Here is a 55373-nt window from a genome sequence, read left to right on the forward strand (position 1 = left end):
GCCCGTATTTCCTCAGAAACCGGCCGCATCCACCACGCCGCGATCGCAGCCGAACGACGTGCTGCCGGCACCCTGGATCAGTTTACCAAGCCGTGGCTCGCCGCCCTGCTGCGGATCGATCGCATCTTCGGAGAGGCCGATCGTCAATTCCGAGATCATCCTGATATTGCCGACCCGGCGGCAGCTCATCTTGATGCGCGCATTGGCGCCCTCGCCGAAGCTCTGGTCGAAGGCGGCCATGATGGTTTCGGCATCCAGCTCCTTGCCGATATTCTCAGCGAAAAGATCGCGCACGGCCGATGCATTGAGTTCGGCGATCAAACCGGCCGCGGTCGAGAAAAACTGATCGGCGCTAAGCTTCGTGCATGTGCCGTGCTTGATCCACTCATGGCGTTCGAGGCCGGACTGGGTGCCCGGCATGACCTTGTCGAGCTTTGCCTTGACATCCTGCGACAGCTGCACTGCCGGCAGATCCTTCCAATCGCTGCTGCGGTCGGCCTGTTTCAAATCGTCCGAAACGTCGCAATATTCCTGCCGCATCGGCCAGAGGCCATGCAGTGAGAAATTCGTGGCATCGTAATTGCTCGACGATTGGTTCCGGCATTCCGCCTTCTTCTGGTTCGTCGCGCAAAATGCCGGTTCCCAGCTCGCCGCCAGGATAAAGCGCGTCCGCCCTCTGCTCTGCTCCTGCGCCGCCGCGCTGGCGATCGCCCCGACCGAAAGGAGCACAACCGCAAATATCCGAAGCAAATGCTTCATTTCATGCCTCCAATTAGAACATTATAGGAACAAATAAGCAGTTTGGTTGCGTAGATGCAACCCTGAATCACATGGCTTGGGAAGATTTATTTCTGTGGGCTTCGATCGTTGTCCATTGCAATCAACCGAATGATGACCTTTCGTCCAAATGGGGAGGAACCATGCATGTTCGTCGAAACGCAACGCCTGGAAAGCCCGACGGGCGCGACGATTGCCTATCGTCATTCGCCGGCAAAAGGCGATGCACGCGGCATCCTCCTGATATCTCATGGCCTTGCCGAGCATTCACGCCGCTACGCAGCTTTCGCGGAAACCATGGCCGCGCACGGCTTTCATGTCTATGCCCATGATCATCGCGGCCACGGCGAAACCATTGCTGCCGACGCTCCAATCGGGCGCTTTGCACGAAGAAACGGCGTCGGGCAGGTCATTTCTGATGTGCTGGCCATGCGCGAGCTTGCCGCGACAGCCCATCCCGACCTGCCCATCATTCTCTTCGGTCACTCCATGGGAGGATTGATCAGCCTCAACGCGGTCGTCACACATCCGGACAAATTCGATGCCGTCACGGTCTGGAACTCCAACTTCAATCCGGGCCTCGCCGGCCGCGCCGCCCAGCTCATCCTGAAGACGGAGCGCATGTTCAAAGGATCGGACGTCCCCAGCGGGCCGTTGCCGAAACTGACCTTCGGTACCTGGGGCAAATCCATCCCAAACCGCCGCACCGAGTTCGACTGGCTTTCACGCGTTCCCGAGCAGGTGGACAAATACATCGCCGATCCGCTCTGCGGCTTCGATGCATCCGTCTCGCTCTGGCTTGACATATTCGAGCTCAGTTTTCGCGCCCCACAGAAAACCTATCTCGACCGGCTACGGCGTGACATGCCGATCCATCTGACGGGAGGCGGCAAGGATCCGGCGACGGACAAGGGAAAAGCGATTTCCTGGCTGTCAAACCATTTGAAAAGCGCGGGCTTCTCTCATATTACAACCGCGATCCATCCGGATATGCGGCACGAGACGCTGAACGAAATCGGCGCCGCGCAAGCCATTTCCGACTTTGCCGACTGGTGTGAGAAGGTGACGGCAAGGAACTGATTTTCAAAGGAACTCTTCAATGAACGCCAGCAGCGGCTCCTCGCTCCGATTGCCGCAGTCGGAGCTGACCTTCGGCTTGTTGATGATGTTCCTCTCCGTCGTCCTCTCGCCGATCATCGACATATTCTCCAAGCTCGCGGCAGCCACCATTCCGCCGGCTGAAGTCACCGCCGCGCGTTTCATCTTTCAGTCGCTCTTTGCGCTGCCGATGATGGCCATGCGGGGACAATGGGGCGTATGGACATGGCGTCGCAGCGGCGTGCATGCCATCCGCGCCGGTGTGCTGACGCTGTCCATGGTCTCGTTCGTGACGACGCTGCAAGTCATGGAAGTCGCCGATGCCATCGCCATCTTTTTCGTCGAGCCGATGATGCTGACCATTCTCAGCAGCATTTTCCTCAAGGAAACCATCGGCTGGCGGCGCTACACGGCCTGCGCCGTCGGTTTTTTCGGCGCGATGCTGATCATCCAGCCGAGCTTCGAAGAGGTCGGCTTCGTGGCGCTTTTGCCCGTCGTCACCGCACTCTGCATCGCCGTCTACGTGATGATCACGCGTGTCGTCTCCCATAGCGAGGATGCATGGTCGATGCAGTTCCAAACCGGCATATGGGGCATCGGCTTCAGCCTGATCCTGCTTGCGATTGGCCATGCGACCGGCTCTGCCATCCTCGATCCCGTCCTGCCGGACCTGATTGCCATGCTCTTTCTGCTTGGCGTCGGCGCCAGCGCAGCCGCCGCCGGCATCCTCACCGTGCACGCCTATCGTGCCGTGCCAGCCTCAACGCTTGCGCCCCTGCAATATTTCGAGATCGTCTCGGCGACGATCTTCGGCTGGCTGGTCTTCGACAACTTTCCGGATGCGATCAAATGGCTCGGCATCCTCATCATCATCGGCTCCGGGCTCTACATTCTCTGGCGCGAGCGGCGCTTTGCTTCCAAGCCGGTATCCGATACATCTGCAACAGCATTCACGCCTTAAGCGAGAGAGCGGATCGACATGACAGACCAGAAAACCAAGAAACCTCCGCTGTCCGGTATTCGTGTGATCGAGCTTGCTCGTGTGCTTGCCGGCCCCTGGGCAGGGCAGATGCTCGCTGATCTCGGCGCCGACGTCATCAAGGTGGAAAATCCCGACGGCGGCGACGACACGCGCCAATGGGGCCCGCCCTTCGTCGAGGGCAAGGATGGCGAAAATCTCTCGGCCGCCTATTATCATTCGGCCAATCGCGGCAAGCGCTCCATCGTCGCCGACCTCAAGAACGAAGAAGGTCAAGAGCTCGTGCGCCGGCTGGTGAAGACGGCCGACGTCGTCATCGAGAATTTCAAGCTCGGCGGCCTGGTCAAATACGGCCTGGACTATGAGAGCCTGAAAAGCATCAATCCGAGAATCGTCTATTGCTCTATCACGGGCTTCGGACAGACAGGGCCTTATGCCGGCCTTGCAGGCTATGACTACATCGTACAGGGCATATCCGGCTTCATGTCGATCACCGGCGAGCCCGACGGCCAACCTGTGAAAGCAGGCGTTGCGATCGCCGATATCTTCACCGGGATCTACGCGGTCTCGGCGATCGAGGCAGCACTGATCCATGCGCTCAAGACCGGTGAAGGCCAGCTCGTCGACATGGCGCTGCTCGACGTGCAGTCCGCCGTGCTCGCCAATCAGAACATGAACTATCTGATATCGGGCAAACCGCCCGTGCGCCTCGGCAATGCCCATCCCAATATCTCGCCCTATGAGGTCGTTCCCACCGCCGACGGCTACCTTATCCTTGCCGTGGGCAATGATGGGCAATTCCGCCGCCTATGCGCAATTCTCGGCATCGATGAGCACGCCGACGACGAGCGCTATGCGACCAACAAGGCCCGCGTCACCCACCGCAACGAGGTCCGGGCATTTATATCGGCAAGGACGCTGACCTGGAACAAGGCGGATCTGCTGAAGGCCTGCGAGGACAACGCCGTGCCGGCCGGCGCCATCAACACGATCGAGGATATGTTCGCCGATCCGCAGATCAAGGCGCGTGGCTTGCGGATCGATCTCGAGGACAGCGTCGGCACGATGATCCCAAGCGTGCGGACGCCGATCGTCCTTTCGGAGACGCCCTTGACCTACACGCGGCCGAGCCCGCGCCTCGGCGAACATCAGGAGGAGGTTCTGGCCGAATTGGCCGAACTGGAGGGAAAGGCGAAGATATGAAGCGAACGGGCGGCCAACTCATCGTCGAAGCTTTGAAGGCCAATGGCGTAGAGCGTATTTCCTGCGTGCCGGGCGAGAGCTTTCTTGCCGTGCTCGATGCGCTGCATGACAGCGACATCAAGGTGCTCGTCTGCCGTCAGGAGGGTGGAGCTGCGATGATGGCGGATGCCTGGGGCCGGCTGACGGGAGAGCCGGGCATCTGCATGGTCACCCGCGGACCTGGCGCGACCAATGCCTCCGCCGGCCTGCATATCGCCCGGCAGGATTCTATCCCGATGATCCTCTTCATCGGCCAGGTTCAGCGCGATGCCCGCGAGCGCGAGGCCTTCCAGGAAGTGGAATTCCGCCGCGCCTTCACCGAATTCGCGAAATGGGTCGGAGAAATCGACGACGCTGCCCGCATCCCGGAATTCGTCACACGCGCCTTCGCAGTCGCGACTTCGGGTCGTCCCGGCCCCGTCGTGCTGACCCTGCCCGAGGACATGCTGTGCGACGAGGTCGAAGCACCGGAAGCCAAGCCATATACGTCTGTCGCCGCACATCCCGGCCGTTGCCAACTCGCTGACCTCCACCGGCGCCTCATGGTTGCAGAGCGCCCGATGGTCATTCTCGGCGGCACACGTTGGAACGAGGAGGCGGTTGCCGGCATCCGGCAATTCGCGGAGCGTTTCAGCTTGCCGGTCGGCTGCTCCTTCCGTCGCCAGATGCTTTTCGACCATCTGCATCCGAGCTACGCCGGCGATGTCGGGATCGGTATCAATCCGGCTCTGGCGAAAGAGATCAAGGAGGCGGATCTGCTCATCCTTCTGGGCGGGCGCCTCTCCGAAATGCCGTCCTCTGGCTACACGCTGGTCGATATCCCCTACCCGCGCCAACAGCTCGTTCATGTCTACCCCGACCCGTCTGAACTCGGGCGTGTCTATCGCCCGGATCTGGCGATCTGTGCCAGCCCCGCGGATTTCGTCGCCGCTCTCTCCGATCTGGACACACCGGGCGAAGCACCTTGGGGAGAACGCACCGAGCGCATGCATGCCGCCTATCTGACCTGGTCGAAAACGCCGGAGAGAAGCCCCGGTGCGGTTCACATGGGCCGCATCATGGATTGGATAGAAACCAACACTGCATGCGACGCGATCTTCACCAACGGCGCCGGCAATTATGCGACCTGGCTGCATCGCTTCCATCGCTTCCGCCGCTTCAACACCCAGGCAGCCCCCGCCTCGGGATCAATGGGTTACGGCTTGCCGGCAGCGGTCGCCGCCAAGCAGCTGTTTCCGGAGCGCGAGGTGATCTGCTTCGCCGGCGACGGCTGCTTCATGATGCATGGCCAGGAATTCGCGACTGCCGTCCAATATGATTTGCCGCTGATCGCGCTGGTCATCAACAACGGCATGTATGGCACCATCCGCATGCATCAGGAGCGGGAATATCCCGGTCGCGTCAGCGCCACGGCGCTCAGGAACCCGGATTTCGCCGCCCTCGCCCGCGCCTATGGCGGCCATGGCGAGACGGTGAAGGCAACGGAAGAGTTCGGCCCGGCATTCGAGCGGGCCCGCGCCAGCGGCAAACCGGCGATCATCGAGATTGTGCTCGATCCGGAAGCGATCACGCCCTCGCGCACCCTGACCGAAATCGCCCAAACGAAAGGCCGGTGAGCGCGAGCCCACCGGCCTTCCAAAACACGCTGGGTTGACTTAGAGCGCGGCCGTCACGATGAATTCGACCTTGTACTTCGGCGCCGCGAGCTTGGCTTCGCTGGTCGCACGAGCCGGCGTGTTGGCCGGATCGACCCAGGCTTCCCAGGCTGCATTCATTTCTGCGAAGTAGGAGATGTCGGAGAGATAGATGAGCGTCTGCAGGACCTTCGACTTGTTGGAGCCGGCTGCTGCGAGCAGACGGTCAACTTCGGCCAGCGCCGACTTGCACTGATCGGTGACGCTTTCGCCTTCGCCAACCTGGCCGGCGAGATAGACGGTGTTGCCGTGGATGACAGCGCCGCTCATGCGGGCGCCAACGTCGATACGCTTGATGCTCATGGTTTTCTCCTGATGTTGTTCTTCGATAGGTAAGGGAAAGGCATGGCCGGTGGCCTGCCCTTCAATCTCGAGATTGGGAATGCGCCTGTTCAGCCGCGAATATGATGCGTCTTCTGATAGATCGCCGTCGAGCGTGCGCCGGAGCGGCAATAGCCGAGCATCGGCCGCGGAAACTCGTCCAGCGCATCGACCATACCCTGCACAGCCTCTTCCGTGACGCCCATGGGACCGACAGGCACATGGGTTATCTCGAGGCCAAGTTCCTTGGCGCGAGCTTCAATGGCTGAGAACGGCGTCTGGTCCGGGCTTTCATCGTCCGGGCGATGGCAGACGATCGACTTGAAACCCATGGCCTTGATCTGGTCGAGATCCTCTACGGTGATCTGGCCGGACACCGAGTATTCATCATCGATCGGGCGGATATCCATGGTTCATGTCCTCTCTAAAACCGAGGGCCTTGATCTACGCCGCCCCACGGCGAGCGTCAACCGCTCGACACCCTCAAACAAAGGCAAAGTTGAGCATGAAATTGCGGGCTTCGCCGGGCTCAAGAATATTGAATTCACCCGCCTCTTCCAGCTCCGCGCGCGAGACCCAGCGATGCGAAACCGGCTCAATGCCGAGAACATGCGCCGGCGCACGCTGATTGCGCCAAACTTGCAGGAAAGGCAGTGTATCCGTGCCGAACCGAACCCTCAAGGTCTTGCCGCCGATCGCCGCAATCGGACCCAGGCTGATCTCCGCCCAGTTCTCGCCTTTCTCCAGCGCCGGCACACAGAAAATGTCGCCGGGTTCCTCGCCGAAGGCCCAAGGAAAGCCACCATTCTCCAGCATCTGGCCCGACAGGCGCGTACCGCTATCGAACCATTTGCCGCCGATGTTCATATGATACATGAGGAAGACCGGCATCGCCTCGGTACTCGTATTGACGAGACGATCGGCAAGCGAAACCTCGCCGGTGGCACCGTCGATCCGCCAATGACGTTCCAGCCTTGCCGTGCGGCCTTCGGCGGTGACGACATCGATATCCGCGCGGCATTCGGCATTGCCGTTCTCGAATTTGGTCGAGAGAATCCTGGCCGGATGAGAAGAGAGCGAACCATGCAGCGGATAACGCCTTCCTTCGAAACTATCAGGCATCGGCTCAGGATGGCGAATGTGATCCGGCCCGCAGGTGAAGAGGAAGCCCTCCAGGGAATGATCGATGCGCGGATCGCCGTCATCGGGAATGGCGCGTCCGGGCGCAAGATTGCTCCCCTCCACGATGCAGGCGCCAATATCCAGCACGGAGCTTTCGTCGAGCGTCAGTTTTGGCCCTTTGGCCGCGGAAAAATCCATCATTTTCTAAAATCCTCCCTGATCACCGCTCCCGCAAGCATCGTCCCATGATGGAGCGCGGCGAGAATAAACGGTGATTTGTCTTACCGAATATTAACCTGAAGCCTTGATCACGTAATTTTTTATATTTTATTCAGCATGATAAACTAAATCTCCATACTGGCGTCAAAATTGCCATGTGTGTGTCAGCCGAACTACCATCCGAGGATTCGACAGACGTGAACGGGTTCGTGAAATTCAACCTTTGCCTGGCAATGACTGCCACCGTGTCCATGCTTGCGCTCACCGACGCGCAGGCACAATACTATCGCAGCGGAAACAACAATACCGTTCTCGTGACCCCGGATGGCCGGATTCTGGATCAGTACCCAGATCAAGGCGCGGGCGGGTACGTCATGGCGCGCGACGGACGCGGCCGGCGGGTTCTCATAGACAGCTATGGCAACGTGGTTGCCACGGAGATGCGGGCCAGCACCTATTATCCGCGCGCACCGGCTCGTGACGCCTATGGCGATAACGGATATGGCGCCGGCAACCGCTACGGCGACACGCAACTTTCCTCCAACGGTGATGGCTATCGCGACTATCGTCAATATCGCAGCGATGGCTACGGAAATTACGATGGTTCTGATCAGCAGGACCGCAACGTCGTTACCGGCGGCATTCCGCGCGACGGCGACGTCCAGCGCGCGCCGCTCGACAACCAACCGGTGCCGGGCACTAAGGCGCAGACCGGGCAAGGTCAGACCAACCCGAGCGACAACGACTATGCATCGATAGACCCGCAGCAGGGGACACCGGATATCGTCCGCAAGCCTCCGGCCGATCCGGTCATTACCCTCAAGGGCAAGTCGAAGGTGGAGATCACCGCGCTTGAGGTCTTCCTTTCTCGCCAAGGCATCTCGCCGGGCGCGATCGATGGCCGCATGGGCGGGAACGTCACAAAGGCTGTTTATGCCTATCAGCAGATGACCGGGCAAACGCTCGATCCGAACAACACCGACGCGATCCTCGAGCAGTTGCGCATGTCCGGCGGTATGCCGATCATCAACTACACGATCACGGCCGCCGATGCCGCCGGCCCCTATGTTGCATCGATCCCCGAGGATTACGCAGCCAAGGCCCAGATGCCTTCGCTCGGCTATACGTCGACGACAGAAATGCTGGCAGAACGCTTCCATATGGATGAAGGCTATCTGAAAGAACTCAATCCCGGCGTCGACTTCACCGTGCCGGGCAACACGATTAAAGTGGTCAACACCGGTCCGGCCAAGACTGGTACGGTTGCAAAGATCCTGGCAGACAAGGGCCGCAAGCAGGTTTTCGCCTATGACGCCAACGGCACGCTGATTGCGGCCTATCCGGCCAGCATCGGCTCGACCGACACACCGTCGCCTTCGGGCACGGTCACGGTCGAGCGCGTCGCCTTCAACCCGGGCTACACGTATAATCCGAAGATCAATTTCAAGCAGGGCGCCAACGACAAGATCCTCGACATTCCGCCCGGCCCGAACGGTCCTGTCGGCGTTGTCTGGATGGCATTGTCGAAGCCGACCTACGGCATCCACGGCACGCCGGATCCCTCGAGAATCGGCAAGTCGCAGAGCCATGGCTGCGTGCGCCTCACCAACTGGGACGCAACCGAGCTCGCCAAGATGGTCAAGCCCGGCGTGGTTGTCGAATTCGTCGATTGATTGCTGATGACACTAACGAAAAAGCCGCCGGTGACATTCCGGCGGCTTTTTTTATTTCGATAACCGATGCGCCGCAATGCAAGCGCAACGCGTCGATGGTGTTCTAGAAGCAATCGCGGAAAAGTGCCTTGGTGTTTTCCAGCGTCATCGGCACCGGGTTGCCGCCGGCGCTTGGATCTTCGATTGCCATCGCCGAGAGTTCGTCGATCCGATCCGGCGCGATGCCCATGGCCGAAAGGCTTTCGGGGACGCCAAGTTCGGCCCGCAATTGCAGCACGTAGTCGTAGAAGCCATCAAAACCACCGGAAATACCGAGGTAGGCTGCGGCACGCGCAATCTTGTCCTCAATGGTTTTCCGGTTGAAGCGCAGGACCGCCGGCATCACGACGGCATTGGTCATGCCGTGATGCGTGTTGTAGACGGCGCCGATCGGATGCGACAGCGCATGAATGGCGCCGAGCCCCTTCTGGAAAGCGACGGCCCCCATGGCCGCAGCACTCATCATATTGGCGCGGGCTTCGAGGTCTGTTCCTTCCTTATAGGCGCGCGGCAGGAATTCCTTGACCAGCCGCATGCCTTCCAGCGCGATGCCGGCCGACATCGGGTGATAGAAGGGCGACGAATAAGCTTCCAGGCAATGAGCAAACGCATCCATGCCGGTGCCGGCGGTGATGACCTTCGGCATGCCTACAGTCAATTCCGGATCGGCGATGACAACGCCTGGCAGGAACTTCGGATGGAAGATGATCTTCTTCACATGCGTCGCGGAGTTGGTGATGACGCTGGCGCGGCCGACTTCCGAACCCGTGCCTGCCGTGGTTGGCACAGCGACTATCGGAGCAATGCCCTCGAGGCTGGCGCGGGTCCACCAGTCGCCGATATCTTCGAAATCCCAGACCGGCCGCGTCTGACCAGCCATGAAGGCGACGCACTTGCCGAGGTCGAGACCGGAGCCGCCGCCGAAGGCGACGACGCCGTCATGACCGCCATCCTTGAATGCCTTCACGCCGGCTTCGAGATTCTTCTCGTTCGGGTTCGGATCGACATCGGCGAAAATGGCGCGTCCGAGACCCGCATCTTCCAGTATGTCCAGCGCCGTCTTGGTGATAGCCATGGAAGCAAGTCCCCGATCGGTGACCAGGAGCGGCTTCTTCATGCCCAGGCTCTTGCAGGCGTCCGCCAGTTCCTTGATCCGGCCGCGGCCGAGCTTGAAGGCGTTCGGATAGCTCCAATTGGCTGAGATAGTGCTCATGCTGTTACTTTCTTCAGGTGATAGGATTTTGGACGCGTCAAATTGTGGAAGCCGATAATCGAAAGCGAACCGCCACGGCCGGTTTCCTTGACGCCAGTCCAGCAAAGTGCCGGATCGAGATAGTCGGCGCGATTCATGAAGACGGTGCCGGTCTCGATATCGCGGCCGATGCGCGATGCGCGCTCGACATCCTTGGTCCAGAGCGAGGCGGTCAGGCCGTAGGGGCTGTCGTTCATCAGCTCCAGGGCTTCGGCATCGCTTTTCACCTTCATGATGCCCACGGCCGGGCCGAAGGTTTCTTCACGCATGAAGGCCATCGAATGATCGACGTTGACGAGGATCTGCGGCGCGAGATAGGCGCCGCCGTCATCGGCCGGGAACAGCTTGGGATCGACCAGTGGCTTGGCGCCATTGGCGACCGCATCGGCGATCTGCTCGCGTACCACCTTAGCGAAGCGCTTGTGCGCCATCGGCCCGAGCGAGGTTTCCGGATCGAGGGGGTTGCCAAGCTTGTAGTTCGACACCCAGGCAACCGACTTTTCGACAAAGGCATCGTAGAGCGATTCATGCACATAGATGCGCTCGATACCGCAGCAGCACTGACCGGAATTGTAGGTGGCGCCGTCCATCAGCGTATCCACGGCGGCGTCGAGATCGGCGTCCTCCATGACGTAGCCCGGATCCTTGCCGCCGAGCTCAAGCCCGAGGCTGGTAAAGGTGCCGGCCGCGGCGCGCTCGATGGAGCGTCCACCTTCGACGGAGCCGGTGAAGTTGACGAAATTAAAGCTGCCGGCGGCAATCAGCGCCGACGTTGTTTCATGGTCGAGGAAAACGTTCTGGAAAACATCGGCAGGAACGCCAACCTCGACGAAGGCCTGAACCAACCGCTCGCCGACCAGAAGCGTCTGGCTGGCATGCTTCAGAATGACGGTATTGCCAGCCATCAGCGCCGGCGCGATCGTGTTGATCGCCGTCATATAAGGGTAGTTCCAGGGCGCGATGACGAAGACGACGCCGTGCGGCTCGCGCTCGATGCGCCGCGCGAAATTCGCGCTGTCCTCGACCACCAGCGGCGCAAGCGCATCGGCGGCGATCGACGCAACATAGTTGGAGCGCTCGTTGAAACCGCGATATTCGCCACCATACTTGATCGGGCGGCCCATCTGCCAGGCAAGCTCCGGCACGACCACATCGGCCATCTCATTGAGCCGGGCAGCACCCTTCAGCACGAGCTGGACACGATCCTCCAGCGGGCGGCGGGCCCAATCCTTCTGCGCCTTGCGGGCGCGGGCCACTACTTCCTTGGCAGCATCCAGCGACAAGGCTGGACGCTCGGCATAAACCTCTCCGTTCACCGGGGAGACGCATGTGATCATGCTCATGATCGAATTCCTGTTTTCATCGTCAACAATTTGATTGCCGGATGTTCCGCAACTTGCCTCCCGCGCCATCGCTCAAAGGCGAAGCGGCGGGTGCGCAGATCATCCTAGCGCCCCTGCCCGACTATAAAATGAAAATCGGGTCGGAGTCAGATCGAAAGAGCCTTACGCCCTTTCGAATCCGCGCGCCACTTCCCAATCCGTGATGCGACGATCGTACTCCTCCTGCTCCCATTCGGCAGCGCGGGTGTAGTGATCGATCACGTCATCACCGAAGGCGGCGCGCAACATCTTCGAACTCGTCAGCGCCACGGCAGCATCGCGCAACGTACGCGGAATTTCACGAACCTCGCGGGCGCCATAGGCGTCTCCCACGAAAGGCGCTTCCAGTTCCAGCTTGTTCTCGATGCCGTCGATGCCTGCAGCAATGAGCGCCGCAAAGGCGAGATAGGGATTGAGGTCAGAGCCGCCGACGCGGCATTCGATGCGGATGCCCTTGGTCTCGGCGCCGCACAGGCGATAACCGGCCGTGCGGTTGTCGGTGCTCCAGATCGCCTTGGTCGGCGCGAAGGTGCCGGCAACGAAGCGCTTATAGGAATTGATATAGGGCGCGAGGAAATAGGTGATCTCGCTGGCATGGCTCAAAAGACCGGCGACATAGTGCTTCATCAACGGCGTCATGCCGTGCTCTTCGCCCTTGTCGAAGAATAGGGGCGTCTTGCCATCGGCGCTCCACAGCGACTGATGGATATGCGACGAGCTGCCGGCAGCGTTGTAGTTCCATTTCGCCAGGAAGGTGATGGCCTTGCCCTTCGCCCAGGCGATCTCCTTGCAGCCGTTCTTGATGATCGCATGGCGGTCGGCCATGGTCAGCGCGTCGGCGTAACGCACGTTGATTTCCTCTTGCCCTGCCGAGGCCTCACCCTTGGAATTTTCCACGGGGATTTCCGCGCCCTGCAGGCCCTTACGGATCGCCCGCATCACATCCTCTTCCTTGGTAGTCTGGAAGATGTGGTAGTCCTCATTGTAGCCGCTGACGAGATTGAGGTTCCGATAACCGGACTCGCGGGCACTGTCGTAAGTTTGGTCGAACAGGAAGAATTCAAGTTCCGAGGCCATGTAGGCCTTCATGCCCATCGCCTCGAGGCGCTTGATCTGCTTCTTGAGGATCGCACGCGGCGAATGCGCCACCTCCTCGTGAGTGTGATGGTCGAGCACGTCGCAGAGCACCAGCGCCGTGCCTTCTAGCCAGGGAATGCGGCGCAACGTCGCCATATCGGGCTTCATCGTATAGTCGCCATAGCCCTTTTCCCAGCTCGTCGACTTGTAGCCGGAGACGGTTTCCATCTCGATATCGGTCGCCTGCAGATAGTTGCAGCTATGCGTTTCCTTCCAGGCGCTTTCGACGAAGAACTCGGCCTGGAAGCGCTTCCCCATCAGGCGGCCCTGCATGTCCACCTGGCATGCCAGAACCGTGTCGATGCGCCCTTCGGCCACATCCTTTTTGAGGTCGTCGAACGTATAGCTAGTGCTCATGATTGATCCGCCTGAAAGATAGAAGAGAGATCGGCCGGCCGCGCTGTGAAGCGTATTACCCCGGAGCCGTTCGTCAAATTGGATGGGGCCGCGACAGCGGCCCCGCCGGATTAATGATGGATGAGGATCATACCTCGCCGACGGCCCGTTCGGCAGCCGCGATATCGCCTTGACGCTTGGCGATCATGTCACCGATCGGCGGCCCCTGGAAGCGACGCTTCTCGAAGGCGAACCAAACGATAGCGGTCAAGACCAGGAAGCCGATGGTGATATAAAGCGCCCATTCGTTCGGCGGCTGCACACCGATGATGAAGATGATCGCCATGGCAAGGATCACAAGAACCGAGACCACCCTATAAAGGCCGATCCCCATGTTCCACGGCCCCATTTTCGGCCATTTCGCAGTTCCGATCGCCTTGATGCCGAGTACGATCGGCACGGCGAAGGAGAGGAAAAGGAAGATGACCGTGCACGACACGACGATGGTGTAGGCCGAAGAGCCAGCGATTGTGACGAGCGAAGCACCCCAGACGAACAGCACGGAAAGAACCGCGGCCGTCCAGATGGCGACGGAAGGTGTCCTAAACTTCGGGCTGACGCTGGCGAGCGCTTTCGAGAATGGCAGGCCGCCGTCACGCGAGAAGGCATAGATCATACGCGATGCCGATGTCACCGTCGCAAGGCCGCACAAGAGCTGCGAGATGAAAATCGCAACATAGAGGATGTTGGCGACGACAGGATTGGTAATGCTGTTGATCGTCCAGAAGAAAACGTTCCAGCCCTGCTTCGACGCCTCGTTCATGTCCGGGATCGCCAGGAGGAAGGCAAGCAGCATGATATAGCCGAAGAAGGACGACCACCAGACGGAGGAGACCATGCCGCGTGGCACGGAACTGGACGCCTTGACGGTCTCTTCGGACGTATGCGCCGAGGCGTCATAACCGGTGATCGTGTAGATCGGCAGCAGCAGACCAAGCGCGAAGATGTACCAGACATTGTCGGTCTTCGGCCAAACCGAGGCGTCACCTTCCGGCGTGCCAGAGTAGTTGGTGAAGGTCCAGATGCGGCTGATGTCCCAGCTCTTCACCCCGATGAGGCAAACGATGGTCAGCGCAATCGCGGCGGCGAAGATCAGGTAGCCGGACATATCCGTCAGTTTCGCCGTGAGCTTGATGCCGAAGTGATTGATCAACGCCTGCAGGCCGGTGATGACGGCGACGAAAATGATCTGATTGGCAAACCCCGCCGAAGTCGTGGTATCGACGGAAATGCCGAACCATCCGGCGATGGAGCCGCTGAAGAAGCCCCAGGTGCCGACGTTGATTGCGCCAAGCACGGTGATCAGGCCGAGAAGATTGAGCCACGCCGTCAGCCAGCCGGTGAACCGGTTGCCGAGGATCGAGCCCCAGTGATAAAGCCCGCCGGCCGTGGGATAGGCCGAGGAAATCTGCGCCATCGAGAGCGCGAAAACGCCAGAAATCAAGCAGCCAAGTGGCCAACCGATACCGATCGCGGCACCGCCCGCGCCCGATGTCGCCTGTGCGAGCGAGTTGATGCCGCCGGACAGAATGCAGATAATGGAGAAGGAAATGGCGAAATTGGAGAACGAACTCATGCGCCGTTCCAACTCCTGGGCGTAGCCCATGGAGTGCAGGATATGAACATCCTGCTTCTTGTCTAACTCTGTGTAATCAGGCATGTCATTCCCCCTAAAGCCAAGTCATCCGCGGGATTGCGGAGAACCATGTGTCACATGAGCCGCCGGCCTTTTGCCGTGCGGCTCGATCGCAGTTGAACTGCTCCCCGGGGTCTTTTTTCTCTCTGTAGTCAGGCTTCCAGGCTGTTCTGGATGAGCCCGGTCAGATAGTCGGCCATGACCCCTTGGCCGACGTCGTCTCCGATGAGGTCGTTGCGGACCTCGATCATTACATTATGTAAGCCGTTGGCGATCCCATGCAGTTTCAGCGTATGGGTGACGCCATCTTCCGGACCGTAAGGCTGGTTGCGCTCCGTCTGAAAGAGCGGCGCCTGAGCCGCCGCATCCAGCATGCGATCCGCCAGCCAACTGTCTTCGTCATGCAGGATGCCAAGCTCAACCGCCCTCTGCCGCCCATTATAGACCGGCGTAAAGCTGTGGATCGTCACGATCACGTTTTCTTGTCCGCGTGCCGCCCTCTTCTTGAGCATCGAGCGAATTCGATCGTGAAACGGTATATAGAGACCTTCCGTACGCGCCTGGCGATCCATCTCATCGAGATGTTGATTGCCGGGAATAGTATAGATTTCGCTGGTTTCCGGCATGGCACCAGCGCTTTCCGGCGGGCGGTTGCAGTCGTAGATCAGCCGTGAGAAGCGTTGATAGACCAAGGTCGCATCGAGGCTCGCGGACATCTTTCTTGCAACCGCGAGTGCGCCCGGATCCCAGGCGATGTGGCTGGAAAGCGCCTCGATGGAAAGCCCGAGATCGCCGAACCTCTCGGGCAAGGCGCGCGAGGCATGTTCGCAAATGATGAACACCGGGCTGCTTCCATCCGGTCTTTCGACCGCAACACAATCGCCGTCCGCTTTCGTCAAAATGCCTTGCTGCGCGAGCATTGGGGGGCCTCATCGCCGCGTAATAAAATCTTTATAAAGAAAAGAATTCTTCAGCTTTTGACGGCTGTCAACTGGAAACTGAAATTATTTCTTCATTTGTGACATTGACTCGAAATGTGACAGCGTTGTTATATCCTTGCAGGAGATCGGCATAAGACCGTCCCGGGGAGCAAAAATCGAGTGAGCAATGCGTCGAAGACAGTTTCTGACGTGATCAATGCCCGTTTCGACACGCTGACGCGTGCCGAAAAGCAACTTGCCACGAGCCTGCTCGACAACTATCCCGTTTCGGGGCTGGGCAGCATCACGACAGTCGCCGAAAATGCGCGTGTCTCGACGCCAACCGTCGCACGCATGGTGCAAAAACTCGGCTACAAGGGCTATCCCGACTTTCAGTCTCATCTCCACCAGGAGGTCGAGGCAACCATCTCCAACCCGCTGACAAAGCATGATCGCTGGGCATCCAATGCGCCTGGCACGCATATTCTCAATCGTTTCGCCGATGCGATCATGAGCAATCTGCGCCAGACTTTGTCCGACATCGATGCCGCGACATTCGATAGCGTCGCCGCCCTGCTGTCTGAACGCAAACGCGGGCTCTATTTCGTCGGCGGCCGCATCACCGGCGCTCTTGCCGAATATCTCTTCACCCATATGCAGGTCATTCGCCCCAACACGACCTTGCTCTCGTCAAATTCCAGCGCCTGGCCGCAATATGTCCTGAACATGAATCCGGGCGATCTGCTCGTGATCTTCGACATCCGCCGCTACGAGCAGGAAATGGTCAATCTGGCAGCTGCCGCACGCCGCCGCGGCGCCGAGATCATCGTCTTTACCGACCAATGGGCGACACCGGCCGCCAAACACGCCAGACACACGTTTCGCGTGCAGATAGAAGCGCCGTCGGCCTGGGATTCTTCCGTGGTGACCCTCTTCATCGTCGAAGCTCTGATCGAGGCCGTGCAAAGTTCGACATGGGACGAGACGAGCGAGCGCATGAAAACGCTCGAGGGTCTTTTCGAAGAAACTAAACTGTTCCGCAAGCTAAGTTAGAGGGGAACGGAAGCAAAAAATTGCGTAGCGCGAGGCGGTTGGAAATGCAGCGACTGTCATACTTGACCGTTAAAAGCAAAACCCTTCGCGTTCTTAGCAAACACAACGCTTTGATGCCGTCACACAACCTTCATGTAACGTCATTAACAGCAACGCCAGACACTGATAACCCAAAGGAGGAAATGCAGTGATTTCGAATATTCATCGTCTTCTAACAATCTCCACCGCGATGCTCGTCGCGTCGACGGCTATCGCAGCCGCAGAACCGAGCGCCGATCTCATCGCTGCCGCCAAGAAGGAAGGCACGCTGACCACCATCGCCCTGCCCCACAACTGGTGCGGTTATGGCGACCTGATCGCTGCTTTCAAGGCAAAGTACGGCATCGAAGTCAACGAACTGAATCCGGATGCCGGTTCGGGCGATGAAGTCGAAGCAATCCGCGCCAACAAGGGCAACACCGGCCCGCAGGCTCCCGACGTGATCGACGTCGGTCTCTCCTTCGGCCCGACCGCCAAGAAGGAAGGCCTGCTGCAGTCCTACAAGGTTTCCACCTGGGATTCCATTCCGGACAGCGCCAAGGATGCCGAAGGCTTCTGGTACGGCGACTACTACGGCGTTCTCTCCTTCGTCACCAACAAGGACGTCGTGAAGAACCCGCCGAAGGATTGGGCCGACCTGCAGAAGTCGGAATATGCGAACACCGTTTCGCTCGCCGGCGACCCGCGCACCTCGAACCAGGCTGTCCAGGCCGTTTACGCAGCTGGCCTCGCCGCCGGCGAGAAGGATGCCACCAAGGCTGGTCAAGCCGGCCTGGATTACTTCGCCAAGCTCAACAAGGCTGGCAACTTCGTTCCGGTCATCGGCAAGTCCGCATCGCTGGCTCAGGGCGCAACCCCGATCGTCGTTGCATGGGACTATAACGGTCTTGCATGGCGCGACAGCCTGAACGGCAACCCGCCGGTCGACGTCACCGTTCCGGCTACGGGCGTCATCGCAGGCGTATACGTCCAGGCGATCTCGGCTTTCGCTCCGCATCCGAATGCTGCCAAGCTCTGGATGGAGTTCCTCTATTCCGACGAAGGCCAGATTGGCTGGCTGAAGGGCTATTGCCACCCGATCCGCTTCAATGATCTGGCGAAGAACAAGAAGGTTCCGCAGGAACTTCTCGACAAGCTGCCGCCGGCTGCCGCCTACGAAAAGGCTGTCTTCCCGACGCTCGAAGAGCAGGATGCCGGCAAGGCCGCCATCACCACCAAGTGGGATTCTGTCGTCGGTTCGAACGTACAGTAATCAGACAAGACATGACCTCCCCGCCTGGGCGGGGAGGTCTTCCGTATTCAAACGCTACGGATTGGCCCCCTCATGAGCACAGTGACAACATCAACGATCAGTTCCGCTCCCCTGATCAGCAAGCGCGCAGTCATCGATTGGCTGGGCATTGCGCCCTTCCTGATCTTCGCGCTGCTGTTTCTGATTTTCCCGACGATCTATCTGGTCGCCGGCGCCTTTCTGACACCCGATGGAAGCCTCACTCTCCAGAACATCGTCGGCCTGTTCACGCCGTCCATCATGAACTCCTACTGGATCAGCATCAAAGTGTCGGTTGTTTCCGCGCTCGGCGGCGCGCTGATCGGTTTCTATCTCGCCTGGGCGTTGGTCATGGGTGGCCTTCCGACCTGGGTCCGCCACGCATTTCTCACCTTTTCGGGCGTGGCTTCCAATTTCGCCGGTGTACCGCTGGCCTTTGCATTCATCGCCACGATCGGTCGTCTCGGCTTCATCACAGTGTTGATGGTGGAGTGGCTCGGCTTCAATTTGTACTCGACCGGCTTCAATCTCTACAGCTTCATTGGCCTCACCATCACATACATGTATTTCCAGATCCCGCTGATGGTGCTGATCATCACGCCAGCCCTTGATGGCATGAAGAAGGAATGGCGCGAAGCTGCCTCCATTCTCGGTGCCACCAACGGACAATATTGGCTGATGGTGGCGCTGCCCATCCTCTGGCCAAGTCTGCTCGGCACGACGCTGCTGTTGTTTGCCAACGCGTTCGGCGCCATCGCGACCGCAATTGCATTGACCGGCAGCTCGCTCAATATCGTGCCGATCCAGCTTTATGCGCAAATCCGCGGCGATGTGTTACACAATGCCAATCTCGGATATGCGATGGCACTCGGCATGATCGTCATCACCGGCATCTCGAACGTCATCTATATTTTTATGCGCATGCGCGCTGAACGGTGGCAAAAATGAAGCTGCAAAAGTTCTTTGCCTGGATCGCGGTCGCCATCGGCGCCTTCTATTTCATCGTACCGCTTATCGGCACGCTGGAGTTCTCGTTGCGCATGCGTCGCAACGCCTACAGTTTTGATGCCTACACTTCAGTCTTTTCCGATCCGCACTTCCTTTATGCCTTCGGCTATTCCATGCTGATGGCTGTGCTGACCATCATTTTCGGCATGCTGCTTGTGGTGCCGACGGCCTATTGGGTTCGCCTGCGCCTGCCGCAAATACGTCCACTCGTGGAATTCGTCACCTTGATGCCGCTGGTCATCCCGGCGATCGTCATCGTCTTCGGCTATCTGCGCCTCTATAACTCGTCGTCGATCCTGCCGATGACGGGCTATAATCAAACAACGAATATCCTACTCGTCTGTTCGTACATTGTGCTGTCCCTGCCCTACATGTACCGTTCGGTCGATACGGCAATGCGCACGATCGACATCGGCACTCTGACCGAAGCCGCCGAAAGCCTGGGCGCGAGCTGGACGACCATCATGTTCAAGTGCATCTTCCCGAATGTCATGAGCGGCGTGCTTTCCGGCGCTTTCATCACGCTTGCGATTGTCATGGGTGAATTCACCATGGCATCGCTGCTCAATCGTCCGGCATTCGGCCCCTACATGCAGCTCGTCGGCGCCAATCAGGCCTATCAGTCGTCGGCGCTGGCGATCATTGCACTCGCCGTGACCTGGCTCAGCATGGGCTTTCTCCAGCTGGTCTCCCGTTTCTCAAAATCCGCTCCGATTAAGGCGTAAGGCTCTCCACCATGGCTTTTCTCGAACTCACTCATCTCAAAAAATCCTTCGGCGAAATTCACGTCGTTCACGACTTCACCATGCACATCGAGAAGGGAGAATTCATCTCCTTCCTTGGACCGTCGGGCTGTGGCAAGACGACAGTCCTGCGCATGATCGCCGGTTTTGAAAGCCCGACCGCCGGCTCCTTGACGATCAACGGCAAGGACCAGCGCCCGCTGAAGCCAAACCAGCGCAATATCGGCATGGTGTTCCAGGCCTATGCGCTTTTCCCGAACATGACCGTGTATGACAACGTCGCCTTCGGCCTCAAAGTCGCCGGCATGGCCAAGCCTGAGATCGACAGCCGCGTCAAGGAAATGCTCGGCCTGATCAAGCTCGATCACCTTGCCGACCGCTACCCCTACCAGATGTCCGGCGGCCAGCAGCAACGCGTGGCGCTCGCCCGCGCTATCGCCGTCAAGCCGCAGGTCCTGCTGCTCGACGAACCGCTCTCAGCGCTCGACGCCAAGATTCGCGTATCGCTGCGCGAGGAAATCCGCGCCATCCAGCGGCAGCTCGGCATCACCACCGTCTTCGTAACGCATGATCAGGAAGAGGCCCTGTCGATCTCCGACCGCATCGTCGTCATGAATGCCGGCCGTGCCGACCAGATCGGCACGCCCTTCGAAATCTACAACACACCGGCCACCCGCTTCGTAGCCTCCTTCGTCGGCACGCTGAACCTGATCGAAGGCAAAGTCGTCGATCCGGACAGCAACCGCATCACGATCGGCGATCAGGGCGTGACGCTGAAGCAGTCGGTCACCGCTTACAAGCCGGGCGACACCGTATCGCTGGCGCTGCGTCCGGAAGCAGGCTCGTTGGCCGAGTCGGCCAAGGGCGACACCGCGCTGACCGGTGAGGTCTCCTCGGCGCACTTCCTCGGTTCGGTCATCCGCACGCGCATGAATGTCGGCGGCAACACGATTTCCTTCGATATGTTCAACAGCCCCGGCATGCTGCCCCCGAGCGTCGGCGAGAAAGTCACGTTGCGTTTCGCCTCTTCCGACTTGCTAGTCATTCAAGACTGAAAACATCCCTACGTAGCGGGGAAGTTTTGGAAAACTATTCGCCAACGCCGGGCCAAAAGCCCGGCGTTTTTCTTTGATTTCCTTGCTGGAATACATTTATAGTCCACGCGTTCTCAGGGCGGGGTGCAATTCCCCACCGGCGGTATGGGAGTTTCCCCGAGCCCGCGAGCGCCTTCCGGTTCCCCGGAAGGGTCAGCAGATCCGGTGCGATGCCGGAGCCGACGGTATAGTCCGGATGGAAGAGAGCAAGCAGGTCGCCCCCTCCTCGACGAGAGGAGTGTTGCGTGCATGCGTGTTCGCCCAAGGGATATTTGATACCAACCCTTGAAAGGCACAATTCATGACCATTTCTATCTCCTCCCAGCCGAGCCGCATCGCGATCATTCGGGCTCGCTGGCACGCCGATATCGTCGATCGCTCGGTTGATTCCTTCATTGCCGAATGGCAGACGACAGAAGGAGCATCGCCCATCGACATCTTCGACGTGCCGGGCGCGCTCGAAATTCCGCTTCATGCGCAGACGCTCGCCCGTAACGGCCGCTATTCCGCGATCATCGCCACTGCTTTCGTTGTCGACGGCGGCATTTATCGCCATGAATTCGTTGCCAATACCGTTCTCGATGCAATGATGCGTGTGCAGCTCGACACTGGCGTGCCGGTCCTCTCTGCAGTTCTGACGCCGCATCACTTCCAGGAATCGGAAGCCCATATCCAGTTCTTCAAGGAGCATTTCATCATTAAGGGCCGCGAAGTGGCGAGCGCCTGCCGACATATACTGACCGAGCGCGCCAAGCTGCTGCCGTCGGTAACGGTCTAAGCGGGAGCATCGTGGGGGCGCGGCGCAAGCCCGCCTCCATTTCTCAAGGGAGAGAATCAGTGACCGTTCTACGCATAATCCCCAATTTGCCCGCCGCCGATCCCGCCAGCGCTCGCCTGTTCTACGGTGAGCTGCTCGGCCTCGACATCGTCATGGATCACGGCTGGATCCTCACCTTCGCTTCCGAAGCCGCAACGGTTCCGCAGATCAGCGTTGCCAGCGAAGGCGGTTCGGGAACGATTGTCCCCGATCTCTCAATCGAAGTTGATGATGTCGACGAGCTCTACCTGCGCGCCACATCAATGGGCTTCGGCATCCTGTACGACCTGACGGATGAGCCCTGGGGCGTTCGTCGTTTCTACGTCCGCGACCCGTTCGGCAAGGTCGTCAACATCCTCTCGCATCGCTAGGCCTGCTACCGCAATTCGACATTGAAGGTGATGCGCTCCGCCGGCCAAATCGATTCCGCGTAGGCTATGGGCACGCCATCGGTATCGACATCCACCTTGCGGGTAACGAGCAGCGGCGCCGATTTGGGCTGTCGCAACAGCCGCGCTTCCTCGGCCGTCGGCATGCGCGCCTCGATCTCGGTCGACAACCGTTCATAGTCGGAGATGCCATAGCTAGCGAGCGCCGCCGTGATCGTCGGATATTGCAGGCGGACCTTGTCGAAATCCGGAAAGCGCTCCGCTGGATAATACGTGTCACCCAGTTCGACGGGAACGCCATCGGCCGTCATGACGCCACATCGATGGATGACAGGCGCACCCACCGCAAGCTTCAATTGCGCGGCAACACGTTCCGTCGCCGGCAGGACTTCATGAACCAGCAGTTCGCCACCGGGCTCGAAGCCCTGCTCGATCAGGTTCTTGGAAAAGCGGGTTCGTTTCGAGAGCGTGTAGTCGAGCGCACCCCTGTGCACGAAAGTTCCCCGGCCCTGTTCGGCGCGCACCAGCCCGCGCTGCTCCAGATGCCCAAGAGCTTGGCGAACGGTGAAACGGCTGACGCCGAAACGCTCCATCAATTCAGGCTCGGTCGGCAATCTCGCCCCGGGGGCAAAGATCCCGGCAGCAATATCAGCCGCCAGGATCTCGCCGATCTGATGCCAGAGGGCGCTGCCGCCCTTGCGATCGATCGTCTCCATATCATCAGCGCTTTTGGAGCCGGAACAGCAGCTTGTATTCGGCCGGATAGCTCAGCGCATCGAGAATGCTCGGATAATATTTCCGATCCTTCGTCGCCCGCACGAAGCCGTCATAACCGAAGCGCCTGACGGAAACATCAAAGCCGGCCGCCACGAAGGCGTCGATATAATCCTGCGGCGAGCGATCCTGCACCGGTGCATTGCTGTTGCCGCCGATCAGCTCGCGCCATTTTGGCCAGAGCGGCATTTCATTGTGGCATCCGGTAACGGCGTAGTAGACGCCGCCATTGCGCATGACCTGGAACATCTGTTCGGCATGCTGTCGCAGCTCCGGCAGCAGGTAGACGACCTCATAGCTGAAGGCCACATCGAAACTATCGGCAAAAGGCGACAGATCGGTCGTCACATGAAACTGCAGCGGCATGTTGCCCACCGCAGCAACAGCTGCTGCCACCGACTCCGAAGCAATATCGATACCGACACCGCTGCGGAAAGGCCGCAGGGCATAAAGCAGCCGCAGGAAGCCGCCGCGATTGCAGCCGAAATCCAAGACGGTTTTCGACGAGAAATCTCGCTCCGGGACCGTTTCGATGAAATGCCGCCAGTAAGGACTATGCGATTCCGCCATCGCGGTATCGCCCTGCGGCTCTGTATGCCACGTTGCATAAATGGACGCTGCGTTTGTCATGGTGCGCTCGCTGTTGGAGTGGACTGAGCCCGTGATAGCGTAGCTTCGTGACAACCGCATGAATTCGTCCGGACGACCGGACTATTAGATTCAAACCCGTACCATTCGAGATCACGATCGCGCGCAGTCCACCATCCACTGAACGCCGAACCGATCCGTGAGCTTGCCGTAATAGCTGCCCCATGGCTGGACGGCGAGCGGCGTCGTCACCGTGCCACCTTTAGCCAGCAGAGAAAAAATCCTGTCGGTGCTGTCGCGATCATCCATGACAAGCATATGGGCGGAGCCGCGCATCGGCTCGGCATCGTGATTGTCGGATGCAAAGAACAGCACGCCCGGCCCTTCGAAACGCGCGTGCATCACCCTGCCCCGCACCGCATCTACAGCAAGTGGCATCCCATCGGCACCGTGGCGGATCAACAGCGTAACGCGGCCAAGCCCGCAGGCGGTATAGAAGGCGAGCGCCTCCTCACAATGGATCGTGAAGAACAGATAATTGGCGAGTTGCATGTCCTGCCTCCTCTTGCTGTCGGACCACGATGGCTCAGCACGCACCGGTCCGACATCCCTATGAATTCTGTCGCTTCAGGCGGCGTTGAGCCGAGGGATCACCTAGGACACTGCGGCATTTTGAATGGCGCCGACCAGATTGGCATTGCTGTAGCTATGCCCTGCAATGCCCCAGGCTCCGTCCGGCGCGTAGACTATGTTCGACCAGATGTGCTCACGCTTGATCCGCCCTTCGGCCGCCTCCTCGACGATATCGGTCGCCCTCTCGATGAAGGCTCGCTTGGCTTCCAGCGTCGCAAGCGCGATCTCGGGCAGCTTGAGCTCGATGAAGGCCGCCGCGACGGGCTTTCCAGCCGCCAGTACATGTTCGGCCGGAAGCACATTGATCGTTCCGATGACATTGGCCGTCATGAAGACATTTCCGGTCAAGTCGGCAACATCGAGGACCGCGTCGGTCAAGCCGGCAAAAGCCTGCGCTTGCGCTTCAGGCGAAAGCAACCCTTCGGGGACTGTAAGCGTAATAGGCATGTGACATCTCCTTGTTGGACCTGCGGCGGCAATTGATATATACCGATCACTCTTTATCAATACATGCCGATCGCTCTCTATGCAATCAATAAAGAGAGATCACTCTCAATGGAGGTAGCAATGCGCTATAGCGCCGAACACAAGCAGGAGACCCGAACGCGGGTCATCGCGGCCGCCGGGCAAGTATTTCGAAAGGAGGGTTATGGCGGGGCGGGCATCGATGCCCTGACGAAAGCGGCCGGCGTCACCAACGGCGCCTTCTACGGGCACTTCAGGTCCAAGGGCGAAGCGTTTCGTACAGCTGTCGTGGAGGGATTGGAGGAGCTGCGTCAAGGGATCGCGGCACTCAAGGAAAGCCAGCCGAAAGACTGGGTGAAGGCCTTCGCCAGCTACTATCTCGGCTACAAGCGCACCTGCGATCTCGGCGATAGCTGCACCCTGCCAAGCCTCTCGCCCGATGTCATGCGTGCGGACGACGAAACGCGCAAAGCCTATACTGCGGAGCTGAGAAAGCTCATCGCGGATGTCGCGACCGGCCTGCCGGAGAGCAAGGAAATGAGCTTAACCAAAACAACGCAGGAGGATCAGGCGATCCTTCTGCTCGCTATGCTCAGCGGCGGCGTCACGCTTGCGCGCGCCGTTTCCGATCCCGCGCTTTCCGAGCGTATCGCCGAAATCATCGAGCAGGCCGCGCTGACCGTAGGCAGCCCCTCGAACCCCTGAGGCGAATGATCTTCCACCACACTCACTGGGCAAGAGACGTCCGAGACGAAGCGTCCTGCTTCGCCTCGATTGCAGCAGATTACGCCCGGATCGCTTTGTCGTTCGCATCGAAACGATGCATGTGGCTCGTGTCCGGCGTCGCATAAACCATCTCGTCCGGCTCGTACTGGTGCTCACCGAAGAGGCGTACGGTCAAAAGGCCTGTCATGTCGGATTCGAGATAGATGATCGTATCAGCACCGAGGTGCTCGACATGGATGACCTTGGCCGACCAGGTGCCCTGATCGCGCGACAGCGTAATGTGCTCCGGGCGAATACCAACGGTTTTTGCGCCGCTTTGCCCCAGTTTCTCGGCCGCAACGAAATTCATCTGTGGTGAACCGATGAAGCCGGCGACGAAGACGTTGGCCGGGCGATTATAGAGTTCCATCGGCGAGCCGATCTGCTCGATCGCGCCGGCATTGAGCACAACGATCTTGTCGGCAAGGGTCATCGCCTCGACCTGGTCGTGGGTGACATAGATCATCGTCGCCTTGAGGCTACGGTGCAGACGGGCGATCTCCAGGCGCGTCTGTACGCGCAAGGCCGCATCGAGGTTCGACAACGGCTCATCGAAGAGAAAAAGCTCCGGTTCGCGCACGATGGCGCGGCCGATGGCGACGCGCTGGCGTTGGCCGCCGGAAAGTTCGGCTGGCCGACGCGCGAGATAAGGCTCGAGCGACAGCATGCCGGAGGCCTTCCCGACGCGGCTTTCGATCTCGTCCTTCGCAGTGCCGGCCTGCTTCAGGCCCAGTCCCATATTGTCCTTCACCGTCAGGTGCGGATAGAGCGCATAGGACTGGAAGACCATGGCGATGCCGCGCTTGGCGGGCGGCGCTGTCGTCACGTCCTCGCCGTTGATCAGGACGGCACCCGCAGTCACGTCTTCGAGGCCGGCGATGCTGCGCAGAAGGGTCGACTTGCCGCAGCCCGAAGGACCTACGAAGATGACGAACTCGCCGTCCTTCACCTCGAGATCGATGCCCTTCAGCACATCATGCGTGCCATAGGCCTTGTGGATGGATTTCAGTTGAAGCGATCCCACAGTCTCTTATCCTTACAAATAAACGGGCTTGCCGGTACGCACGCTCTCGTCGGCGGCGAGGCAGATGCGCAGCGATTGAACGGCGTCTGCCATGTGGCGGTCGAGGTTTATGTCTTCGCGGATGGCCTTCAGCATGAAGGCCTGCTCGAGATCGCAGAGCTCCTGATGGCCGGGCTCGCCGTCCATGTGCAGATCCTGATCTGGTCGGATGAACTGGCCATTCGGCCCGGTCTCGGCATTGTGCAGACGGATGACGGAGGTCTTGGTGTGCGTGTCGATGTCGTCTGACTTGGCGTTCGGATCCATGACGATCGACACCGCGCCATTCGGCGACATCACATCTTTCACAAAGAACGCTGTTTCGGAAATCATCGGTCCCCAGCCGGCCTCATACCAGCCGACAGAACCATCCTCGAAGATCACCTGCAGATGGCCGTAATTATACATATCCGGCTTGATCTCGCTCGACAGACGAAGGCCCATGCCGCGCACCTCGACAGGCTTGGCATCGGTGATCTGGCACATGACGTCGACATAGTGCACGCCACAATCGACGATGGGTGAAGTCGTGCGCATCAGCGCCTTGTGCGTCTCCCAGGTCGGGCCGCTCGACTGCTGATTGAGGTTCATGCGGAAGACATAGGGGCCACCAAGCTTGCGGGCCTCGGCAATCAACCGCATCCATGATGGATGCTGACGCAAGATATAGCCGATGACCAGCTTCTTGCCCGCCTTCTTCGCCGCTGCGACGACGCGCTCGGCATCTTCGACCGTCGTTGCGAGTGGCTTTTCGACGAAAACATGGCAACCCGCTTCGAAGGCCGCAACCGCATAATCGGCATGGCTGTCGGAATAGGTATTGATCGAGCAGAGATCCGGCTTCAATTCCTGCAACGCCGTCTCGAAATCCGGATGGATCGTGTAACCCCGCAGCTCGTCCGCAAGCTCTGGCTTGGAGCGATTGACGAGGCCGATGATCTCGAACCCGGGATTGTTGTGATAGGCGAGCGCATGGCTGCGGCCCATATTGCCAAGGCCGGCAACAAGAACACGGATCGGCTTTTCGGATACGCTCACTTAACTGCTCCGGAGGTAATGCCACGAATGAGTTGGCGCGAAAAGATGACGTAGAGTATGAGGATCGGCAGGATGGCAAGCGTCAGCGCCGCCAGCACGGCGTTCCAGTTTGTGACGAACTGACCGATGAAGATCTGTGACCCGAGCGTCACGGTTTTCGTCGCTTCGCTCGGGGCCAGGATCAGCGGGAACCAGAGGTCGTTCCAGATCGGGATCATCGTGAAGACGGCGACCGTCGCCATGGCCGGGCGAACCAGCGGTAATACCAAGCGGAAGAAAATGGCGTATTCGCTGAGACCATCGATGCGACCGGCATTCTTCAGGTCATCGGAGACGGTCCGCATGAATTCCGAGAGAATGAAAACCGCGAGCGGCAGGCCTTGCGCCGTATAAACGAGGATCAGCGCCGTCAGCGTGTTGACGAGGCCGGCGGCAACCATGCCTTGCAGGATGGCGACGGTCCCGAGCCGGATCGGGATCATGATACCGATCGCCAGATAGAGACCCATGAACGTATTGCCGCGAAAGCGATATTCCGACAGCGCGAAGGCAGCCATCGCGCCGAACAACAGGGTGAAGATGATCGAGACGATCGTCACCACGAAGCTGTTCTGGAAATAGGTCAGGAAATCGCCCTGCTTGAGGACGGTATTATAACCGATCATGCTGAACGAGGATGGTGTCGGGAGGCTTAGCGGCGCACGGAAGATCGATGCGCGATCCTTGAACGAATTGATGATGGTCAGGAACACCGGGAAAAGGGCGACAAGCGTATAGGCGATCAACGCTAGATGCACGAAGCCGGTGCGGACAAGGGAAGTGCGGGCCTTGGACATGGTCGCCTCTCTTCAGAACTGGTAGCGGCGAATGCGCCGCTGGACGATGAAAAGATAGAACGAGACACCAGTCAGGATGATCAGGAACATGACAGTCGCGATCGTCGCCCCCATGGAGCGGTCTCCGAGCTGAAGCTGGAAGCCGAAGAAGACGCGATAGAGCAGCGTGCCGAGAATATCGGTCGAGCCATCCGGCCCGGCCAGCGCGCCCTGCACGGTGTAAACCAGATCGAACGCATTGAAATTGCCGACGAAGGTCAGGATCGAGATGATGCCGATTGCCGGCAACACCAGCGGCAGCTTGATCTTCCAGAACTGGCTCCAGCCGGTGATACCATCGCATTCGGCCGCCTCGATGACCTCTTCGGGAATGTTGAGCAGGGCGGCATAGATCAGCATCATCGGGATGCCGACATACTGCCAGACCGAGATGAGCGCGACGGTGATCAGCGCCGTGCTCGGCCTGCCGAGCCAAGGCGCGAAGAACGACTTAAGGCCGATCATGCTCAGCAACTCAGGCGCCACACCCCAGAGAGGTGACAGGATCAGTTTCCAGATGAAGCCGACAACGACAAAAGAAAGCAGCGTCGGCAGGAAAATGGCGGTGCGATAGAAAGCAACGAAACGCAGCTTCGGCAGAGACAGGAGCGCAGCGAGCGCGACGCCGATCGGATTCTGCACGCACATATGGATGGCAAAGAAGACCAGGTTGTTACGCAGCGCATTCCAGAAATCATGCGACCAACGTTCGTCGCCGAACAATACCTTGAAATTGTTTAGGCCAACGAAAACCGGTTGATTGTCGACGACGTTGTAAAGCGACAGCCGCAGCGTCTCGATCAGAGGCAGGATCATGACCGCCGTATAGACGACGAAAGCCGGAAAAAGGAAAACGAGGATATGCCAGCGCTTCGCGCGCCTGACCGGCATGACCTCAAGGGCGTCTGATATCGCGGCGTCGCTCATGGCTTTCTGCCTGTTTTTGTTGGCTGCCTGGCGAAGCGGCAGCTCTAAGGTTCAAATCCACCCGCTGTCCCGGCTCTGCAGCCAGATCGAAACGACGTCGGGCGTGTCGCGATGCAATGGCGAGACGATCGCCAATCCAATTATCCATGATAAAGAAAAAGGGAGAGGAGCCCGAAGGCCCCTCGCCCACTTTGCGCAATGATTACTTGCCAGGCTTGTACCAGCTGTCGAGGCCCTTCTGCAGCTTTGCAGCAGCCTGATCCGGCGTATCCGTAGCATTGATCACGTTTGCGGATTCCGTCCAGGTTTCGTTTTCCAGGTTCGGCGTGCCGCGCGACAGGATCTGATACGTGGAGCGAACGGTCGACTTGTGATCGTTGCGCCAGGAGACGAATTCCTGAGCAAGCGGATCGCTCATCTTCACCGGATGCGAATTCAGGCTGAAGAAGCCCGGCAGCGAATTGGCGTAGATGGTGGCGAACTCGTCGGAAGCGACCCAGCTCAGGAACTTCTTGGCTTCTTCCTGGTGCGCGCTCTTCGTATTCAGGCCGACGCCGATATCCGGATGGTCCGAGATATAGGCGGTGTCACCAGCCTTTGCGACCGGCGGCGGGAAAGCACCCATCTTGAACTGCGCCTGGGTGTTGAAAAGCGCGATTTCCCAGGAGCCGGCCGGATAGATCGCAGCCTTGCCGAGCGTGAAGAGGTTCTGGCTGTCAGCGTAGCCCTGAGCCTCGAAACCATCGCCGAGATAAGGCTTCCACTTGGCAAGTTCCTTGTAGGGATCGACCCACGGAGCGTCCGTCAGCTTTTCCTTGCCGGCGATAAGAGCCTCGCGGCCGTCCTCACCCTTCCAGTAGTTCGGGCCGATATTCTGATAGCCCATGGTTGCGGCTTCCCACAGGTCCTTGGTGCCCATGGCCATCGGAATATAAGTGCCGTCAGCCTTGATCTTGTCGAGAAGAGCGAAGAACTCGTCGCGCGTCGCCGGCACCTTCAGGCCGAGCTTGTCGAAGGCGTCTTTGTTGTAGATGAAGCCATGGATGACCGAGGCCATCGGCACGCAGAAGGTCGACTTGCCGTCATCGGTGGACCATGCGGCCTTGGCGACTGCCGAGAAGTTCTCCATGCCCTTCAGGCTCGTCAGATCGGCAAGATGCTTCTTGTTGAAGAGGTCGAGCGAGGCGTCGAACGGACGGCAGGTGATGATGTCACCCGCCGAGCCGGCATCGAGCTTGGCGTTCAGCGATGCGTTGTACTCGGTCGGAGCCGTCGGCGAGAAAACGATCTTGATGCCGGGGTTCTTCGCTTCGAAAGCCGGGATGATCTTGTCCTGCCAAATCTGCAGGTCGTCGTTACGCCAGCTTTCAACCGTCAGCGTTACATCAGCCGCATGTGCGAAGCTGACCGAGGTCAGCAGGCTGGATGCAAGAAGCAAGCCTTTCAGAACATTATTTTTCATTTCCCTCTCCTGTTTTCGACGCCTGTAGCAAGGCGCTGTTTTCGATCTGAAAATCCGCTGGCCTGTCTGAAGAAACGGTCAGCGCTCCATAGGGACCGCCAGTGCTGCCGACCCCCCATACAAAGGGCTTCAGAGGCACCTCGCCTGATCGGCCCGATCAATTGCCGTCTGCCGCCAACCGGACAGAGACGCTGCAAACACCACGCGGGAAATTCATGACAAACGCCGAAGGACGGACCCTCCTGATCCAAACGGCCTGGGACAACGATGGAGGTTCAGCCTTCCGCTTCGCCTGCCGGCTGTTGTTGTTCTGCCGGTTCCGCCGATGTCTGTTCGCATTGTTCCCTTGGTGAGAATTAAGGCCAAAAAAATACCAATTGTCCAGCCGAATTTAACCTTCGGATACAAAAAGAGCGGGCAAAAAAAATTTAATAATATATTTCAATATGATAGAGGGACGCAAAAATGGAGGCGTTGCCTATTGGTAAATGGTATTTTTTTGGTATTGTATACGAAGATGGGGAACGGGCGGTATCCGGAGGCATGATGGGGCAGTTTGCAATAGGCATCGACGGTGGAGGAACGAGCTGCCGTGCCGCCGTAATAGACGGGACGGGCCAAGTTCTCGGCACTGGCAAAGCTGGGGCCGCAAACATTCTCTCCGATCTGGAAAACTCGCTGATCAATATCGTCGCGTCGGCCCGACTGGCATTGACGAGCGCAGGTCTCAATCCTGAACAGGTTTACAAGTTGCCTGCTGTTATCGGCACGGCCGGTGCTAATGTCGGCAATTACGGAAAACGGGTTGAAGGCGCCCTTCCCTTCGCGAGCTCTCGCGTGGTCACCGACGCGACGATCGCGCTTCAGGGCGCGCTCGGTGATGCCGATGGGATCATCGGCGCCTTCGGCACCGGCTCCGTCTACAACGCTCGCCGCGACGGCAGGAGTTGGGGCATCGGCGGATGGGGCTTTGTCATCGGTGATCAGGCGAGCGGCGCCCGCCTTGGCCGTGATCTGCTTGAACGCGCCCTTCTGGCGCATGACCGGGTGACGACGACCTCACGGCTCACGGATGCGATCATGGCCGAATATGGCAATGATCCGGAGCGCGTCGTCGAATTTGCGCATGCATCCAAGCCAAAGGATTTCGCGCGCTATGCGCCGGTCGTATTCGACTATGCTGGGATGAATGATGCAATCGCCATCGATATCGTCAAGACAGCCGCGAAGGCCATAACCGAAAGCCTGGATGCCCTGCTTTGGCCTGAATGCCCTTCGATCTGCCTCCTCGGCGGCCTTGCCCCGGCCTATCGTCCCTGGCTCGATGCGCGCCACAAAGCGCTTCTGGCCGAACCCAAGGGCGACGTGCTGCGTGGAGCGGTGGAATTGGCGGCAAAACTGCTACGGGATGGAGAGGAAAACAGGGCATGACCGAGGATTTGAGCGCCATCTTCTCGCCAGAACGCCTGTCAGGCGGCGGCCCCGGCCCGCTCTACGTCAAGCTGCGACGCACGCTCGAAGAGGCCGTGAAGGTCGGAAGGTTGAAGCAGGGCGATGCGCTTCCGCCCGAGCGCGATATCGCCGAATTTGCCGCCGTCAGCCGCGTTACCGTGCGCAAGGCGATCGACGAGCTTGTCGCCGAAGGTATTCTCGTGCGCCGCCACGGGTCGGGCACCTTTGTGACAAAGCCCGTATCCAAGGTGGAACAACGGCTATCTCAGCTCACCTCCTTCACCGAGGACATGGCCCGGCGCGGCATGACCGCACGTTCCGAATGGCTGCACAAAGGCATACATACGCCGTCTCCCGATGAAATGATGATCCTCGGCCTTGCCGCCGATACCAAGGTTTCCCGGCTTAGCCGCTTGCGCATCGCCGACGATCAACCGCTGGCAATCGAGCATGCCAGCGTATCCGGCGAATTTCTGCCTGATCCATCGGTCGTGACGACATCGCTCTATGCGGAACTTGAAAAGCGGCAGGTCCGCCCCGTGCGCGCCGTACAGCGCATATCGGCAACCAATATGAAAGAGTCCGATGCGGGGCTGCTTGGCGTTCCCGTCGGAGCCGCCGGCCTTTCGATCGAACGCATTTCCTATCTCGGCTCGGGCCGAGCCGTGGAATTCACCAGGTCGCTTTATCGCGGAGATGCGTATGATTTCGTCGCAGAGCTAACGATCAGCGCGACCTAGATTCATTCGGTATCGATCGAAGATTTACTTTCATAATCAAATGGATATCGCCGCAAAATGAATCAAATTGCGGCGATAACGGCATACGGAATCAGTCTATGAGCGAAACGCTCCAAGGCGTTGAAACGACTCGTGATCACGCCGCATCATCGACCGCTGTGTCGGCCTTCGCCGGCACATAGTTCAGCACCGGGCCAAGCCAGCGTTCCACCTCTGCAACGGACATATCCTTGCGGCTCGCATAGTCCTCGACCTGATCGCGCTCTATCTTAGCAACGCCGAAATAGTAAGAGTCGGGATGTCCGATATAAATGCCTGAGACGGAGGAGCCGGGCCACATCGCATAGCTTTCCGTGAGCCTGACACCCGCTGCCGCTTCGGCATCGAGCAGCCGGAACAGCGTTTCCTTTTCGGTATGGTCGGGCTGTGCCGGATAGCCGGGCGCCGGGCGAATACCGGCGTAAGCTTCGGAAAGAAGCTCGTCGCTGGAAAAATTCTCGTCTGTGGCGTAGCCCCAGAACTCGCGTCGCACCCGTTCGTGCATCCGTTCGGCGAAGGCTTCGGCAAAACGGTCGGCAAGCGCCTTCACGAGGATCGACGAATAATCGTCATTGGCGCGTTCGAAGCGCTCGGCAATAGCGACTTCCTCGATACCGGCCGTGACGACGAAGCCGCCGACATAGTCGGCCACACCGCTCGAAATCGGCGCAACGAAGTCCGAAAGAGCGACATTCGGGCGGCCGTCGCGCTTCGACAGCTGCTGACGCAGCGTGTAGAAAGTGGCAAGCTCGCGATCACGGCTCTCATCCGTGAACAGCCTGATATCGTCACCAACTGTACCGGCCGGCCAGAAGCCGATGACGGCGCGAGGGCGAAACCAGTTTTCCCCGATGATCTTTTCCAGCATCGCCTGAGCATCGGCGTAAAGCTGCCGTGCCGCCTCACCCTGCTTTTCGTCTTCGAGGATCGCCGGAAAACGGCCCTTCAGCTCCCATGTCTGGAAGAAAGGTGTCCAGTCGATGTATTTGGCCAGCTCCGCCAGATCGTAGTTTTCGAACACCTTTGTCCCAAAGAACTGCGGCTTGACGGACTTATAACTCGCCCAATCGACCTTACAGGCGTTCTCGCGAGCTCTCGCAATCGGTAGGCGCACCTTCTCCGCCTCGCTACGGGCATGAGCGGCCGCGACCTTGGCATATTCTGCCCTGATGGTGTCGACATAGCCCTGCTTGGCATCCGGCGACAGCAGCGCCGAGACGACGCCGACAGCACGGCTGGCGTCGGTGACATAGACCGTCTGCCCCTTCTCGTAGCGCGGATGGATCTTTACCGCCGTATGCACACGGCTGGTGGTCGCACCGCCGATCAGTAGCGGAATATCAAAACCCTGCCGCTCCATTTCCGAAGCGACATGCACCATTTCGTCCAGGGAAGGCGTGATAAGGCCGGAAAGACCGATGATATCCACCTTCTGGGCGATGGCCGTTTCGAGAATCTTCGTCGCAGGCACCATGACGCCGAGATCGATGATTTCGTAGTTGTTGCACGCGAGCACGACGCCAACGATGTTCTTGCCGATATCATGCACGTCGCCCTTGACCGTCGCCATCAGCACCTTGCCTGCGGCCTGGCGTTCGCCGCTGCCACCATTGGCCAGCTTCTCCGCCTCCATGTAGGGCAGCAGCACGGCAACAGCCTGTTTCATGACGCGGGCGGACTTCACCACTTGCGGCAGGAACATCTTGCCCGCACCGAAAAGATCACCGACGACGTTCATGCCGGCCATCAGAGGGCCTTCGATGACATGCAGCGGCCGCGCGACCGTCTGACGCGCTTCCTCGGTATCCGCCTCGATATAGTCGGTAATCCCGTTGACCAGCGCATGCTCCAACCGTTTTGCGACGGGCCATTCACGCCAGGAGAGATCCTGTACCTTGGCCTCCCTGCCGCCGGTTCCACGAAAGCGCTCTGCAACCTCAAGCAGCCGTTCCGTACTATCCAACCGGCGATTGAGGACGACATCTTCACAGGCCTCCCGCAATTCGGGATCGATATTGTCATAGACCGCGAGCTGACCGGCATTGACGATGCCCATGTCCATACCCGCTTGAATGGCGTGGTAGAGGAACACGGCATGCATTGCCTCGCGGACCGGCTCGTTGCCGCGGAAGGAGAAAGACAGGTTCGACACACCACCGGAGATGTGCACCAGCGGCATGATTTGGCGGATCGTTCGCGTCGCCTCGATGAAGTCGACACCGTAGTTGTTGTGTTCCTCGATGCCAGTTGCAACGGCGAAAATATTCGGATCGAAGATGATATCTTCTGGCTGTAAGCCTGCCGTTTCCGTCAGCAGCTTGTAGGCACGCGAGCAGATCTCGACCTTGCGTTCATAGCTGTCGGCCTGGCCCTGTTCATCGAACGCCATCACCACAACGGCGGCGCCGTACATGCGCATCAATCGCGCCTGCTTGAGGAAATTCTCCTCGCCTTCCTTCAGCGAGATCGAGTTGACGATCGGCTTGCCTTGCACGCATTTCAGGCCAGCCTCGATGATCGAGAATTTCGAGCTATCGATCATCACGGGAACGCGGGCAATATCCGGCTCGGCGGCGATCAGGTTCAGGAACTCGACCATCGCCCTTTCGGAATCGATCAGGCCCTCGTCCATGTTGATGTCGATGACCTGCGCGCCGTTCTCGACCTGATCGCGGGCAACGGCAAGTGCTGCCGTATAGTCGGCATTGGTGATCAGCTTACGGAATTTCGCGGAGCCGGTGACGTTGGTGCGCTCGCCGACGTTGACGAAGGGAATGTCCTTGGTCAGCTCAAACGGCTCCAGACCGGAGAGCGACATAAAGGGGCGGTGCTCGGCAAGCTGGCGCGGCGGATATTTCGACACCGCCTCAGCGATCGCAGCAATGTGCTCGGGCGTGGAGCCGCAGCAGCCGCCGACGATGTTGACAAGGCCCTCGCGCGCGAACTCCTCGACTTGAGCCGCCATCATATCAGGCGTTTCGTCATATTGGCCGAACTCATTCGGCAGACCGGCATTGGGATAAGCGCAGATGAAGGTATCGGCAGCAGCCGAAAGCTCCTGCAAATGCGGGCGCATGGCATTGGCCCCGAGTGCACAGTTGAGGCCGACGGTGAAGGGGCTGGCATGACGCACGGAATTCCAGAAAGCCGACGGGGTCTGGCCGGAGAGCGTGCGGCCGGAAAGATCGGTGATCGTTCCGGATATCATGACAGGCAGGCGGATGCCTTTGGCGTCAAACCGTTCCTCGCAGGCGAAAATCGCCGCCTTGGCGTTCAGCGTGTCGAAGATCGTCTCGATCAGGATGATGTCGGCGCCACCGTCGATCAATCCGTCGATCTGCTCACCATAGGCCAGACGCAGATCGTCGAAACTGACGGCGCGATAACCGGGATTGTTGACATCGGGGGAAATCGACGCAGTGCGGTTGGTCGGGCCGATGGCACCGGCAACAAAACGGCGCTTGCCATCTTCTCGCTCCGCGCGGATCGCCGCACGGCGGACGATCGCGGCGCCCTCCTTGTTGAGGTCGTACACCGCGCCTTCCATCTGGTAGTCCGCTTGCGCAATGCTCGTGGACGAGAAGGTGTTGGTCTCCAGGATATCGGCGCCCGCCTTGGCATAACGATAGTGAATTTCTTCGATCGCATCAGGCTGGGTCAGAATGAGGAGGTCATTATTGCCTTTTTGATGACAGGCGCAGCCTATGAAACGGTGACCGCGAAACTGATCCTCGTCGAAACCGAGGCCCTGGATCTGCGTGCCCATGGCGCCATCAAGCACGAGGATTCGCTCGCTCGCCGCCTTTCGCAAGGCATCGAATATCTCGCTACCATCGCGCTTCGCTGTCTCGGAACCAAAAAGATTGTCAAACATAAGCGAATTCCTCTGGCCTGATTGCGCCTCAACAATCAGATCACATAAAGATATCTTTATGTCAACATATCTATGCTTTAGTTGAGCGCAGCACAAGCATGCCGCTTCTATAGTTTGCTCCCTTTCCGAAAAATACAAACAAGACGAATTGCCGTCCCGGCCCATGGACAAGGTGGAGCTGACGACACAGTTTCATCCCATTACGCCATGACAGTGCTTTTGGGCGGCGCTATAGGGCTTGTGGAAAAGAATCCAAGGAGGATGGCATGAACATACAGGTTGAACCGGCGACGCTCGGAAACTGGAGCACGCGCGCCTATCACCGGCGTTGGCTGCTCGAGCAAGCAAGCGCACTTTTTGACTTCTTCCAGTATCGCGCCGTCAATCCCAATGGCGGCTTTTACGACATGGACGACGTCGGCAAGCCTCTGGAGGCGACCAATCCCACGCGCGGCATTCATTCGACGGCCCGTATGGTGCATTGCTTCTCGATCGGATCGCTGCTCGGTCGCCCCGGCGCGAATGAGATTGTCGACCACGGAATGAACTACCTCTGGAACCACCATCGCGATACGAAGCACGGCGGTTATGTCTGGTCGCTCAATAATGATGGTCCGGTCGATTCAAGTAAGCAGGGCTATGGCCATGCATTCGTGCTGCTCGCTGCTTCCTCCGCCAAGACGATCGGCCATCCGCTGGCCGACGGCATGCTCGCCGACGTTACCGAAATTCTGAATACGAAGTTCTGGGAGGAAAAGCACGGTGCTATTGCCGAGGAATTCAACCAGGATTGGTCGCCGATCGACGGCGGCAGCTATCGCGGCCAAAACTCCAATATGCATCTAACGGAAGCGTTGATGGCAGCTTTCGAGGTCACCGGCGACAAGACCTACCTTGAAAAGGCCGAAAGCATCGCCGATCTCGTCATTCGTCGCTCGGCTAGTTCGGTTGGCTGGCGAGTCGCGGAACACTTCAATGCCGATTGGGTGCTCGACAAGAATTATCGCGGCAATGAGATGTTCCGCCCATCGGGCACGACGCCCGGGCATTGGCTGGAATGGGCGCGGCTCATCCTGCAGCTCTGGTCGCTGGGAGAAAAGCGGCACGACTGGATGCCGGAAGCAGCCAAGGGCCTGTTCTCCCAATCCATGTCCCTGGGATGGGACAACGAGAAGAGCGGCTTCTTCTATACCCTCGACTGGGAAGACGTTCCCGCCAAACGCAATAAGCTTTGGTGGCCCGCGTGCGAGGGCGCCGGCGCCGCCCATTATCTGAACGAGCACGTTCCGAGCGATTTTCACGAAGAGAGCTACCGCAAGATTTGGAGCGTCATAGGCCGCTCCTTCATAGACCACGCCAATGGCGGCTGGCATGAGGAATTGACGGAAGATCTCGTTCCGGCCCACACGCTATTCCCCGGTAAGGGCGACATCTACCACGCATTGCAGGCCAGCCTGATTCCCCTCTTTCCCGCGACGGGCAGCTTGACCAAGGTCATCGCCGAGGCTGGCGGCAAAATCTGAGATTGCCGGCGGCGCCCCGTCTCGAGCTCGGCGCCGCCATAGTCTTCTACAAGAGGCTGAGATTGTGAAGTTCGTGGCCGAGCGTCAGCGCCAGAGCCTCGACCACGAGATTGTGGTCTTCACGCTGCGGAAGACCTGAAACCGTGACGGCACCGATGCAGCCCGTGCCGTTGACGAAAATGGGAAAGCTGCCACCGGATGCGGCATAATCGGCGCCCGAAAGCCCGTTATCCTCGATCGTCTTCCCCTGCTGTTGAAGCCGCAAGGTACTGGCATAGCTGCTGCGGAAATACCGCAGCACCATATTGCGCTTGCGGCGTATCCAATTGGAATTGTCGGGCGTTGAACCGGGCAAGGCGATGTAGAAAACCGGCATTGAATGCAGCGTGATATCGATGGCAACGCCCAGATTGCGTTCGCTGGCAAGGTCATGCAGCAGCTTGCCGAGCACCCAGGCGGTCGAGAGGTCGAAGGCGTCGAAACGCAGCGTCTCCTCCTGCAGCGCGATACGAGTGAGGTCCTGGTCGATCGTCATGGAAAACCTTCCCTAAAAATGGATCGGCCTATCAAACGCGCAGAGAGTGATTTGTCCACCTATCTCTTCGGTATTTCAAAACCAAGCTGCCACTTCTGACCGAGCAGGAGATCATGCTCTTCCGGCTCGAACGCTTCGAAGCCCCCACCCGGATAAAAAGTCAATTCGCCCACGCGAACCCACTCCGCCGACGCATAGAGATCGACGCGAACAAAATCGATATCATGAGCGACCGTTTCCGCGACATGGATCATCTCATCGAGCCGCGGCGGCCGTACCACGTCGCCCGGATAAAGGCCAAGATAATCCCGGTCGTAGAACGGTAGCTTCTCCCAATCGGGGGTATAGTTGCAGGAATAGCCCTGGCCATTCTCGCGAATATCGATCTCGATATGCGAGACCTTTCCATTGAAGGTGAAAAGCCGGTAGTCCCAGGGAACACGCCCCTCGACGAGCAACATGCTTTCGATGAGAATACGGCGTTCGACCTGCCGATAGGCCCACTCCCTGTTATAGAAAGCGTGATCGATCGCCAGCCACTCGGCGGAGGGATTGTCCGCCAGGAGCCGATCCACATCGGCCTCTCCGTAAAGAAATCGCCCCACCCCGCTCGCGTGAGTCGGTTTGACAACGGCGGGCAAGGGAATCTGGGGCCAATCAACGGCAGCCAAATCCGTGCCGACCCAGAGTGTCGGAATGACGTATTGGCTACCAACCCTCTCCGCAATCAGCACTTTGGCATCGGCCTTGTCGACGAAGCGCGGGAAGAGTGGATTACGATCGTATAATTTTCGGGCCTGGATCTTGTCGGTGAAACTCTGAGGCGACCTCAAATTAGGAAACTTGCCGCGAATGACACGATATTTCAGTGCACAATAAGACCTGTCGGGCAGCGGCGACATGAGCCGCCATAGCAGGTTATGCGCCCGCTCGCGCAATCCCTTCTGCAGATATCCCGGAATGAGAAATCCATCTTGGTCGGCGGCTCTATCTGTCATGGCGGCCATCTCGAATTTCAACTAGAACGCAAGTGAAAATTATCAGCCGGCCTTTAACACAAGGTTATGCGACGGCCTTCAAGATGGATTGTCATGAGTGCGACTATGTCTAATCTTCTTAGAAGCTCGCTGATCAGTCTGGCGGCAACGTCGATTTCGCTGGCTGCTGGCTTTGCGAGCAGCGTCATAGCTGCGCGCCTGCTCGGCCCGGCAGGGTCCGGCAAAGTCGCTTACGCGTTATGGGTTGCAACCTCCGCTGCAGCATTGGCGGATATGGGCCTGCCGCAGACGTTGCTGCGCAATGCCGGCAGCCTCTCTGGCAGTGGGGAAACCTGGAAAGCGCTGGTGCGCACGGCGCTACGCAGTTTCATGATTTCAGTCAGCATGGTGAGCGTGGCAATACTGGCCTTTGCCGCAATCACCTACATTCAACGCGACGCGCGACACGCCTGGTTCTGGATCGTCACCGGGCTGCTGTTCTTGAGCTACGCATTTCACGTCTTCTCCACAGCAGTCGCTCGCGGAAGAAATCGCTTCGGCCAGACTGCTCGTAGCACCGTTCTTGGCGGAATACTGCAGATTCCGCTTGTTTTCATCGGAGCCTGGTTGCTTGGCCCAACCGGTGCCCTGATCGGATACATCGCGCGCTACCTGCCGCAGGCGTTGAAATTGCGCGGCTATATAGATCGCGATATCAGGCCTTCTCGTGAAGCACTCACGCCGGAAATGCATCGGTATGGTCGCTATATATGGTTGAGCGACCTTATCGAAATTCTGGTCCTGTCGCGCATCGAGTTTCTGTTTCTCGGCCTCATCCTCTCCCCCACTAGCATTGGCTATTTTGCGGCTGGTCTCGGTCTGGCCGGTCTCATCGAACAGGTCATGCTCCAGATATCGCCTGCCTTGATCGTCAGCTTTACCGATGCCCACGCCAAGGATGATCGCGCGATGCTTCAAGCCGCATATAGTCGCGTCATTCGCATAGTCGCTCTGATCATGCTGCCGATCAGCTTTGGCGGCGCAACCATCATGCCCGATCTTTTGCCGCTGATCTTTGGCGATGCTTTCAAGCCCGCAATTCCAGTAGCAGCAACCCTGCTCGCTTTTGTTTGGCTTGCCGGCCTGTCTGTCATCCCCTGGGGTATGATCGGCGCATCCGGGCGTAGCGCTCTTTTGCTGCGCGTGCAGATCGTAAGCGGCATATTGACGATACTGCTCTTGACCGTTCTCGTACCACTGATGGGTCTCGAGGGCGCCGCGCTTGCTCGCGCGACGATCGTGACATTGACTTTTGCACTACTCGGCTGGACTGCCTGGAAATATGTCCGAGTTGCCGTTCCCATTGCTGCGTTGACAAAAACGATACTGGCTGCCCTTCTTTGCGCGGCCGCCGCAGGGCTCGGCATTTACAATTTCGACGGAACAGCCGCCGTTGCGACAGCTATTCCCGCTGGGGCCGTCACCTACGTGCTGGCAATCCGCTTCCTGCGCTTGATTACGCCCGAAGACGTGAGGATACTGATGGATACTGCCGGCGGAAAATTGCCCCAAGCATCACGTCCGCTCGTCAATAGCCTGTTCAACTTCCTCGCACCGGGCTGAACTGATTACGGCGTTTCAAAAGCGGCAGCCAATGTCTGCTGGGCAACCTCGTCCCAGGTCGTTATCCCATCGCGAAAAGTCGGAGAACGCCGCATAGCCAGCGCCGCGTCGACCTTCTCTCGCCACGCGGTTTCGCCGTCAAGGCGATAGGCAATACCGTTTGCTCGGCTAAAAGGAACGAGATCGGGCAGCAGGATCGGTAGACCGCAGTAGCTGTATTGTGAGAGTTTCAAGCTCGATTCCGCCAGGTAAATCTCATCTGCTGTCAGGCGATAGGGAGCGATGCCAAAATCGGCGTGCTGCAAGTATGGTACGATGCTCTCGAAATCCCTCTCACCGTAGATGGTGATATTCGGCTGCGCCCAACCGCTCCATTGCGCACCAAAGACATGGAAATTCACATCCGGGGCGGCCGCAGCCATGGCGGCGACAGATGGCTGGTCAAAGAGCATGTTACCGATCGAAACAGCATTGCGGCTACCAGCTTGATACGGCGACGGCTGCTCGCGATCGAACACGGCGGCATCGACACCCTGAGGAATGACTCGTACACGGCCGCCCCGGGGAAGCAGCGCCCCGAGCCTTTCCGAAGGAACGCAAATCGCGTCGAAGCGACTAATCGCGGCAGCTTGAATATCTTGCAGCACAGGTGCTGCGCCTATGCTTTTCAGCAGGTCGCGACAAAAATACAGAGTTCGCGCCTTCGGATTGAGCCGCTTGATCCGGTCAAAGAAAGCAAGTGCGGAGCCGCTTTCGATCAGCACCAGATGGGCAGTGGCTATGACATGACGGGCAAAGCGCGGCAGGTAGCTGCCATAGAGCCGAAAGAGCATCGCATTTGCCGCATTCAGAAAGCGGTTGTTCGAACTGAATGCATGTAGTGGCGGGAGATACGCGCCCGCCCTCAGATTGACGCCGATAGTCTGAAATCGATTCGCTTGGCTTCCCGACAAGGCTCGGAAGCGCGGGCGATCCTTGAGCAGGGTCAGCCAACTATGGCCTATGGTGAGAAAATGGACTTCATGTCCCTGCTCGGCCCAGCGGGATGCAACGAAGTGGATCGACGCCTTGCGATAGCCGCGCAAAAACGCATGCGACGTCAGAATGACGATTTTTCGTCGTGGCTCGGTCGCGTCCCCGGCCACCCCTGCTTCTCCGTTTGCCACGGGCGATCCCCAACAGCGATCTTCAGTCGGTTTCTCTCATGCCCGACATCAAAACGTCGATGAGGTTGCGGCGACGAACCGTCATGTCCGGGGCACTGATAACCGCAACCAAAGCCCAATTTGCGGCGATATGAACCGCAAAGCGTCTAACAGGCGGTTAAAGTTGGACAATCGGCCTATACATTAGAAATAATGAATGCGGAGAACGCCTCTGGATCTGCCGTGGTCGCTATCAACGCATCGTGAAACCGCATTGCCCTCGCTTGCCTGCAAGAAGCGAACAGGTCATTGATAATGCTCCATGAATGTCTCGCCAGAGGAATATCCCAGCATGAATGCAAAATACGCGCTGCCCGCTATCCTGGCCTGCACATGCGCTGTGACACCAGCCTTGGCCGACGACCCGGCTCAATTGGTGCTGCGCGATGGCTTCGACGGCAGCGACTTCGCACCATCCGGTCATCTTTATTATCGCGACAACTCCGAGCAGAAGGCGGGCACGGTCGAGTTTCAATCGGAAGTCAAACGCTCGGGCACCGGGGCATTGAAGCTCAGCGTCAAACCATTATGCCCGCCGGGCAAGGCAAACTGCAGCGAGAGAGCGGAAATCTGGGAACGCACCAAATATCGCGTTCCATATAATCAGGGCGTCTGGTACGGCTTTGCCGTCAAGTTCGCCGATCCTATTCCCTCAGGCGACCATCGCTATCTCATAGCGCAATGGAAGCGAGAGATCGGCCCGAAAGCCCAAGGTGATTTCAGTCCCTTCCTGGCGTTGCGGCTCAACAACGGCAAGCTCTTCGCCACTGTGGAAACGAACTATGTCGCCCCAACGGCCAAGAAGGACGAGCTCGAGAGCAACGGCAAAGCTTGCAGCGATAACGAGACACCGGTCTGGTTTCGTCCGAACACCAATCAAATGCGTGCACTGGTCGCCACAGATGGCAACTGGAGCAATGAAGACGGTAAGGAATTTACCGGCTGCACCAACGCTATTAAAGTAATAGACCGTGGCAACAAACTACCGACACCAGGTTCCGGCTGGATAGACTTCGCCATTTACAGCAAGCCTGGCCCCGATGGCTCAGGGCATATCGAAATATTCGCCAACGATAAATGGATTGTCACGGTCACGGGACACATTGGACATGCAGACCAAGGGCTTGGAAAGAATCAATATTTCAAATTCGGCCCCTATCGCGCCGCAGATACAATGGTATGGACCCTCTACTATGATGATTTTCGCCGGTCGCCCCGCTGTGCCGATGTATTGTCGGATCCCAACCTTTGCCCGATGAAATGACAGGCAGGCGGATGCGAGTTGATGTCAATAACGATTGCGAGGGGAACGCTACGAGGATCTTACGAGTTTTTTAATGAACTCGCCTGAACCTTTTTGCTTCTTGTTGGTTATGTCCTCTTATAGAGGAGGCCACCGAAATGCTTACCACCCACCGCGATTGCAAGCATCACGTGAAGAGAAATGCAATTCCATCCCTAGGTGAGATAGAGGGCCGTGTTGCGGTTCTTGAAATCGTTGCTCAATCCGCCCTGACGCATGTCTTCGATGAAGGCGAGGTCGATATCGACGCTGTGCTTTTGGTACAAATTCGCAGAGCCATGCATCGCAAATGCACGGAATTGAAGTTGGACGGCGAAGACATAGCATCTGCGCTTTCTTACGCAGAGGAGCTGATCGAGGCCGCGGTCAAGGCGTCGTATCCAACCCATCAATGATGCCTTCAGGGCCGAGATTAGTTTTGTCCATCATGGTGGCGCTAGCGCTTGCGCTTGGCGCCTTCCTTCTTGTCGCGCCCCATGATTCAAGAAGCAAACTTGCCGTGCACCCGGCTCAGTCTGCATCGCATCAAAGTCCGCAATAATGTGCCGCAAAGACGCTATGTCGCGTTAAGAGACAGGCACGTGTATCATATCAGGCTGACGTTAACGTCGACCGGCGAAGGCGATTGCAAATTTCAGAAATCAAAGCAGTGTGCGCTACATCCATCCGGTTCAAGCTTTCAACAATGGTTTAGCGAATGTCTATGATGGTCAATGCGCCACTCTATGCCGACGACATCGATGTCCTTGCAAACGCGCTTTTTGCTTGGTGCGCCGAACGCAGCATCAAGTTACAAAGCCAAGAAGGCCTGTCCGCGGCCAACGTGGCCATAAATCTTTACGACGCCGGCTATCAAACGCAGGACCGGCTTCTTGGCGCGCTCCATGACCATGAGTTTCATTGAGATCGACGCTGTGCAATCCCGATGCTGCATTGGGAACGGTTGACGTAGCTCGCAAAAACAAACGCCTCAGACCGCTCCCAAGCGACTGAATTTTAGTTCCGGTAAACACGTCTTTATGCTGCTGTGGCCTTTTGCAGGACACCTGCAATGCAATCGCGTTCTTCGAGAATCCCAACCCATTCATTTTCATAGTATTGCGAGTCATAGATCAGTGTGAAAGGGCCTCGGTAACCGGCAGCGCTGGAAAGTTCAACGCAACGTGCGTAATCCTCCACGTCAAGACCGACAGCTGAATAACGACCCTTGGCATGGCACAATTCGGCACGCCCCATGATCTTCGCCAGGTCTTCATATTTGCCAGCGCGCTCCCAATTGCCGAAATCCCCGTTGAGACCGAGTTTGCCATTCAACGCATCAAGAACGCGATTGAGTTCCACCGGGCCGGGCAGCAGATCGAACCAGTTTTCTATAACGAGACGTACACCCGCGTCGGCGGTCTCCTCAGCCAATTGGCGAAGATGTATTTCCGCTCGATGTAAAGCCGCATCGCTTGGCTGAGCCTTGCCGGCAATCACGCGCATGTTCTCGGCCCCGAGAGCCACTGCGGTGTCGATCCAACCGGCCATCCATTTGGCGTCGCGTTGAGCCGTCTCGGGATCGCTGAGATCACCATCCTCGATCAACAGCGTTTGCACTTTAACATCCGCTTCTTCGGCGGCACTCCGCAAGTCGGCAAGGTAGCTCGGCAGACGGCTTGGCAAATGGAAAGAGCAAATCTCGAGCCGAAAGATATTGTGCTCAGCGCATTGCCGCGGCAAATCAATCAATTCGACGACCCCCTCCCCATAAGCCGGCTGGCGGGTCGGTATTTCGACACCAGCGGGCCTGTATGGATAAATGCCGCCGAGCGCACGGTGCAGGGACCACGTGGATACGGCAAAACGATCTGCTAGGTCGATCGCGAAGCTCATTTCATTCCCCTCCTTGATTCCTCAAACTCTCTTGAGAGCAGGTAAGAAATAGATTGAACGGACCGGATATCAATCGAAATCCGGAGATCGATCACATTGCCTTCACGGACAACCCGATCCCACGCAGAAGAAGCATTCGAAATACAAAGCATGGGTCACGGCACCCCATGACCGCCTTTCACCCATCGGGAAATGGCATCGAAGATCAAGTCGGCAATCCACATGGCGCATACGCCGACGACAAAAGCCGTCGCATTCATGGCGGCGACATCCTTTTGCGGCAGAGGCCAATTGATGGCACGCAGGTAAAAGAGCACCGGCTCCGTTAGATACGCTGCCGCCAACGCTCCACAGATCGGCGATGCAACAATCTCCCGCATTGTATATCGACGCCTGGAAAGACCACGCAAGATGCCGCCGGAAAGGCCAGCAATGACGACCCCGGCTTTGATGCCCAACGCATCCAGAAATTCGTGCATCGTCATTGTTTTCTCCGACGTGACCATTTCCGGCGGATGCTCGTTTGTCACCGGCCGGTGAGCGGCGCTTTTCAGCGTGTCTTCGGAAAAGACTTCCGTGCCCGGCCGATAGATCCGCACGGTGTGCATCTCGGGCCGGCCGATCTCGGCGCCGCTATAGCTTTGAATGCCCGTACGGGCGATCCGGGCGTCGGCGACAAGATAGCCGTCCCCGGTCCGCCGCGTTCCCGCGACGGTGACAGTGTCAGTGAAGTTCATGTTGGGATTTCTCCTGGTCGGAGCCGACTGGGGTTTAGGGTAAGGAGTTGCTGGCTATGACGAAGCCGGAAGTGTTGCCGGCTGTACCGATGCGGCGCTGGGTCCTTCGATCGGGTCGGAAATCGGCTTGGGCTCATCGGCATGTTCCGATTGGTCGGATGCCTTCATGGCCGCCTCCAATCCAGGCAGCGATCCGTCCTCGACGAAAGCGTTCACCAACGCTTCGGAGAGAGCCTGTCGTGCGATGATCTCTTGGCCGGCAGCAGACCCGAACAAGGCGCGTGCCGCATCCGCCTTCGTTTTGAAGATATCGGCCCGCTCCTTCTCGCTCATCTGCTCCAAGGGCGCCCAGCTGGAATAGATGGCGGGATCGCGAGCACCGGTGGCAGAGCGAATGAGGCACTCGTCGAGCCGCGCCATTGCGGGCGTATAGTCGAGCTCCTGGATCGCCTGGATCCGGTCATGATAGTTCTTCATGTCGGCTGCGCCGGTGGCATTCAGGCCGGCCGGTGATTGACCAAGCAATCGCGTCACCGGAATGTCGGCCGCGCCTGAGACGATCTGCATGAACGCCATCAGGATGTCGGTGAGACCGGAGAGCGGTGCGCTCTTGCTATCATATTCCTCCTCGGCATCGAGGATCAGCGTCCCGTTGACACCCTTGATCGCGTTGGCGAGCGTATAGCGACGCAACACGGCGTCTTCATAGGCCTGATTGCCGATGTTGGCTGAGAACTGCGGTACCCTAATGATATCGATCTTCGCCTCGAAGACGAGGCTGGCGATATTGGCCGCCGTGCTATCCGCATTCTTGATCGCGTCGAATGTCGCGGCAAGCACGCTTTCGCCCCAGGCATGATTGCCCATCCCGCCGAACTCTTCATTCGGCGTCATGGCACCCTTGAAGGTGACCAGTCGCGATGGATGGATAGTAACCTGGGTCCCGTTCGCGCCGGTCAGCGTGTAGAATTTCGGTTTGCCATACCATTCGGAAGCCGGATCGCTATCCATGTCCCCGGCTGCGAGCTGGCGGCGTGTCAGCACGGTCAGGTGCTTGAGGCCGCCTTTTCCAACTGCCTCCATGTCGAGCGGCAGTGCCGGATCGGAATCATCGGCACCGATGAACAAGGCAGCGCCACCGAAGAGGCGCGCTTTCGTGGACGCTTCCAGCACTTTGCCGCGCAGATTGAGCCGGCGCTCCTCCGCGTCGATCAATCCGATCTGGTCGCCCGCGGCCTGCCAGTTTCGCCACTTCCGGCAGCTATCCAGTGCCGGGATATCAATGATCTTTCGCGGCAGCCAGGAGCCTCGATAGGCGGCGATAATCTGCTCGTCTGTCAGGATCGGCTGCGCGTAGAAGACCGAAGCCGCCTTGTCTCTTTCCGTGCCCATGCGGGATGCAAGGCTCACCAGTCCGTCACGAACCATCGAGAATATCTGCCCCATGGATTGTCCTTTGATATCAATGTGATGAAATGACCCGCGCCAGCGAGCCTAGAAATTCGTGAAGCTGAAGGAAGAGCTCAGCGCGAGCTCGTTCAGAGCATCGGCAAAAGCATCGACCTGATCATCAAACTGCCCGTTCGGAAAGGCACAGATCTCGTCCAGAAATGCTTCGTTCCAGTCAGCGCGCAACAGCTTGACGTTCCCTGCTTCCACCTGAGCCGATGCCGGCTTGGCGCGCGTCGCCTTGTCACCGGTCGCGGACAAAACTCTGATCGGAAAGCCGGCCAGCAGCTTGATCTTCGTTTCCGCGTCCGCCTTGCCGGCAGCACCCGGATCTTGCGGTATGCGGATCATCACCGTTGGCCCGTCCTGCGACGCCATATTCTTCAGATTGCGTTCCACCTCCGCGGCCGACCATCGTCCGCGGGCGATAGTCTCGACGTAGAAGACGCCGTCAGCCCATGCCATGCGCAGACCGACGGTCCAGTCCGGCTGGCGGCCGGGACGCTCCTTTGAGGCCGCGAAATCCCAGGCGCGGCAGCGTTTCGCGCCGGCAGGCACCGCCTCGACGATTTCGAAATCACCGCGTTGAAACAGGCCCCCCGAGCGCGGTGAAGGTCGCTGCTGAAACTGACCGGCAACCGCATAGGATCCGAGCGGTATCTTGTCACGTTCCACCACCGCACGCGGAAAGCGCTGCGGAAAGAGCAGTTCGCCCTCTTCCGTCCTCGGATCGACAAACCCGATCGATGTGCGACAACAGCGCTCCGGCTCGAACTCCATGGGCAGCATCAGGTGCTCGTAACCGAGCCCAAGCGCCAGAATGGTGCCGGACACATCCGCCTCATGCAATCGCTGCATCACCACCACAATCGCCGAACGCTGAGGGTCGTTGAACCGCGTCGGCACGGATTCGCGAAATGTACGAACCGTCGACAGACGCTCCGCTTCGGATTCCGCACCATCAACCGAATGAGGATCATCGATGATGACGCGGTCGCCGCGACCGCCGGTCAACCTTGAGAACGGCACACCTTGGCGCGATCCCGTGCGTGTATTGGCAAAGGCCATCTCGCCGGTTCTCGTCAGCTTGACTCGGTCACCCCAGAGCGCCTGATACCATTCCGAAGTGACGAGGTCGCGCATGCGCCTGTTGTCGCGCTTGGCATAATGTTCCGAATAGGACGCGCCAAGATAACGCAGTTGCGGCCTGTTTTTTGGGCCCCATTCCCATGCCGGCCAGAAGACGCCGCAGAGAAGCGATTTCATTGTGCCCGGCGGCACGTTGATCAGCAGCCGTGTGATCTCACCCGAGGTCACGGCTTCGAGATGCCGGCAGATCGCCTCGATGTGCCAGCCATGGACATAGTCTGCAGATGGCTCGACGACATGCCAGGCTTCTCGAACGAAGCCAGCCAGCGATTGGCAGTTGGCGCGTATCCGCTCGGCATCCGTGGCGATCTGCCTGTTACGCTCGGCCCGCTCGCGCTCAGCTGTCCGCTTTGCCTTCTCCTCTTGGATCGCCGCCATCATCGTCGCCGGATCCGGCAAGCGGACCGAAGAGGGATTCGAGTGTTGCAAGCTGCTCATCCGTGGCATTGGTTAAGTCGATGGTGAAAGCCCGGCCTCCCTTGGCCCCGGTTCCCAGGCGCTCGCTTGGCTTCTGATGAACGTAAGACGCTGCTATCTTCGCCATTTCATCGCGCCGCTTCTGATCCGCCTCATCGTCGCGCATCACCTTCAGCATATAATCGAGCGGCGTATCGCCGGCCGGAACGGCCTTGCGTCGGCGCGCGCGCGGCTTGCGCTGCACAACCGGCTTGTCGGCATTAGACATGCTTGAAATTTCCGATGGAACCTAGAAAGAAAACAAGCGGTTCAAAACATCGCTTGCGGTCAACAGTGCGTCGCTGCAACTGTTCTCATCATGCCAAAATGAATACCCCAATTCGGTGCTGTTGGCGACACCCTTGAAAGATAACGGCTCTGCAAGGATTGGCGAATCTTGATGAAGACGACGGATAATTATTTGAAATCCCTTGAGAATATCGCACTCCGCAGTCCGACGAATTGATCAATATTTTCTCCGGCGACTATCTCATGATAGTACCCGAGAGATGCAAGCAAGAGGACACATTGAGCCATAAGTTGAAAAGCGCCGAAGGCCTCGACTGGGCGCGGCAGTTCATCACCGCCAATCTTCCGATTCTGCCCGTTCCCGGCATTCCGGAGATTCGGCTGCACAAAGCAGGACCGCGTAGTGGTTTGCGGCGCCTTGCGGAGCAGGATCTGCAATTCGGCTCCCCCTATTGGGCACATTACTGGGGTGGGGGGTTGGTATTGGCCCGCTATCTTCTTGATAGGCCAGAAGCCGTCGCCGGTCGCCGCGTACTCGATCTTGGTGCTGGTTCAGGAATTGTGGGCATAGCAGCCGCGAAGGCCGGAGCGGCAGACGTGCATGCCGCTGATATCGATCCCTATGCCATCGCAGCCGTCGGGCTCAATGCGGCTCTGAATGACGCGGCTGTCCAGCCCGTCCTCGCCGATTTGACAAGAGGCGAACCTCCCGCCGTCGATGTCGTCTGTGTCGGTGATCTCTTCTACGAAGCGGCCCTTGCAAAACGCGTCACGGCATTTCTGGATCGCTGCCTGGCACAAGGGACTGCGGTTCTGATCGGCGATCCATGGCGCGCTTATCTGCCGGCATCGCGACTTCGGCTTCTGACGGAATATGCCGTGCCGGATTTTGGCGAGGACGCCGCAAGCCCGCGGCTAAGCGGCGTCTTTGCATTCGAAAGCAGCATGTCACCATAGGGTGAAAACGATCAAGGTCGACCACAGCGGCAAATACGGATTCGGACCGGAAATACCGCCGCGATCTAGACTTTCATCTTGGCACGCCGGCGGTTTCCGCGCTCAAGCCGCTTGGCAAGCTCTGCAAGCTCAGGACTTGCCGCATCGAACACCGGCCGGGCGTCATCCGGCAACCAGTGCGTTGCATGTTTGGTCATCGGCGGTTTAACCCGCTCGGAACCACCGGCCGAATTCGGCATCATCGGCGATATGCGCGACCAGTCAGGCTCCTGCAATATCGGCGAAGTGGCGAGAATCGCGCCGGCGACATTTTGAAATTCGCTCTGAATGCGCCGCTCCGCCGTGCGCCGCACACGCCCCGTTCGGGCACAGAAATCCCGGAAAGATCCGGCGACATGAGGTGCTGCAAGGCAAATGGACCAGCGCGAAAGCAGGATGCGGCGCTCCTCATCCTTGACGTGGATCCGCAGCCAATCCTGCAACACCTCCTCGGCCCGGCTGATGGCGGCAGCACTCGGGCGATAACGGATGCGGAGATCGGCATGATCCATCGACTCGGGCAGGACATCCGGCCAGAGCGTGCGCATTCTGTCCGGGCGAACGCCGCGGACATCGAGGTGAACCATCGTATCGGCCGCCTCGATGAAGCGAGCACGAACGATCAGGCTCAAATCGGCGATCTCGGCCGCATGATGGGACAGATCGTCAAACTGCGAGGCGGGCAGGTGCATCAAGTCGTCTCTCCAATTCCCAATAGATTAGGGTTCGCAGCGTCGCGCGAACCGGCCAAGGCCGCCTCGCCACGGCATGCAAGCGCAGCGAAGCAAGTGTGATGTCGTCGAAGGCATCAAGCAGATCGCCCGGACGCTGCAGCGCCCAATCCTGGCGCTGCATAAGAACATCGGAGACTGCTCTGATCGTATCCGACCAAAGCTCGTCGCGATTATTTCCGGTTTGACGGATGCAGCGCAGAACGAAGACCAGATGCCCGTCGCCATATCGCCCTCGAATTTCCTGCATCGTACCGCGGGCATGGCTCTGGGCCGGCGCGCGGCGTCGATGGACCGGAACGAGCTTGATGCCGAGGCCATCGAGAAGAAGATCAAGCTTTCCTTTGGTCATCGATCCTGCAGCTCCTTTCGCAAGAAAGTGTATGCTTGTTCCACGGCGCATATCCGTCATGCCATGTTCCCGGCCACAGCCGCAGCGCCGGCTGTCTTGGCCTTGAAGAAAGCTTCCGCTTTGGAAATTGCCTCCACCCTCGCACCATTGCGCAGCATGGGCGTGTTGAGATAGGCAACCATTGCCTCGCCGGCGGCGGCCTTTGCTGCATCCTGCGTCGCAAAGACAATCGGTTCGCCGCTTCGATCCTTGAGGATCTCGTTCGTCGCGCGATGAACCTTGCGGATCCAGCCGAGATGACCGCCGGCAACCGCTTCAGTTCCGATTTGAAATTCATTCATAGCAACCTCCTCTGGCCGGCAAGACCAGGTCTGTGAGTTGGGTTCTGTGGTTTGATTTTTCGTGCGGATGCTGATTTTCAGCTCGGTTTCGCGAGGCGTGTCGGCTTTGCCGCGCCGGCATCTTTGTCGCCGGTCATCTGGAAATGGATCTGGTCACCCTCGGGTGCACCGCAAGCGTCATCCCGATCGCCTGGATATTCTGATCTCCGGAAGATGGATTTCATTGCCGCTAGCGTACTGGCGAAGAAGAACGCGGCGCCGATACATGCCAGGAAGCCTTGCAACATTTCGCTCATGGCATCTCCTCCGGATTCGGCGCTGATGTTGCAGGCTCGGCATCGCCCATCTCTGCCGGCTCCACGGCTGCGTCGCAGTTTTCGCGATGCAGTTCGATGATCTCCGCGATCGACAAAGCCCGATGACAGCCGGGACAACCCCAGAAGCGGTGAAAATATCCCGCCTGCCAATATGATTTTCTGCCCCTCCTGCTCGCGATCATGCCATCACCCCTAAACACACCTTTCCATCGCACGCTGGTTAAGCCAGTGTGCCGGCCCGCGGTGATTTGCACCGTAGGCCTCTTGATAAACACAAATTATGTTGATAATAATGTCGATGTCAACATGATTTATGTTAATAATTTTGCGAGTGTCACCTGATGCAAAAATCCATGGGCGAACGACTGAAGACCGCGCGCGAAGCCGCAAATTATCCATCAGCCACAAAGGCGGCAGAAGCGCTCGGCGTAAGCCTTTCCACCTACCGGGCGCATGAAAACGGCCAGAACGAATTCAACGCCGAGATCGCTAACCGCTATGCCAAGAAATTCGGCACGACGGCAGCCTATCTCCTGACCGGCGAAGGGCCGCGCAAAGTGGCCCGCTCGGTGCCGAACATGGTCACCTCCTTCGATCCCGACGAGCAATACAACGAGGGATTCGCTGAAGATAACGATGAGCTCAGCTACAGCCGTGAGCATTGGCAGCCGCAGATCGCAGGCGCAACGCCGGAAGTGGATGTCAAGCTGGGCGCCGGCAGCGGCATTGTCGGCGAAGTCATCAACCTGCCCGTCGGCTCCGGGAATGTCGCCGGCCATAAGATCGTTGCGGAATGGCTGATTCCCGCGGGGTATTTGCGCAACGAGGCGAAAGCTTCGCCAAACCATACTATCATCATGGAGGTGATCGGCGACTCCATGCAGTCTACATATATGCCGGGAGATCGTGTCATCGTCGATCTCTCCCAGAACCAGATGACGACCGATACCGTCTACGCCATCAGCGACGGCTATTCCGAACCGCAGATCAAGCGTCTCCAGCGCGTGCCCTTCACGCATCCGAGCCAGGTGAAAATCATTTCGGACAATCCGGCGCTGGAAACATTCACTGTCGAACTGGAACGACTGACGATCATCGGCCGCATCTGCGGACATATTGCCCGGAAGTAGCAAGCCTACCTTTCCTCCTTCCGCACACCTCACCAAACCTGTGACTTTTGCTGGATATGTCGGCTGTCATAGGCCTCAAACACTTTTAGTGTCATTCTTGATCTAAATAAACATAAATAATGTTGACATATATCGTGTTGAATGGCAATTTCTCAGTAAGAGCCGATTGGCACTGAAAGGAATGAGCCCGCGCAAGCGTTAAAACCTTGCACGAAGTCAGCGAAACCGGACAGGCCATGGATGTGGAAGCCGGAAGCATGCTGAAAGGAAAGTGCCGTTAATGCCCACTAAGCCCAACACTACTGCGACGGATCTGGCGGATACCGTGACGATAGACAACAGCAAAATAGGACGTGTGCCCTCCACGCCAATTGCGAAGGCAGCAGAATGACAATGCACACCGATATGTTCTCCTGCGAATACTCGTTCGATGAGCTGAGCATTCGCCTCTGCGATCGCTGGGAAACCGGATTGCTGCTCTATGGGCGCGCCGAGTTGACATCGGCGGGCGCTGATTACGAGGATGAGTTTTACGTCTCCGCAATCCGCTTGGATGGCGGGGCGAGACTGGCAAGGCCAAACGTGCTGAACGGCACAAGCAATTTCGAGTCCGAACTGTTTCGACGGATAGCTGCGGTCATAGAAGACGAAAAGACACATGCCGGCCGTCATGCCGCCGAGCTTTTCGCCAGTGAATTGGAGCAATCCAGGGAAACCGATTATGATCACGTCTACAAGGTCGAGCGGGAAGGAATCCTGGAGTCGCTGGCCTGATGCACATTGAAGTCGGCGCTTTCACACCGAAATCAACCCGAAACGGAGGCTGCTATGGCCACGGAAGTTCCGCTGCGCGAGCGTGAAGAAATTCGCATGCTCGAGGAGAAACTGCATCGTCCGGAAATCCGCCAGTCGCCGGAAGCAGTGGCGGAACTTCTGGCGGAAGGGTTCCTCGAATTCGGCAGTTTGGGAACGATCTATGACAATAGAGACGAACTCATCGCGTGGATGGCGGAGGAGAAGGCGGATAAACCTTCTGCATTGGTCACCGCCTGCGATTATGCTTTTCGATCGATTTCACCCGATGCAGTCCTGGTGACATATCGGGCCGTTCGGCCACCAAAAGATGGTGAACCGCCGCGGCATGTCCTGCGCAGTTCGATCTGGCAGCGCATCGATGGCAGGTGGCAGATGATATTTCATCAAGGCACCGTCACCGCCCCATCGGTTTAGCGAAGAGACCGAGACTAACGCTGCCAGGGTGCCACACCATTACCCCGGCGGTCGACACTGGCTTCGGTCAATCCGAGACTATCGGCCATTCGAATGAGATCGGCCACGGAGTCGGCCCGCATCTTGCGCATGGCCTGACCACGATGGACCTTCACGGTGACCTCGCTCAGGCCGATCTCAGCGGCGATCTGCTTGTTCAG

56 protein-coding genes, 1 pseudogene and 1 riboswitch (1 of these 58 cut by a window edge) are annotated in these 55373 nt (G+C 58.5%); of the genes and pseudogenes, 24 read left to right on the forward strand and 33 right to left on the reverse strand.

Annotation, left to right across the window (positions count from 1 at the left end):
* Positions 1-12: 12 nt before the first annotated feature.
* Entirely contained in the window at positions 13-759 is a 747-nt protein-coding gene (locus JTP94_RS24340; RefSeq protein ID WP_204852974.1) for a ribonuclease T2 family protein, read from the reverse strand.
* A gap of 165 nt (positions 760-924) precedes the next feature.
* Here JTP94_RS24340 and JTP94_RS24345 point away from each other — a divergent pair, with 165 nt between their 5' ends.
* The 4 genes from JTP94_RS24345 to JTP94_RS24360 are packed head-to-tail and all read left to right on the forward strand — an operon-like array spanning position 925 to position 5712.
* On the forward strand, positions 925-1857 hold the full coding sequence (locus JTP94_RS24345) for an alpha/beta fold hydrolase (RefSeq protein ID WP_204852975.1): 933 nt from the start codon (positions 925-927) through the stop codon (positions 1855-1857).
* 19 nt (positions 1858-1876) lie between these two features.
* Positions 1877-2836 carry a DMT family transporter gene (locus tag JTP94_RS24350; RefSeq protein ID WP_204852976.1) on the forward strand — a complete coding sequence of 320 codons (960 nt, stop codon included), beginning with the start codon at positions 1877-1879 and terminating at the stop codon, positions 2834-2836.
* Between the two features lie 18 nt (positions 2837-2854).
* The gene (locus JTP94_RS24355; protein ID WP_204852977.1) at positions 2855-4057 is read left to right on the forward strand and encodes a CaiB/BaiF CoA-transferase family protein; all 1203 of its coding nucleotides are present in this window, start codon (positions 2855-2857) and stop codon (positions 4055-4057) included.
* Positions 4054-5712 (forward strand): thiamine pyrophosphate-binding protein, encoded by a 1659-nt coding sequence (locus JTP94_RS24360; RefSeq protein ID WP_204852978.1) that lies wholly within the window; start codon positions 4054-4056, stop codon positions 5710-5712. The genes JTP94_RS24355 and JTP94_RS24360 overlap by 4 nt, the downstream gene beginning before the upstream one ends.
* A 39-nt stretch (positions 5713-5751) precedes the next feature.
* On the opposite strand, the gene JTP94_RS24365 is transcribed toward JTP94_RS24360, so the two are convergent.
* The 3 genes from JTP94_RS24365 to JTP94_RS24375 form a co-directional block, all read right to left on the reverse strand.
* Complete coding sequence (locus JTP94_RS24365) at positions 5752-6093, reverse strand: RidA family protein (protein WP_204852979.1); 342 nt, start codon at positions 6091-6093, stop codon at positions 5752-5754.
* Positions 6094-6182: 89 nt separating this feature from the next.
* Positions 6183-6521 carry a TIGR01244 family sulfur transferase gene (locus JTP94_RS24370; RefSeq protein WP_037202781.1) on the reverse strand — a complete coding sequence of 113 codons (339 nt, stop codon included), beginning with the start codon at positions 6519-6521 and terminating at the stop codon, positions 6183-6185.
* 73 nt (positions 6522-6594) lie between these two features.
* A complete protein-coding gene (locus JTP94_RS24375; protein WP_204852980.1) occupies positions 6595-7434 on the reverse strand; it encodes a DUF4432 family protein in 840 nt (279 codons plus the stop codon).
* A 251-nt stretch (positions 7435-7685) separates the two neighbouring features.
* Here JTP94_RS24375 and JTP94_RS24380 point away from each other — a divergent pair, with 251 nt between their 5' ends.
* Complete coding sequence (locus JTP94_RS24380) at positions 7686-9125, forward strand: L,D-transpeptidase (protein WP_246755285.1); 1440 nt, start codon at positions 7686-7688, stop codon at positions 9123-9125.
* A gap of 103 nt (positions 9126-9228) precedes the next feature.
* On the opposite strand, the gene JTP94_RS24385 is transcribed toward JTP94_RS24380, so the two are convergent.
* The 5 genes from JTP94_RS24385 to JTP94_RS24405 all read right to left on the reverse strand — a co-directional run bounded on the left by JTP94_RS24385 (position 9229) and on the right by JTP94_RS24405 (position 15887).
* Positions 9229-10377, reverse strand: coding sequence for an iron-containing alcohol dehydrogenase (locus JTP94_RS24385; RefSeq protein ID WP_204852982.1), 1149 nt, complete (start codon positions 10375-10377; stop codon positions 9229-9231).
* Entirely contained in the window at positions 10374-11759 is a 1386-nt protein-coding gene (locus JTP94_RS24390) for an aldehyde dehydrogenase family protein (protein ID WP_204852983.1), read from the reverse strand. Before JTP94_RS24390 ends, JTP94_RS24385 begins: the two co-directional genes overlap by 4 nt.
* Positions 11760-11921: 162 nt before the next feature.
* Positions 11922-13292: a glutamine synthetase family protein gene (locus JTP94_RS24395; protein WP_204852984.1), complete on the reverse strand. Its 1371-nt coding sequence runs from the start codon at positions 13290-13292 to the stop codon at positions 11922-11924.
* Positions 13293-13419: 127 nt separating this feature from the next.
* The gene (locus JTP94_RS24400) at positions 13420-14991 is read right to left on the reverse strand and encodes an amino acid permease (protein ID WP_204852985.1); all 1572 of its coding nucleotides are present in this window, start codon (positions 14989-14991) and stop codon (positions 13420-13422) included.
* A 128-nt stretch (positions 14992-15119) separates the two neighbouring features.
* Positions 15120-15887: an N-formylglutamate amidohydrolase gene (locus JTP94_RS24405; protein ID WP_204852986.1), complete on the reverse strand. Its 768-nt coding sequence runs from the start codon at positions 15885-15887 to the stop codon at positions 15120-15122.
* Between the two features lie 180 nt (positions 15888-16067).
* Between JTP94_RS24405 and JTP94_RS24410 the strand changes: the two genes are divergently transcribed.
* The 7 genes from JTP94_RS24410 (at position 16068) to JTP94_RS24440 (ending at position 22282) form a co-directional block, all read left to right on the forward strand.
* Positions 16068-16940, forward strand: a complete 873-nt coding sequence (locus tag JTP94_RS24410; RefSeq protein ID WP_204852987.1) for a MurR/RpiR family transcriptional regulator — start codon at positions 16068-16070, stop codon at positions 16938-16940.
* Between the two features lie 187 nt (positions 16941-17127).
* A complete protein-coding gene (locus tag JTP94_RS24415) occupies positions 17128-18231 on the forward strand; it encodes an ABC transporter substrate-binding protein (RefSeq protein WP_204852988.1) in 1104 nt (367 codons plus the stop codon).
* Positions 18232-18303: 72 nt separating this feature from the next.
* Entirely contained in the window at positions 18304-19197 is an 894-nt protein-coding gene (locus JTP94_RS24420; protein WP_204852989.1) for an ABC transporter permease subunit, read from the forward strand.
* The gene (locus tag JTP94_RS24425; RefSeq protein ID WP_204852990.1) at positions 19194-19982 is read left to right on the forward strand and encodes an iron ABC transporter permease; all 789 of its coding nucleotides are present in this window, start codon (positions 19194-19196) and stop codon (positions 19980-19982) included. The genes JTP94_RS24420 and JTP94_RS24425 overlap by 4 nt, the downstream gene beginning before the upstream one ends.
* Before the next feature lie 11 nt (positions 19983-19993).
* Complete coding sequence (locus JTP94_RS24430) at positions 19994-21055, forward strand: ABC transporter ATP-binding protein (protein WP_204852991.1); 1062 nt, start codon at positions 19994-19996, stop codon at positions 21053-21055.
* A gap of 105 nt (positions 21056-21160) precedes the next feature.
* Positions 21161-21306: riboswitch (FMN riboswitch) on the forward strand.
* Between the two features lie 89 nt (positions 21307-21395).
* Positions 21396-21872 (forward strand): 6,7-dimethyl-8-ribityllumazine synthase, encoded by a 477-nt coding sequence (locus tag JTP94_RS24435; protein WP_034504203.1) that lies wholly within the window; start codon positions 21396-21398, stop codon positions 21870-21872.
* A 59-nt stretch (positions 21873-21931) separates the two neighbouring features.
* Entirely contained in the window at positions 21932-22282 is a 351-nt protein-coding gene (locus tag JTP94_RS24440; RefSeq protein ID WP_204852992.1) for a VOC family protein, read from the forward strand.
* 5 nt (positions 22283-22287) lie between these two features.
* On the opposite strand, the gene phnF is transcribed toward JTP94_RS24440, so the two are convergent.
* The 4 genes from phnF to JTP94_RS24460 all read right to left on the reverse strand — a co-directional run bounded on the left by phnF (position 22288) and on the right by JTP94_RS24460 (position 24742).
* Positions 22288-23016, reverse strand: coding sequence for a phosphonate metabolism transcriptional regulator PhnF (gene phnF, locus JTP94_RS24445; RefSeq protein WP_204852993.1), 729 nt, complete (start codon positions 23014-23016; stop codon positions 22288-22290).
* A 4-nt stretch (positions 23017-23020) separates the two neighbouring features.
* A complete protein-coding gene (locus tag JTP94_RS24450) occupies positions 23021-23704 on the reverse strand; it encodes a bifunctional 2-polyprenyl-6-hydroxyphenol methylase/3-demethylubiquinol 3-O-methyltransferase UbiG (protein WP_204852994.1) in 684 nt (227 codons plus the stop codon).
* Positions 23705-23815: 111 nt separating this feature from the next.
* On the reverse strand, positions 23816-24214 hold the full coding sequence (locus JTP94_RS24455; protein WP_204852995.1) for a VOC family protein: 399 nt from the start codon (positions 24212-24214) through the stop codon (positions 23816-23818).
* A 102-nt stretch (positions 24215-24316) separates the two neighbouring features.
* Positions 24317-24742, reverse strand: coding sequence for a tautomerase family protein (locus tag JTP94_RS24460; RefSeq protein WP_204852996.1), 426 nt, complete (start codon positions 24740-24742; stop codon positions 24317-24319).
* A 120-nt stretch (positions 24743-24862) separates the two neighbouring features.
* On the opposite strand from JTP94_RS24460, the gene JTP94_RS24465 reads away from it, so the two are divergent.
* Positions 24863-25465 (forward strand): TetR/AcrR family transcriptional regulator, encoded by a 603-nt coding sequence (locus tag JTP94_RS24465; protein WP_204852997.1) that lies wholly within the window; start codon positions 24863-24865, stop codon positions 25463-25465.
* A 79-nt stretch (positions 25466-25544) separates the two neighbouring features.
* Here JTP94_RS24465 and JTP94_RS24470 read toward each other — a convergent pair whose 3' ends face one another.
* The 5 genes from JTP94_RS24470 to JTP94_RS24490 all read right to left on the reverse strand — a co-directional run bounded on the left by JTP94_RS24470 (position 25545) and on the right by JTP94_RS24490 (position 30890).
* Positions 25545-26549 (reverse strand): ABC transporter ATP-binding protein, encoded by a 1005-nt coding sequence (locus tag JTP94_RS24470; RefSeq protein ID WP_204852998.1) that lies wholly within the window; start codon positions 26547-26549, stop codon positions 25545-25547.
* 12 nt (positions 26550-26561) lie between these two features.
* Entirely contained in the window at positions 26562-27626 is a 1065-nt protein-coding gene (locus JTP94_RS24475) for a Gfo/Idh/MocA family protein (RefSeq protein ID WP_204852999.1), read from the reverse strand.
* Positions 27623-28462, reverse strand: coding sequence for a carbohydrate ABC transporter permease (locus JTP94_RS24480; protein ID WP_204853000.1), 840 nt, complete (start codon positions 28460-28462; stop codon positions 27623-27625). Before JTP94_RS24480 ends, JTP94_RS24475 begins: the two co-directional genes overlap by 4 nt.
* Positions 28463-28474: 12 nt before the next feature.
* On the reverse strand, positions 28475-29428 hold the full coding sequence (locus JTP94_RS24485; RefSeq protein WP_204853001.1) for a carbohydrate ABC transporter permease: 954 nt from the start codon (positions 29426-29428) through the stop codon (positions 28475-28477).
* A 202-nt stretch (positions 29429-29630) separates the two neighbouring features.
* Entirely contained in the window at positions 29631-30890 is a 1260-nt protein-coding gene (locus tag JTP94_RS24490; protein WP_204853002.1) for an ABC transporter substrate-binding protein, read from the reverse strand.
* A 546-nt stretch (positions 30891-31436) separates the two neighbouring features.
* On the opposite strand from JTP94_RS24490, the gene JTP94_RS24495 reads away from it, so the two are divergent.
* The gene (locus tag JTP94_RS24495) at positions 31437-32321 is read left to right on the forward strand and encodes an N-acetylglucosamine kinase (protein ID WP_204853003.1); all 885 of its coding nucleotides are present in this window, start codon (positions 31437-31439) and stop codon (positions 32319-32321) included.
* Positions 32318-33082 (forward strand): GntR family transcriptional regulator, encoded by a 765-nt coding sequence (locus tag JTP94_RS24500; protein ID WP_034504185.1) that lies wholly within the window; start codon positions 32318-32320, stop codon positions 33080-33082. Before JTP94_RS24495 ends, JTP94_RS24500 begins: the two co-directional genes overlap by 4 nt.
* Before the next feature lie 136 nt (positions 33083-33218).
* Here JTP94_RS24500 and metH read toward each other — a convergent pair whose 3' ends face one another.
* Positions 33219-36995, reverse strand: coding sequence for a methionine synthase (gene metH, locus JTP94_RS24505; RefSeq protein ID WP_204853004.1), 3777 nt, complete (start codon positions 36993-36995; stop codon positions 33219-33221).
* Positions 36996-37261: 266 nt separating this feature from the next.
* Here metH and JTP94_RS24510 point away from each other — a divergent pair, with 266 nt between their 5' ends.
* Positions 37262-38518 (forward strand): AGE family epimerase/isomerase, encoded by a 1257-nt coding sequence (locus JTP94_RS24510; RefSeq protein WP_204853005.1) that lies wholly within the window; start codon positions 37262-37264, stop codon positions 38516-38518.
* A gap of 46 nt (positions 38519-38564) precedes the next feature.
* Here the strand turns inward: JTP94_RS24510 and JTP94_RS24515 are convergent, their stop codons facing one another.
* Together JTP94_RS24515 and JTP94_RS24520 are read right to left on the reverse strand one after the other, a co-directional pair.
* On the reverse strand, positions 38565-39053 hold the full coding sequence (locus JTP94_RS24515; protein WP_204853006.1) for a heme-degrading domain-containing protein: 489 nt from the start codon (positions 39051-39053) through the stop codon (positions 38565-38567).
* 59 nt (positions 39054-39112) lie between these two features.
* Positions 39113-40051: an ATP-grasp fold amidoligase family protein gene (locus tag JTP94_RS24520; protein WP_204853007.1), complete on the reverse strand. Its 939-nt coding sequence runs from the start codon at positions 40049-40051 to the stop codon at positions 39113-39115.
* 105 nt (positions 40052-40156) lie between these two features.
* On the opposite strand from JTP94_RS24520, the gene JTP94_RS24525 reads away from it, so the two are divergent.
* Positions 40157-41653 carry a lipopolysaccharide biosynthesis protein gene (locus tag JTP94_RS24525; protein ID WP_246755213.1) on the forward strand — a complete coding sequence of 499 codons (1497 nt, stop codon included), beginning with the start codon at positions 40157-40159 and terminating at the stop codon, positions 41651-41653.
* A 5-nt stretch (positions 41654-41658) separates the two neighbouring features.
* Here the strand turns inward: JTP94_RS24525 and JTP94_RS24530 are convergent, their stop codons facing one another.
* Complete coding sequence (locus JTP94_RS24530) at positions 41659-42819, reverse strand: polysaccharide biosynthesis protein GumK (RefSeq protein WP_204853009.1); 1161 nt, start codon at positions 42817-42819, stop codon at positions 41659-41661.
* A 331-nt stretch (positions 42820-43150) separates the two neighbouring features.
* Here JTP94_RS24530 and JTP94_RS24535 point away from each other — a divergent pair, with 331 nt between their 5' ends.
* From JTP94_RS24535 to JTP94_RS24545, 3 genes are all read left to right on the forward strand, one after another.
* Positions 43151-44122, forward strand: coding sequence for a polysaccharide lyase (locus JTP94_RS24535; protein ID WP_204853010.1), 972 nt, complete (start codon positions 43151-43153; stop codon positions 44120-44122).
* 137 nt (positions 44123-44259) lie between these two features.
* Entirely contained in the window at positions 44260-44556 is a 297-nt protein-coding gene (locus JTP94_RS24540) for a hypothetical protein (protein WP_204853011.1), read from the forward strand.
* A gap of 302 nt (positions 44557-44858) precedes the next feature.
* Positions 44859-45065, forward strand: a complete 207-nt coding sequence (locus JTP94_RS24545) for a hypothetical protein (RefSeq protein WP_034504176.1) — start codon at positions 44859-44861, stop codon at positions 45063-45065.
* Between the two features lie 113 nt (positions 45066-45178).
* Here the strand turns inward: JTP94_RS24545 and JTP94_RS24550 are convergent, their stop codons facing one another.
* The 6 genes and pseudogenes from JTP94_RS24550 to JTP94_RS24575 all read right to left on the reverse strand — a co-directional run bounded on the left by JTP94_RS24550 (position 45179) and on the right by JTP94_RS24575 (position 50056).
* Positions 45179-46036 carry a sugar phosphate isomerase/epimerase gene (locus JTP94_RS24550; RefSeq protein WP_204853012.1) on the reverse strand — a complete coding sequence of 286 codons (858 nt, stop codon included), beginning with the start codon at positions 46034-46036 and terminating at the stop codon, positions 45179-45181.
* A gap of 155 nt (positions 46037-46191) precedes the next feature.
* A complete protein-coding gene (locus JTP94_RS24555; protein ID WP_204853093.1) occupies positions 46192-46521 on the reverse strand; it encodes a hypothetical protein in 330 nt (109 codons plus the stop codon).
* A gap of 6 nt (positions 46522-46527) precedes the next feature.
* Positions 46528-46773, reverse strand: a pseudogene (locus JTP94_RS24560) (DUF2213 domain-containing protein); the annotation flags it as partial.
* Between the two features lie 54 nt (positions 46774-46827).
* Positions 46828-48219, reverse strand: coding sequence for a DUF1073 domain-containing protein (locus JTP94_RS24565; protein ID WP_246755215.1), 1392 nt, complete (start codon positions 48217-48219; stop codon positions 46828-46830).
* Between the two features lie 48 nt (positions 48220-48267).
* Positions 48268-49752 carry a phage terminase large subunit gene (gene terL, locus JTP94_RS24570; RefSeq protein WP_204853013.1) on the reverse strand — a complete coding sequence of 495 codons (1485 nt, stop codon included), beginning with the start codon at positions 49750-49752 and terminating at the stop codon, positions 48268-48270.
* Positions 49709-50056, reverse strand: a complete 348-nt coding sequence (locus JTP94_RS24575) for a hypothetical protein (RefSeq protein WP_204853014.1) — start codon at positions 50054-50056, stop codon at positions 49709-49711. The genes terL and JTP94_RS24575 overlap by 44 nt, the downstream gene beginning before the upstream one ends.
* A gap of 299 nt (positions 50057-50355) precedes the next feature.
* On the opposite strand from JTP94_RS24575, the gene JTP94_RS24580 reads away from it, so the two are divergent.
* Positions 50356-51033 carry a methyltransferase gene (locus JTP94_RS24580; protein WP_246755222.1) on the forward strand — a complete coding sequence of 226 codons (678 nt, stop codon included), beginning with the start codon at positions 50356-50358 and terminating at the stop codon, positions 51031-51033.
* 65 nt (positions 51034-51098) lie between these two features.
* Here the strand turns inward: JTP94_RS24580 and JTP94_RS24585 are convergent, their stop codons facing one another.
* The 4 genes from JTP94_RS24585 to JTP94_RS24600 all read right to left on the reverse strand — a co-directional run bounded on the left by JTP94_RS24585 (position 51099) and on the right by JTP94_RS24600 (position 52792).
* Positions 51099-51764 carry a DUF6362 family protein gene (locus JTP94_RS24585; RefSeq protein ID WP_204853016.1) on the reverse strand — a complete coding sequence of 222 codons (666 nt, stop codon included), beginning with the start codon at positions 51762-51764 and terminating at the stop codon, positions 51099-51101.
* Complete coding sequence (locus JTP94_RS24590; protein ID WP_204853017.1) at positions 51739-52155, reverse strand: hypothetical protein; 417 nt, start codon at positions 52153-52155, stop codon at positions 51739-51741. The genes JTP94_RS24585 and JTP94_RS24590 overlap by 26 nt, the downstream gene beginning before the upstream one ends.
* 56 nt (positions 52156-52211) lie before the next feature.
* Positions 52212-52496 (reverse strand): hypothetical protein, encoded by a 285-nt coding sequence (locus JTP94_RS24595; protein WP_204853018.1) that lies wholly within the window; start codon positions 52494-52496, stop codon positions 52212-52214.
* A gap of 77 nt (positions 52497-52573) precedes the next feature.
* The gene (locus JTP94_RS24600; RefSeq protein ID WP_204853019.1) at positions 52574-52792 is read right to left on the reverse strand and encodes a hypothetical protein; all 219 of its coding nucleotides are present in this window, start codon (positions 52790-52792) and stop codon (positions 52574-52576) included.
* A gap of 362 nt (positions 52793-53154) precedes the next feature.
* Between JTP94_RS24600 and JTP94_RS24605 the strand changes: the two genes are divergently transcribed.
* The 3 genes from JTP94_RS24605 (at position 53155) to JTP94_RS24615 (ending at position 55173) form a co-directional block, all read left to right on the forward strand.
* A complete protein-coding gene (locus JTP94_RS24605; protein WP_204853020.1) occupies positions 53155-53943 on the forward strand; it encodes a LexA family transcriptional regulator in 789 nt (262 codons plus the stop codon).
* A 387-nt stretch (positions 53944-54330) separates the two neighbouring features.
* Positions 54331-54717, forward strand: coding sequence for a hypothetical protein (locus JTP94_RS24610; protein ID WP_246755224.1), 387 nt, complete (start codon positions 54331-54333; stop codon positions 54715-54717).
* Positions 54718-54771: 54 nt separating this feature from the next.
* Positions 54772-55173, forward strand: coding sequence for a DUF4440 domain-containing protein (locus JTP94_RS24615; RefSeq protein ID WP_204853021.1), 402 nt, complete (start codon positions 54772-54774; stop codon positions 55171-55173).
* Positions 55174-55187: 14 nt separating this feature from the next.
* Here the strand turns inward: JTP94_RS24615 and JTP94_RS24620 are convergent, their stop codons facing one another.
* On the reverse strand, positions 55188-55373 hold the end of the coding sequence (locus JTP94_RS24620) for a response regulator transcription factor (RefSeq protein WP_204853022.1). It continues 477 nt past the right edge of the window; only the last 186 of its 663 coding nucleotides appear in the window; its start codon lies beyond the right edge, outside the window; the stop codon is at positions 55188-55190.

Source organism: Martinezella lusitana (genome assembly GCF_016901135.1).
Taxonomy (GTDB): domain Bacteria; phylum Pseudomonadota; class Alphaproteobacteria; order Rhizobiales; family Rhizobiaceae; genus Rhizobium; species Rhizobium lusitanum_D.

What these genes read in the sequence shown, in the direction of transcription:
- JTP94_RS24340 (WP_204852974.1), bottom strand. Translation starts at nt 759, where the DNA reads ATGAAGCATTTGCTTCGGATATTTGCGGTTGTGCTCCTTTCGGTCGGG.
- JTP94_RS24345 (WP_204852975.1), top strand. Translation starts at nt 925, where the DNA reads ATGTTCGTCGAAACGCAACGCCTGGAAAGCCCGACGGGCGCGACGATT.
- JTP94_RS24350 (WP_204852976.1), top strand. Translation starts at nt 1,877, where the DNA reads ATGAACGCCAGCAGCGGCTCCTCGCTCCGATTGCCGCAGTCGGAGCTG.
- JTP94_RS24355 (WP_204852977.1), top strand. Translation starts at nt 2,855, where the DNA reads ATGACAGACCAGAAAACCAAGAAACCTCCGCTGTCCGGTATTCGTGTG.
- JTP94_RS24360 (WP_204852978.1), top strand. Translation starts at nt 4,054, where the DNA reads ATGAAGCGAACGGGCGGCCAACTCATCGTCGAAGCTTTGAAGGCCAAT.
- JTP94_RS24365 (WP_204852979.1), bottom strand. Translation starts at nt 6,093, where the DNA reads ATGAGCATCAAGCGTATCGACGTTGGCGCCCGCATGAGCGGCGCTGTC.
- JTP94_RS24370 (WP_037202781.1), bottom strand. Translation starts at nt 6,521, where the DNA reads ATGGATATCCGCCCGATCGATGATGAATACTCGGTGTCCGGCCAGATC.
- JTP94_RS24375 (WP_204852980.1), bottom strand. Translation starts at nt 7,434, where the DNA reads ATGATGGATTTTTCCGCGGCCAAAGGGCCAAAACTGACGCTCGACGAA.
- JTP94_RS24380 (WP_246755285.1), top strand. Translation starts at nt 7,686, where the DNA reads ATGACTGCCACCGTGTCCATGCTTGCGCTCACCGACGCGCAGGCACAA.
- JTP94_RS24385 (WP_204852982.1), bottom strand. Translation starts at nt 10,377, where the DNA reads ATGAGCACTATCTCAGCCAATTGGAGCTATCCGAACGCCTTCAAGCTC.
- JTP94_RS24390 (WP_204852983.1), bottom strand. Translation starts at nt 11,759, where the DNA reads ATGAGCATGATCACATGCGTCTCCCCGGTGAACGGAGAGGTTTATGCC.
- JTP94_RS24395 (WP_204852984.1), bottom strand. Translation starts at nt 13,292, where the DNA reads ATGAGCACTAGCTATACGTTCGACGACCTCAAAAAGGATGTGGCCGAA.
- JTP94_RS24400 (WP_204852985.1), bottom strand. Translation starts at nt 14,991, where the DNA reads ATGCCTGATTACACAGAGTTAGACAAGAAGCAGGATGTTCATATCCTG.
- JTP94_RS24405 (WP_204852986.1), bottom strand. Translation starts at nt 15,887, where the DNA reads ATGCTCGCGCAGCAAGGCATTTTGACGAAAGCGGACGGCGATTGTGTT.
- JTP94_RS24420 (WP_204852989.1), top strand. Translation starts at nt 18,304, where the DNA reads ATGAGCACAGTGACAACATCAACGATCAGTTCCGCTCCCCTGATCAGC.
- JTP94_RS24425 (WP_204852990.1), top strand. Translation starts at nt 19,194, where the DNA reads ATGAAGCTGCAAAAGTTCTTTGCCTGGATCGCGGTCGCCATCGGCGCC.
- JTP94_RS24430 (WP_204852991.1), top strand. Translation starts at nt 19,994, where the DNA reads ATGGCTTTTCTCGAACTCACTCATCTCAAAAAATCCTTCGGCGAAATT.
- JTP94_RS24435 (WP_034504203.1), top strand. Translation starts at nt 21,396, where the DNA reads ATGACCATTTCTATCTCCTCCCAGCCGAGCCGCATCGCGATCATTCGG.
- phnF (WP_204852993.1), bottom strand. Translation starts at nt 23,016, where the DNA reads ATGGAGACGATCGATCGCAAGGGCGGCAGCGCCCTCTGGCATCAGATC.
- JTP94_RS24450 (WP_204852994.1), bottom strand. Translation starts at nt 23,704, where the DNA reads ATGACAAACGCAGCGTCCATTTATGCAACGTGGCATACAGAGCCGCAG.
- JTP94_RS24455 (WP_204852995.1), bottom strand. Translation starts at nt 24,214, where the DNA reads ATGCAACTCGCCAATTATCTGTTCTTCACGATCCATTGTGAGGAGGCG.
- JTP94_RS24460 (WP_204852996.1), bottom strand. Translation starts at nt 24,742, where the DNA reads ATGCCTATTACGCTTACAGTCCCCGAAGGGTTGCTTTCGCCTGAAGCG.
- JTP94_RS24465 (WP_204852997.1), top strand. Translation starts at nt 24,863, where the DNA reads ATGCGCTATAGCGCCGAACACAAGCAGGAGACCCGAACGCGGGTCATC.
- JTP94_RS24480 (WP_204853000.1), bottom strand. Translation starts at nt 28,462, where the DNA reads ATGTCCAAGGCCCGCACTTCCCTTGTCCGCACCGGCTTCGTGCATCTA.
- JTP94_RS24485 (WP_204853001.1), bottom strand. Translation starts at nt 29,428, where the DNA reads ATGAGCGACGCCGCGATATCAGACGCCCTTGAGGTCATGCCGGTCAGG.
- JTP94_RS24490 (WP_204853002.1), bottom strand. Translation starts at nt 30,890, where the DNA reads ATGAAAAATAATGTTCTGAAAGGCTTGCTTCTTGCATCCAGCCTGCTG.
- JTP94_RS24495 (WP_204853003.1), top strand. Translation starts at nt 31,437, where the DNA reads ATGGGGCAGTTTGCAATAGGCATCGACGGTGGAGGAACGAGCTGCCGT.
- JTP94_RS24500 (WP_034504185.1), top strand. Translation starts at nt 32,318, where the DNA reads ATGACCGAGGATTTGAGCGCCATCTTCTCGCCAGAACGCCTGTCAGGC.
- metH (WP_204853004.1), bottom strand. Translation starts at nt 36,995, where the DNA reads ATGTTTGACAATCTTTTTGGTTCCGAGACAGCGAAGCGCGATGGTAGC.
- JTP94_RS24510 (WP_204853005.1), top strand. Translation starts at nt 37,262, where the DNA reads ATGAACATACAGGTTGAACCGGCGACGCTCGGAAACTGGAGCACGCGC.
- JTP94_RS24515 (WP_204853006.1), bottom strand. Translation starts at nt 39,053, where the DNA reads ATGACGATCGACCAGGACCTCACTCGTATCGCGCTGCAGGAGGAGACG.
- JTP94_RS24520 (WP_204853007.1), bottom strand. Translation starts at nt 40,051, where the DNA reads ATGACAGATAGAGCCGCCGACCAAGATGGATTTCTCATTCCGGGATAT.
- JTP94_RS24525 (WP_246755213.1), top strand. Translation starts at nt 40,157, where the DNA reads ATGTCTAATCTTCTTAGAAGCTCGCTGATCAGTCTGGCGGCAACGTCG.
- JTP94_RS24535 (WP_204853010.1), top strand. Translation starts at nt 43,151, where the DNA reads ATGAATGCAAAATACGCGCTGCCCGCTATCCTGGCCTGCACATGCGCT.
- JTP94_RS24540 (WP_204853011.1), top strand. Translation starts at nt 44,260, where the DNA reads ATGCTTACCACCCACCGCGATTGCAAGCATCACGTGAAGAGAAATGCA.
- JTP94_RS24545 (WP_034504176.1), top strand. Translation starts at nt 44,859, where the DNA reads ATGTCTATGATGGTCAATGCGCCACTCTATGCCGACGACATCGATGTC.
- JTP94_RS24550 (WP_204853012.1), bottom strand. Translation starts at nt 46,036, where the DNA reads ATGAGCTTCGCGATCGACCTAGCAGATCGTTTTGCCGTATCCACGTGG.
- JTP94_RS24555 (WP_204853093.1), bottom strand. Translation starts at nt 46,521, where the DNA reads ATGACGATGCACGAATTTCTGGATGCGTTGGGCATCAAAGCCGGGGTC.
- JTP94_RS24565 (WP_246755215.1), bottom strand. Translation starts at nt 48,219, where the DNA reads ATGGGGCAGATATTCTCGATGGTTCGTGACGGACTGGTGAGCCTTGCA.
- terL (WP_204853013.1), bottom strand. Translation starts at nt 49,752, where the DNA reads ATGATGGCGGCGATCCAAGAGGAGAAGGCAAAGCGGACAGCTGAGCGC.
- JTP94_RS24575 (WP_204853014.1), bottom strand. Translation starts at nt 50,056, where the DNA reads ATGTCTAATGCCGACAAGCCGGTTGTGCAGCGCAAGCCGCGCGCGCGC.
- JTP94_RS24585 (WP_204853016.1), bottom strand. Translation starts at nt 51,764, where the DNA reads ATGCACCTGCCCGCCTCGCAGTTTGACGATCTGTCCCATCATGCGGCC.
- JTP94_RS24590 (WP_204853017.1), bottom strand. Translation starts at nt 52,155, where the DNA reads ATGACCAAAGGAAAGCTTGATCTTCTTCTCGATGGCCTCGGCATCAAG.
- JTP94_RS24595 (WP_204853018.1), bottom strand. Translation starts at nt 52,496, where the DNA reads ATGAATGAATTTCAAATCGGAACTGAAGCGGTTGCCGGCGGTCATCTC.
- JTP94_RS24600 (WP_204853019.1), bottom strand. Translation starts at nt 52,792, where the DNA reads ATGAGCGAAATGTTGCAAGGCTTCCTGGCATGTATCGGCGCCGCGTTC.
- JTP94_RS24605 (WP_204853020.1), top strand. Translation starts at nt 53,155, where the DNA reads ATGCAAAAATCCATGGGCGAACGACTGAAGACCGCGCGCGAAGCCGCA.
- JTP94_RS24610 (WP_246755224.1), top strand. Translation starts at nt 54,331, where the DNA reads ATGACAATGCACACCGATATGTTCTCCTGCGAATACTCGTTCGATGAG.
- JTP94_RS24615 (WP_204853021.1), top strand. Translation starts at nt 54,772, where the DNA reads ATGGCCACGGAAGTTCCGCTGCGCGAGCGTGAAGAAATTCGCATGCTC.